General features: G+C 60.2%; 41 protein-coding genes and 2 pseudogenes. 33 read left to right on the top strand and 10 right to left on the bottom strand.

Annotated elements, in window-relative coordinates; translation table 11 throughout:
* The first annotated feature begins 88 nt into the window (after positions 1–88).
* Positions 89–1,006, top strand: a complete 918-nt coding sequence (locus tag AB5Y73_RS01910; protein WP_107685037.1) for an IS5 family transposase — start codon at positions 89–91, stop codon at positions 1,004–1,006.
* A 114-nt stretch (positions 1,007–1,120) separates the two neighbouring features.
* Here the strand turns inward: AB5Y73_RS01910 and AB5Y73_RS01905 are convergent, their stop codons facing one another.
* The 3 genes from AB5Y73_RS01905 to AB5Y73_RS01895 form a co-directional block, all read right to left on the bottom strand.
* A complete protein-coding gene (locus AB5Y73_RS01905; RefSeq protein ID WP_236095577.1) occupies positions 1,121–1,420 on the bottom strand; it encodes a cyclic-phosphate processing receiver domain-containing protein in 300 nt (99 codons plus the stop codon).
* Positions 1,417–2,202: a Sir2 family NAD-dependent protein deacetylase gene (locus AB5Y73_RS01900; RefSeq protein WP_118853994.1), complete on the bottom strand. Its 786-nt coding sequence runs from the start codon at positions 2,200–2,202 to the stop codon at positions 1,417–1,419. The genes AB5Y73_RS01905 and AB5Y73_RS01900 overlap by 4 nt, the downstream gene beginning before the upstream one ends.
* Before the next feature lie 130 nt (positions 2,203–2,332).
* Positions 2,333–2,818, bottom strand: coding sequence for a hypothetical protein (locus AB5Y73_RS01895; protein ID WP_064336649.1), 486 nt, complete (start codon positions 2,816–2,818; stop codon positions 2,333–2,335).
* A 322-nt stretch (positions 2,819–3,140) separates the two neighbouring features.
* Between AB5Y73_RS01895 and AB5Y73_RS01890 the strand changes: the two genes are divergently transcribed.
* The 23 genes and pseudogenes from AB5Y73_RS01890 (at position 3,141) to AB5Y73_RS01780 (ending at position 33,243) form a co-directional block, all read left to right on the top strand.
* The gene (locus AB5Y73_RS01890; protein WP_042056089.1) at positions 3,141–3,899 is read left to right on the top strand and encodes a flagellar motor protein; all 759 of its coding nucleotides are present in this window, start codon (positions 3,141–3,143) and stop codon (positions 3,897–3,899) included.
* Positions 3,877–4,752: a flagellar motor protein MotB gene (locus AB5Y73_RS01885; RefSeq protein WP_106844513.1), complete on the top strand. Its 876-nt coding sequence runs from the start codon at positions 3,877–3,879 to the stop codon at positions 4,750–4,752. Before AB5Y73_RS01890 ends, AB5Y73_RS01885 begins: the two co-directional genes overlap by 23 nt.
* 162 nt (positions 4,753–4,914) lie before the next feature.
* Positions 4,915–7,053 carry a TonB-dependent hemoglobin/transferrin/lactoferrin family receptor gene (locus AB5Y73_RS01880; RefSeq protein ID WP_181497397.1) on the top strand — a complete coding sequence of 713 codons (2,139 nt, stop codon included), beginning with the start codon at positions 4,915–4,917 and terminating at the stop codon, positions 7,051–7,053.
* Complete coding sequence (locus tag AB5Y73_RS01875) at positions 7,053–9,059, top strand: prolyl oligopeptidase family serine peptidase (RefSeq protein ID WP_118853996.1); 2,007 nt, start codon at positions 7,053–7,055, stop codon at positions 9,057–9,059. The genes AB5Y73_RS01880 and AB5Y73_RS01875 overlap by 1 nt, the downstream gene beginning before the upstream one ends.
* On the top strand, positions 9,056–11,503 hold the full coding sequence (locus tag AB5Y73_RS01870; RefSeq protein WP_181497398.1) for a proprotein convertase P-domain-containing protein: 2,448 nt from the start codon (positions 9,056–9,058) through the stop codon (positions 11,501–11,503). The genes AB5Y73_RS01875 and AB5Y73_RS01870 overlap by 4 nt, the downstream gene beginning before the upstream one ends.
* A gap of 59 nt (positions 11,504–11,562) precedes the next feature.
* A complete protein-coding gene (locus AB5Y73_RS01865; RefSeq protein ID WP_181497399.1) occupies positions 11,563–13,002 on the top strand; it encodes a DUF1566 domain-containing protein in 1,440 nt (479 codons plus the stop codon).
* 13 nt (positions 13,003–13,015) lie between these two features.
* The gene (locus AB5Y73_RS01860; protein ID WP_005351118.1) at positions 13,016–13,585 is read left to right on the top strand and encodes a DUF1566 domain-containing protein; all 570 of its coding nucleotides are present in this window, start codon (positions 13,016–13,018) and stop codon (positions 13,583–13,585) included.
* 247 nt (positions 13,586–13,832) lie between these two features.
* Positions 13,833–14,237: an NADH-quinone oxidoreductase subunit A gene (locus AB5Y73_RS01855; protein WP_005344919.1), complete on the top strand. Its 405-nt coding sequence runs from the start codon at positions 13,833–13,835 to the stop codon at positions 14,235–14,237.
* Positions 14,238–14,266: 29 nt separating this feature from the next.
* Positions 14,267–14,941, top strand: coding sequence for an NADH-quinone oxidoreductase subunit B family protein (locus AB5Y73_RS01850; protein ID WP_005344917.1), 675 nt, complete (start codon positions 14,267–14,269; stop codon positions 14,939–14,941).
* Positions 14,942–14,943: 2 nt separating this feature from the next.
* Positions 14,944–16,749, top strand: coding sequence for an NADH-quinone oxidoreductase subunit C/D (nuoC, locus tag AB5Y73_RS01845; protein ID WP_040067274.1), 1,806 nt, complete (start codon positions 14,944–14,946; stop codon positions 16,747–16,749).
* A gap of 80 nt (positions 16,750–16,829) precedes the next feature.
* On the top strand, positions 16,830–17,372 hold the full coding sequence (gene nuoE / locus AB5Y73_RS01840) for an NADH-quinone oxidoreductase subunit NuoE (RefSeq protein WP_005337236.1): 543 nt from the start codon (positions 16,830–16,832) through the stop codon (positions 17,370–17,372).
* Positions 17,369–18,754, top strand: a complete 1,386-nt coding sequence (gene nuoF, locus AB5Y73_RS01835) for an NADH-quinone oxidoreductase subunit NuoF (protein WP_181497401.1) — start codon at positions 17,369–17,371, stop codon at positions 18,752–18,754. The genes nuoE and nuoF overlap by 4 nt, the downstream gene beginning before the upstream one ends.
* Positions 18,755–18,795: 41 nt before the next feature.
* Positions 18,796–21,552, top strand: a complete 2,757-nt coding sequence (gene nuoG / locus AB5Y73_RS01830) for an NADH-quinone oxidoreductase subunit NuoG (protein ID WP_181497402.1) — start codon at positions 18,796–18,798, stop codon at positions 21,550–21,552.
* Positions 21,549–22,517 carry an NADH-quinone oxidoreductase subunit NuoH gene (nuoH, locus tag AB5Y73_RS01825; protein WP_139411839.1) on the top strand — a complete coding sequence of 323 codons (969 nt, stop codon included), beginning with the start codon at positions 21,549–21,551 and terminating at the stop codon, positions 22,515–22,517. The genes nuoG and nuoH overlap by 4 nt, the downstream gene beginning before the upstream one ends.
* A gap of 10 nt (positions 22,518–22,527) precedes the next feature.
* Positions 22,528–23,070: an NADH-quinone oxidoreductase subunit NuoI gene (gene nuoI, locus AB5Y73_RS01820; protein WP_005337245.1), complete on the top strand. Its 543-nt coding sequence runs from the start codon at positions 22,528–22,530 to the stop codon at positions 23,068–23,070.
* Positions 23,071–23,080: 10 nt separating this feature from the next.
* Positions 23,081–23,632 (top strand): NADH-quinone oxidoreductase subunit J, encoded by a 552-nt coding sequence (nuoJ, locus tag AB5Y73_RS01815; RefSeq protein WP_005337246.1) that lies wholly within the window; start codon positions 23,081–23,083, stop codon positions 23,630–23,632.
* Positions 23,629–23,937, top strand: a complete 309-nt coding sequence (gene nuoK, locus AB5Y73_RS01810) for an NADH-quinone oxidoreductase subunit NuoK (protein ID WP_005337247.1) — start codon at positions 23,629–23,631, stop codon at positions 23,935–23,937. Before nuoJ ends, nuoK begins: the two co-directional genes overlap by 4 nt.
* Positions 23,934–25,781, top strand: a complete 1,848-nt coding sequence (nuoL, locus tag AB5Y73_RS01805) for an NADH-quinone oxidoreductase subunit L (RefSeq protein ID WP_181497403.1) — start codon at positions 23,934–23,936, stop codon at positions 25,779–25,781. The genes nuoK and nuoL overlap by 4 nt, the downstream gene beginning before the upstream one ends.
* Positions 25,782–25,879: 98 nt before the next feature.
* Positions 25,880–27,424, top strand: a complete 1,545-nt coding sequence (gene nuoM / locus AB5Y73_RS01800; RefSeq protein WP_236367682.1) for an NADH-quinone oxidoreductase subunit M — start codon at positions 25,880–25,882, stop codon at positions 27,422–27,424.
* On the top strand, positions 27,421–28,884 hold the full coding sequence (nuoN, locus tag AB5Y73_RS01795) for an NADH-quinone oxidoreductase subunit NuoN (RefSeq protein ID WP_118854002.1): 1,464 nt from the start codon (positions 27,421–27,423) through the stop codon (positions 28,882–28,884). The genes nuoM and nuoN overlap by 4 nt, the downstream gene beginning before the upstream one ends.
* 232 nt (positions 28,885–29,116) lie before the next feature.
* Entirely contained in the window at positions 29,117–30,253 is a 1,137-nt protein-coding gene (locus AB5Y73_RS01790; protein ID WP_118854003.1) for an FIST signal transduction protein, read from the top strand.
* Positions 30,250–31,702: pseudogene (locus AB5Y73_RS01785) on the top strand (HD domain-containing phosphohydrolase). The gene AB5Y73_RS01790 and the pseudogene AB5Y73_RS01785 overlap by 4 nt, the downstream one beginning before the upstream one ends.
* Position 31,703: 1 nt before the next feature.
* A pseudogene (locus AB5Y73_RS01780) lies at positions 31,704–33,243 on the top strand (HD domain-containing phosphohydrolase).
* On the opposite strand, the gene AB5Y73_RS01775 reads toward AB5Y73_RS01780, so the two are convergent.
* The 6 genes from AB5Y73_RS01775 to AB5Y73_RS01750 form a co-directional block, all read right to left on the bottom strand.
* A complete protein-coding gene (locus tag AB5Y73_RS01775; protein WP_368147240.1) occupies positions 33,240–35,156 on the bottom strand; it encodes a putative bifunctional diguanylate cyclase/phosphodiesterase in 1,917 nt (638 codons plus the stop codon). The pseudogene AB5Y73_RS01780 and the gene AB5Y73_RS01775 overlap by 4 nt on opposite strands.
* A gap of 1 nt (position 35,157) precedes the next feature.
* Positions 35,158–35,640 carry a molybdopterin-dependent oxidoreductase gene (locus AB5Y73_RS01770; RefSeq protein WP_043849801.1) on the bottom strand — a complete coding sequence of 161 codons (483 nt, stop codon included), beginning with the start codon at positions 35,638–35,640 and terminating at the stop codon, positions 35,158–35,160.
* A gap of 328 nt (positions 35,641–35,968) precedes the next feature.
* Positions 35,969–37,864: a DEAD/DEAH box helicase gene (locus AB5Y73_RS01765; RefSeq protein WP_162516175.1), complete on the bottom strand. Its 1,896-nt coding sequence runs from the start codon at positions 37,862–37,864 to the stop codon at positions 35,969–35,971.
* A 180-nt stretch (positions 37,865–38,044) separates the two neighbouring features.
* Positions 38,045–38,506 (bottom strand): hotdog fold thioesterase, encoded by a 462-nt coding sequence (locus AB5Y73_RS01760; RefSeq protein WP_107685029.1) that lies wholly within the window; start codon positions 38,504–38,506, stop codon positions 38,045–38,047.
* Positions 38,507–38,673: 167 nt separating this feature from the next.
* Entirely contained in the window at positions 38,674–39,162 is a 489-nt protein-coding gene (locus AB5Y73_RS01755) for a hypothetical protein (RefSeq protein WP_107685030.1), read from the bottom strand.
* Entirely contained in the window at positions 39,162–42,233 is a 3,072-nt protein-coding gene (locus tag AB5Y73_RS01750) for an FAD-binding and (Fe-S)-binding domain-containing protein (RefSeq protein WP_162895368.1), read from the bottom strand. Before AB5Y73_RS01750 ends, AB5Y73_RS01755 begins: the two co-directional genes overlap by 1 nt.
* A gap of 167 nt (positions 42,234–42,400) precedes the next feature.
* Between AB5Y73_RS01750 and AB5Y73_RS01745 the strand changes: the two genes are divergently transcribed.
* The 4 genes from AB5Y73_RS01745 to AB5Y73_RS01730 all read left to right on the top strand — a co-directional run bounded on the left by AB5Y73_RS01745 (position 42,401) and on the right by AB5Y73_RS01730 (position 47,614).
* Complete coding sequence (locus tag AB5Y73_RS01745) at positions 42,401–43,327, top strand: cation diffusion facilitator family transporter (RefSeq protein WP_075115152.1); 927 nt, start codon at positions 42,401–42,403, stop codon at positions 43,325–43,327.
* A gap of 300 nt (positions 43,328–43,627) precedes the next feature.
* Positions 43,628–45,163 carry a TerC family protein gene (locus AB5Y73_RS01740; RefSeq protein ID WP_107685032.1) on the top strand — a complete coding sequence of 512 codons (1,536 nt, stop codon included), beginning with the start codon at positions 43,628–43,630 and terminating at the stop codon, positions 45,161–45,163.
* Between the two features lie 195 nt (positions 45,164–45,358).
* A complete protein-coding gene (locus tag AB5Y73_RS01735; protein ID WP_107685033.1) occupies positions 45,359–46,480 on the top strand; it encodes an alkene reductase in 1,122 nt (373 codons plus the stop codon).
* Positions 46,481–46,627: 147 nt separating this feature from the next.
* Entirely contained in the window at positions 46,628–47,614 is a 987-nt protein-coding gene (locus AB5Y73_RS01730) for a zinc-binding dehydrogenase (RefSeq protein WP_107685034.1), read from the top strand.
* Positions 47,615–47,725: 111 nt separating this feature from the next.
* Here AB5Y73_RS01730 and AB5Y73_RS01725 read toward each other — a convergent pair whose 3' ends face one another.
* A complete protein-coding gene (locus AB5Y73_RS01725; protein ID WP_107685035.1) occupies positions 47,726–48,790 on the bottom strand; it encodes an adenosine deaminase in 1,065 nt (354 codons plus the stop codon).
* A gap of 197 nt (positions 48,791–48,987) precedes the next feature.
* Here AB5Y73_RS01725 and AB5Y73_RS01720 point away from each other — a divergent pair, with 197 nt between their 5' ends.
* The 5 genes from AB5Y73_RS01720 to AB5Y73_RS01700 all read left to right on the top strand — a co-directional run bounded on the left by AB5Y73_RS01720 (position 48,988) and on the right by AB5Y73_RS01700 (position 54,825).
* Positions 48,988–49,737 (top strand): HAD-IIA family hydrolase, encoded by a 750-nt coding sequence (locus AB5Y73_RS01720; RefSeq protein WP_005337281.1) that lies wholly within the window; start codon positions 48,988–48,990, stop codon positions 49,735–49,737.
* A gap of 54 nt (positions 49,738–49,791) precedes the next feature.
* Positions 49,792–51,366, top strand: a complete 1,575-nt coding sequence (locus tag AB5Y73_RS01715) for a cation:proton antiporter family protein (protein WP_005344770.1) — start codon at positions 49,792–49,794, stop codon at positions 51,364–51,366.
* A 129-nt stretch (positions 51,367–51,495) separates the two neighbouring features.
* Complete coding sequence (locus tag AB5Y73_RS01710; RefSeq protein WP_107685036.1) at positions 51,496–51,864, top strand: cupin domain-containing protein; 369 nt, start codon at positions 51,496–51,498, stop codon at positions 51,862–51,864.
* A gap of 192 nt (positions 51,865–52,056) precedes the next feature.
* Positions 52,057–53,721, top strand: a complete 1,665-nt coding sequence (asnB, locus tag AB5Y73_RS01705) for an asparagine synthase B (RefSeq protein WP_021231446.1) — start codon at positions 52,057–52,059, stop codon at positions 53,719–53,721.
* A gap of 186 nt (positions 53,722–53,907) precedes the next feature.
* Complete coding sequence (locus tag AB5Y73_RS01700; RefSeq protein WP_107685037.1) at positions 53,908–54,825, top strand: IS5 family transposase; 918 nt, start codon at positions 53,908–53,910, stop codon at positions 54,823–54,825.
* Positions 54,826–54,882: the final 57 nt, after the last annotated feature.

Raw genomic sequence — 54,882 nt, 5'->3', positions numbered from 1 at the left:
GGCGTTGTTTCCTAAATCGATGCAGCTTGAATGGAACTAATTGAAAACCCAGTGATCTGATCACCACCATCCCCCTCAAGTCTGCATCATGGGTAAAGCGCTTCACCCCATCACCAATTGGCCTCAATACAACAGGTCTCTGATCAACCGTGGCTCTCTCACTTTCTGGGTTGATGCCGAGGCAATGGATAACTGGTTCCACCAAGTCCATCACGGAAAACGGGGACGCAGCCAGCTCTACACCGACCAGAGCATCTGTACCTTTCTGATGCTCAAAGGGATTTTCAGCCTCACGCTGCGAGCCACTCAGGGGCTACTCGACTCCCTGTTCGAGCTGATGAATGTGCCGCTGTGTGCCCCGGACTACAGCTGTGTCAGCAAGCGCGCACGCACAGTGAAGGTGGCCTATCGGCAGCCCCCTAAGGGGCGTATTACCGACCTGGTTATCGACTCGACGGGTCTGAAAGTGTTTGGCGAAGGCGAGTGGAAAGTCAGAAAACACGGCGCTGAGAAACGTCGAGTCTGGCGCAAGTTACATCTGGCGGTAGACCCGGTGACTCACGATATCGTGGCGGCAGAAGTGTCGCTGGAGAATGTGCATGACGCAGAGGTGTTGCCGACCTTGCTCAATCCTCTGCGTCGCAAGCTGGGGCGTGTTTACGCGGATGGCGCCTATGACAGCAAAGCCAGCCATCGGTTGATTACGCGTAAAGGGGCGACGGCGTGTATCCCGCCTCGCAAAAACGCAGGACTATGGAAAAAGGGCCATCCGAGAAATGAGGCGGTGCAGGTGATGCGCAAGGAAGGGCTGGCGCACTGGAAAAAGATGTCGGGGTATCACCTTCGTTCGCAGGCAGAGACAGCGATGTTCCGGTTCAAACAGTTAATGGCAGGCCAAATCACCCTGCGAAAATACAATGGTCAAGTGGGAGAAGTGATGGCGTATGTGAGCGCGATGAACAAACTGAACACCCTTGGTCTGCTTGTAAGAAAGCCCCGAGTGTAGCGGTCACCCGGGGCTGGGGAAGTCATGACTTGCTGGCTGATTTGGGAAACAACGCCCTGTATACATAGTGACATGATTTACTATCTCTGGATTTTAGTCACAGCCTTGAACTTGTCATGTTGACTTCGCTAAAAATTTATTTATGGCCATAATGCCCAGTTCCATTTTTATTCTTGCGGAGACATTTGCTGAATGAATATGAATTTGGGGAGGGATAAAGTGATTTGTCATTACCTCATTTTCTATCCAGAGAATCACGTCGTATCCGGTTCCTCTATCATCATCACCGAGGTCATGATCAAGACTAATTTCAGTCACCATCTCTGTTTTTAGCCATGCAATCGCCTCGTCCGGCCAAAAGACACGAATCCACCCTACCGGATTTTTTATTTCATCGTCCAGATATAATTTCATGCCATTTTCTCCAGGTTCAGTTCCAATACGTGAGCAATACCGCGATAGGCCCCATCAACAATCAGCTCACCAGGAAACGGTAGTCTGGATGACAAACCAAGATCTGGATCGATGTAGTAGACACATGCGCCAGGGTTGATGTTTTGTAACAGAGAGCTCGCAGGCTCAACAAGCAAACTGGTGCCGACAACTACTACGGTATCAGCCTCGCAGAGCCAGCGACGAGCTTGTTGATACTCATAAATCTTTTCACCAAATAGCACGATATCTGGACGCAATTGTGAACCAGTGGATGGGCAGCGATCACCGATCGCCACATCCTCATGCCAAGGCTGCCGATATTTTTTGCTACGAAAACCTATGGGGACCAAAAACTGGATTGAACCATGCAGATGAAGGACTTCATGGCTACCTGCTCTCTCATGTAAGTCATCAATATTTTGGGTGATGACCCTAACAGTACATTTTTGTTGTAGCAGGGCTATCAGATAATGCGCCTGTGAGGGGGCGGCTTCTAACATGGTTTGACGCCGTTTGTTGTGAAAGGCCAAGAAACCAGCCAGATCCGTACTCATGCTACTAGCGTGGGAATAGCGCCAGTTCTCATGATTACGCCAAATGCCTTCACTTCTAAACGTGGGCACACCGCTTTCCGCTGATAAGCCCGCCCCGGTAAAAAAGAGGATTGTGGGATGGTAGTGTTGGCCTGTTACCGAGGCTTGTGCTCGTTTTTCTCTATGACGGCGCTGATGTCTTCGAGCACGGGAAGCTATTGGTTGCATACGACCACCTTTCGTTATGGCATGACCAGCCCACCCGATTGATTTGTTACTGAACCAGGGGAGTTGGGGTCACACCTCATTGCTATGTTTCTGCTCACCTCATCGTGGTAAGAATGAGGAGGAGCGGCAGTTACCAGTTGAGATCAAACAAGCTGCGACTAATGGATGTAATTGCACTAGCAGACCTGGCTCTTTGTTTACTGATGGGCTCGCTATGCATGAAAAACCAGTAGCGGTACTCCTGAGCAAAATGGTCACTTGCCTGCAAAACCGGTTCCCGGTAATCGCGTCTTATGCGCTCCGTTATGACCCGCTGTTCATCCAGATGCAGATCTTTGAGGCCAAAGCCATGTTGTCGGACACACCAGTCGACAACACACAAAGCGGTTAACTGGTTGTATCGCCTAAACGGTCGGATTGAACTAATCAGATAAAACAGTTCAGCCCCTCTGGCAAAGATACAGGGATAGGCCTCCTCCCTTATTTTATTTTGCTGGACCCGCATGATGGTCCAGTCCAGGATTTGCAACATACCCTGGGTGGTTATAGTGGGTTTTTGATCAATGGCACGACTGACGAAACGATGGATTTGCAGGACTTTTCTAGTTGAAATCATGGTTGCTTACTCACACAGTATTTAGCGTAAAGCACACTCGTGTAAGGAAGATTTAGAAGCCTTGAGTTAATGCTGGGGACGATTCTGTGGCGAGGTGAAACAACTTTCCCAAGATACAGATTTGAAGAGGATGGCGGAGATCAGATTACCGCCCCCTTGGTTATTTCCCTTCAAGCTTCATCGATTTGCTCCTCTTCAACATACCTCCCTCTGCGGACGTTACCCAGCGCCCATTAATTGCTCAGCGATTGGATTTCATTTTGAAAAACTGATACTTAAGTAGCTACACTAGCCATTATCAACATGCAGGGATGTGTAAAAAATGAGCTTGATTGGCTTGGTACTGGCGTTGATCGCCATCCTTGGCGGCAACATGATCGAGGGTGGTCATCCCAGCGCACTGCTCGATCTGCCCGCATTTCTTATCGTGATCGGCGGTACCATAGGTGCTGCGCTGACTCAGTTCCCCTTCTCCGTCGTCGGCAGCACCATGAAGCGTTTCAAATGGCTGCTCTCCCCCCTCAAGCTCGACATGCATGAACAGGCCCAGTTACTGGAGACCCTGGCAGGCAACGCCCGCCGCAGCGGCATGCTGGCGCTGGAAGGGATGATCGACGAGATCAAGGATCCCTTCCTGAAGAAAGGGGTGCAGATGATGGTTGATGGTTACGAGAAAACCAAGATACACGAGGTGCTGGAGAACGAGATCGAATTTGAACAGGAAGATCTCGAACAGACGGTCAAATTCTATGAAGCCATGGGCGGCTACTGCCCGACCATGGGGATCGTCGGGGCGGTATTTGGCCTGATCCACGCCATGGGTCTGCTAGATGCCCCCGACAAGCTGGGCGGCGCCATCGCGGTGGCCTTTATCGCTACCATCTACGGGGTATCCGCAGCCAACCTGATCTTCTTGCCGTTCGGCAACCGCTACAAGGGGTTTGCCCACCAGATCCGCCACTACAAGGAGATGACCCTGACCGGCATTCTCTGCATCGTTGATGGCGAATCCCAAGCGCGCCTGCAAGTTACCCTCGAACCTTATCTGGGAGGTCACGGTGGCCAAAAAGAAAAAGGCTGAAGCACCGGAGAACCATGAACGCTGGCTGGTCTCCTATGCCGACTTCATGACCCTGCTGTTCGCCCTGTTTGTGGTGCTCTACTCCTTTGCCATGGCCAAGCAGTCCGAAACCCGAGTGCTTATCCAGGGCTTTATCGAGTCGCTGGGTAAAATCGGCCTCATCTCCCCGCCTGCCGGCTCACCCTTGATGCAGGGGGGAACAGGGATTCTCGAGCCGGAATCGAAGACCACGCCGAGCAGCCCGAAAGAAGAGACTGTACTGGAAAAAGATGCCCCCATGGCGGCATCGGACCCCTTCAACGAGACCATAGGTGCCTCGGAAAAACCGAGCGCCACCGAAGCCTGGCCCCACAAGACCAAGGAGCAGGAGTGGGTGCAGGTGACCAAGCAGAAGCTTGAGCAGCAACTCAAGGCCCAGATTGAATCGAAGGATCTCGAGGTCGAGCAACTCGGCAGTCAACTGGTGATCCGCATCGGCGAGAAGGCGCTATTCCCCTCCGATTCGGCGTTCCTGCAGCCCCAGTTCATCCCGCTGGTCAACAAGATCGCAGGCATTCTGGCCAATATCCCGGGGCAGGTAGTGGTCACCGGTCATACCGACAACTCCCAGGCGCCGGTGGAGCTTTATCGCAATAACTGGGAGCTCTCGGTGCTGCGGGCCTCTTCCATCGTGCAGACCATGCTGACCAACCCCCAGCTGGATGCCAGACGAGTCATCGCTCAGGGGGTTGCCGACACTCAACCCCGCTTTGCCAATGACACCCCTGAACATCGCCAGGCGAATCGCCGGGTCGATATCACCCTCTCTCAAGGCAAGGCCGCAGAAGAGTCGCTGCAACTGCTCAAGCCCTGATCCCCCCGCTCCTGCCTCGCGTGGGAGCCTCTTTTTAAAAACAAATAGCTCAATAATATCAACATCATAAGATCTTAATGATAATGATTGCCATTTATTGTCAAGTGGTCAGGCCTCTGCAATAATGCCGCCCCTCAGGCTTAAATAAAAACAATTATCATTATGAACAAACTGCTTCAGGCATGGCCGGCACTCTTGTGTGCCTCCGCTGGCGCGGCCGATCTCCCCCCTGTGGAGAAGGCTCGCAGCGACGACACCATCATTGTCACCGGGCAACGGGTACAACAGAAACTCTCCGATGTTTCCGGCTCCATCACCGTCATCACCCAGGAAGAGCTGGACCGTCAGGTCGCCAGCGAGCTGACTCATGTGTTTCGCAAGATCCCCGGTGTCTCGGTCACCGGCTCTGCCGGGCGACCGCAAAACATCAGCGTGCGCGGCATCGGGGGCAACCGTATCCTGCTGATCAAGGATGGGGTGCGCGTCAGCGACGGCTTTGGCGCCGACAACATCAATGACAAGGTGGGTCGCTTCAACTTCGACCTTGATGACATCAAGCAGATTGAGGTGGCCAAGGGGGCCGGCTCCTCCCTGCATGGCTCCGATGCCATCGGCGGCACCGTGGTGATGAATACCAAGCAGCCGGAAGATTATCTGCAACAGCAAGATAGCTATCTGGCGGCCAAAACCCTCTACGGTGGCGACAGCAACAAGAAGAAGCTCAGCATGACCGGCGCGGTACGGGCACTGGAGAGCGAACATCTGTTGCGTCTCTCCGGCTGGCGCGGCAACGAAACCGCCAACTTTGAGGAGAACCGTATTCCGGCTGATCTGGATGGCATGAGTGCCTCAACCAGCAGCCGCCTCCCCCTCAATGCCCATCACGCTCTGCGGCTGGAGCTGGACTACTACGAGGATCACGCCAAACGCCAGATGGGCCCAAAGGCGGTGCCCCAACCCGATGGCAGCTGGGATGTGGTCGGTTTTCAGGAAGATGGCGATCAGCGCACCCAGGGCGGCAAGTTCAGTTGGGAAGCCAACGATCTGGGCATGGTCGATACCCTCAACTGGAGCCTGTTTGGCAATCAGTCCCGCAACGAGGCCAACCAGCGCCAGCTGCTGCGCAACGATGCCCTGAGCGGCTATCCCAGATATCGCAGCCAGCGCACCCTCTCCACGTTCGAGGAGCTGCGCCTTGGCAGCGAGCTGGAGTTGCAGAGCAAGCTGAGCACCGGCTCGCTGGATCACACCTTCAGCTACGGTGTGGAGCTGGAGCAGGCCAACCACGAGCGGCCGGTCAGCAATCTGACCCTGGAAGATGGCATCACCACCCAGGGACAGAAAGCCCCCTTCAGCAAGGCCGAAACCCGCCGCGATGGCATCTGGCTGAGCGATGTGATCGATCTGGGCAGCTGGCAGTTTACCCCGACCCTGCGCTTTGACCGCCAGCGCCTGCGCGCACCGGACAGCAATCTGGCCGAGAACCACAGCGACCACATCTCCCCCAGTGTGGCGGCCAGTTACCGCTTCAACGAAACATGGCGCAGCTGGCTCAGCTATGCCAACGGCTTCCGCGCCCCCGCTTACGATCAGGTTTACGGCAACATTCCTCACTACTTTGCCATGCCGCCGTTCGAGATCATTGCCAACCCCAACCTCAAGGAGGAGACCAGCCACAGCCTGGAGTGGGGATTGAATGGCCAAAGCGACGACTGGAGCGTCAAACCGGCCGTTTTCTACAACCGCTACTACAACTTCATCGACTGGCGCCAGACCGGTTTTCGCCTCGATGACGGTGTCTTCCTGCGCCAATATCGCAACGTTGCCAAAGCAGAAACCTGGGGCGCCGAGCTGGCCGCCAGCCTCTGGCTGAGCGACGAGTGGGAGCTTTCGACCAATCTGGCCTGGATGGATGGCAAGGATCACCGCGGTGAGCCGCTGCGCACGCAGACACCGCTGGAAGGCAACACCACCCTACGCTGGCAACAGCTCGACTGGGGGGTTGAGCTCAGTGGCAACTATGCCGCCGCCATGACCAAGGTGCCACAGTGCGCCAATGCGCAGACTGGCTACAACGGTGCCTGCCAGAGCAGCGCAGGCTGGTTCAGTCTGGATCTCACCGGCGACTGGCAGATCACCGAGGCGCTCAAGGTCAATGCCACCATCGGCAACCTGCTCGATACCCGCTACGTCCGCTATCAGGATGTGGCCGGACTTCCGGCTGGCAGCGATACCTCCCTCTACAGCCAGAGCGGCCACTACCTGTCAGCCAGCCTCAGTTACCGTTTCGTGGGGATGTGATGAAACATCATGCAATCATGGCGGCCCTGTTGGCCGTCCCGTTGGCGTGGGCGCAAGAGGCCCTGCCACCCCCGATCCCGTCCCAGCCACACCTGATTTCAGGCAATCCCGTACGCCAGGATCCCTACTTCTGGTTGCGGGACGAGAGCCGCAGCAACACGGCCATTCTCGCCCTGCTCAAGCAGCAAAATCGCTGGAGCGAGCAGCAACTCGCCGCGCAGCAGCCGCTGGAAGCAACCTTGCGCGCCGAGTTTGCCCGTCATCCGGCGGGGGAATCTGTGCCAGACAACTGGCTTGTCCGCGGCGATCAGGCATGGCAACTGCGCCCGGATGGCTCACTCTGGCAACGCCACGGGGGCAAGGTGCAGCAACGGCTTCCCACCAGAGCGGGTGAGGGCTATTACGAAGCGGGCGGCTGGGCCCTGAGCCCGGATAACCGCACTCTGGCCATCGCCGAAGACAGGCGCGGCGATCTCGACTATCAGGTCACCCTGCTCGATCTCCAAAGCGGCAAGGCGCTGGCCAGTTTGGCACAGCGCAGCGCCGATCTCGCCTGGTCACAAGATGGTCGCACCCTCTACAGCATCGCCAATGAGCGCTACACCCTGCGCCCCTGGCAGCTGCGCGGCTGGCAGGATGGCCAGGAGCAGACTCTCTATGAGGAGCAGGATCCCGCCTGGCTGCTCAGCCTCTATCGCACCACGGATGGCCAGCATCTGGTGTTGCAGGGCAACAACCACGATAGCTCGGAGCAGTACCTGCTCGACTCGGGCAAGCCGCAGCAGGTCAAACCCCGCCAGCGCGGGGTGGAATACTATCTGGACAGCCAATCCGGCTGGGTGATCAAGAGCAACCGGGAGGGGGCGTTTGCCCTCTATTCAGCCAGCACGCCGCTCGGTGAGTGGCAGCGCCTGTGGCCCGCCAAAGGGGAGGATCTCGGCGATCCCGAAAAGTGGCGACTGTTTGATCGCCATCTGGTGGTGCAGTTTCGCCAGCAGGGGGAGGATTGGCTCGCCCTCCTCGATCGCAACGGCCATGAACGCCAGCGCCTGCCGCTGGCCAGTGGCGCCGGAACCGGCTGGCTGCAAGGAGAACATGACCCGGCCAGCGACCGCATTCTGGTGCGCAGTCAGGACTTGAGCCAGCCCCCCGGCCAGCGCTGGCTGGATTTAAACAGCGGCCACTGGATCAACGACCAGCACACCGCAGGCAATAAAGCATTGCCCTATCAGAGCGAGCGGCGCTGGATCACCTCTGCCGATGGCACCCGGGTGCCTGTCTCGCTGGTGTGGCGCAAAGATCTGGCTCCCCGCGCCGTGCTGCTCTACGGCTATGGCGCCTATGGCACGCCGATGCGCCCCTACTACCAGAAAGAGCTGCTGAGCCTGCTGGATCGGGGCTTTGTCTACGCCATCGCCCATGTGCGCGGCGGCGGCATGCTGGGGGAGCAGTGGACCCGCGACGGGCGGGGCATCCACAAGCAGAACGGCATCAGCGACTTTATCGCTGCCGGTAACACCCTGCGCCACTGGTCGCCCGACTCAGCCCCTCTGCCCCTGTTTGCCATGGGGGGCAGCGCCGGAGGCACCCTGGTCGCTGCGGCCCTCAACCAGCAACCGACACTCTTTAGCGGCGCCGTGTTGCAGGTTCCCTTCGTCGATATGCTCGGCACCATGAGCGATCCAGCCCTCCCCTTGACCCGTCAGGAGTACCAGGAATGGGGCAATCCGGCCAAGCCCGCAGAGTATCAGGCGATGCGCCGCATCAGCCCCTACGACAACCTGCACCGCGCACCCTACCCGCCCCTGCTGGTCACCACCGCCCTGCACGACAGTCAGGTGCCCTACTGGGAGCCGGTCAAGTGGCTGGCCCGCCTGCGGGAGCACAGCACGGGCTCCGGCCCCTACCTGCTGCTGACCGAACTGGAGGGGGGCCACCGCGCCGGTGGTGGCGATCGGGCTCGTGAATTTGCCTTCTTGTTGCATCTGGCGGGGATCAACCAATGACCCTGCCGCTGATTGGGAGTACCACTATGAAACCCCTGTTGCCCGCCCTCTTGCTGGGGCTGGCTGGCTTTGCCACTCAGGCCGCCGAACTGCGTTTTGTCGAACAGAACGCACCGGCCGATACCCGCCTCTGGCTCGAACAGCAACTCGGCGTCACCCTGAGTGATGCCCCGGCCTATCAGCGCCAAGGCAAGCTGGGCCACTATCTGCACTATCGCCAGCAGCTCAATGGCGCACCGATCGCCGGCCTGATGGCCGCCGTCAGTCTCGATGAGCAGGGTCGCCCGTGGCGCCTTTATCACAATACCCGGCCGATGCAGGCACAGACGGCTCCATGTGATGAAGCAAGCCGCGCCGGGGTGGATGCCTATACCGCCACGCTGGATGGTACGGTGTGGAAATTCGCTGGCAGTGACGAAGCCCAGCCGTGGTACTGGCAGGATGGCGACACACTGACTGCGGCCTGGCGTCTGCTGGCGGTGGAAAGCCAGCCGGGCAACAGCAAAAGCAGCCACTGGCAACTGTTTGTCACCTGCGATGGCAGCGCCCTGCTGGGGCGCACGCTGCAAGAGGCCAACACCCGTGCCGAAGCGGCACCGCTGGCAGGGGAAGCGGCCACGGTGCAGGCCCGCATCTTTGCCCTCGATCCCCGCACCCAGCTGCAAGATGGCAACCTGCTGTGGCGCCACGATCTGGTGCTGGACAACCGGGCCTATCGCACCGTCCCACTCAGGGTACAAAAGGTGGATGACACCTACCAGCTGAGTGGCCCACGCGCCCGGGTCGTGGATGGCACGGCGCCGGAAACTGCCCCCTTTAGCAGCCCTGATGCCGATGGCTTCCAGCTGGATCACCAGCAGCCCGCCTTCCTCGATATCAATGGCTACTACCATCTGGATCTGGCCCAGCGCCATGTGGAATCCCTTGGCTACCCAACGCTGATGGGCGGCCCCCTGGCCATCGATACCGATGCCGGGGAGCAGGACAACTCTCTCTATGACCCCTTCCTGCGCCGGTTGGAAATTGGCCGGATAGGGGTACCCGATGCGGAAGATCCCATGGTGATCTGGCACGAGTTTGGCCATGCGGTGCAGCACCATATCCTGCCCGACATGGGAGAAGAGGGTGACTGGGGCGCCATCGGCGAGGGCTTTAGCGACTATCTGGCCGCCAGCTGGCGCCAGCGTAGTTCAGAGGCTCGCCAGTTCGAGCCTTTCATGGTCTTCAACTGGGATGCCAGGATCAGCGGCCGGACGCCCCGTCAGCTCGATGATCTGCGGGCGCGCTATCATCCGGGCTTCCTCTATCCGGCTCACCTCACCATCAACGGCAGCAACGGCGACCAGCTGTGGGGCACCCCGCTCTTCACCGCGCTGCGCCAGGCCGTTGAACAGTATGGCGAGGTAGCCCGTGACGAGTTCGATACCCTGCTGATTGAATCCCACTTCGGCCTCGGCCCGCAGGTGCGGATGCCCCAGCTGGCGCGAGTCACCGTGGATACCGCCAACCGCCTCTATGCGGATCGCAGTTATGGCAAGCTGCTGGAGCAGGCCTTCCGCCACCACGCCCTGCTGCCCACGCCCATCGCGGCCCGCCTTGCCGATGACAGCTACCTGCTGCCCGGGGAGAAAAAGAGCCTCGCCATCGAATTGACCAACCAGAGCGGCCGCCCCCTGACCGTGGCTGACGCCAGCTTGCTCCCGACCAAGGGGCTCATGGGTGACGATCACTGGCAAGGAGAGCTCAACGCCGATGGCACCGCCCGCTGGACCCTGCCGCTGGAAGCAGCGAGCAATCTGACCTGTGGCGAGGCAGTCACCTTGCCGCTGCAGTTCCAGCTCACCCTGCCCAGCCCCACCGAGCGCCAGACCCGCCTTGACCTGCAACTGCCGATCGGTGAACCGCTCTGGCAGCGGGCCATCGGCCAGGGTGGCCAGATCAAGGATGCGGTGAGCGGTGAGCGGCACGGCCTGTCCCGCTTCACTCTCACCCTGCCCGAGAGCAAGGCCCGCATCGACAGCGGATTCGTGGTCGCCCTCGATCTGGAGCACAGCAAGCTGGAGCAGCTGGAGATCTGGCTCACCTCCCCTTACGGTACCCGGATCAGCCTGTGGAACAAGGGTTACGCCAGCCATACCCGGCTCAAGGGGGAGTTCCCCCGTGAACTGGTACCGTTCGAATCGCTGGACAAGCTGCACGGCGAACCGCTCGCTGGCCGCTGGCTGCTGGAGATCAACGACACCAGCGCCGGTGACACCGGTCAGTTGCGCAACTGGCGGGTAGCCCAGCAAGTCGGCGCCCGCTGCGACAAGGATGAAGCCCTGCCCAACACCGGCATCATTCCCCTTGAGCAGGATGAAGGGGGTGGCGGCACGGCTTCCCCCCTGCTGCTGTTGCTGGCCCTCTGGCCCCGCCTCTGGCGCCGGAGCACCCCGCGCCGTTGAATCCTGTACCACGGGGGTTACCGCCCCCGTGAACCTGTGACCGAATCAAGGAATGTGAAGTGAAACCATCCGTACTGGTTATTGCAACCCTCTCAGCCCTGCTCAGCGCCTGTGGCGGCGGGGAAGATAACGCACCACTGGCGATCCCGGACTACCGGGTCGATGTCGCCCTGCCAACCGCAGGTACCCTGTGCGCCGATCTGGATCAGAACTGGCAATGTGATCCTGCCGACCCTGCCGTCAGCGGCGAAGGAGCGGTGGCCCTGGTCAGCCGTTCGGCCAACATCGTCAACTCGCCCCTGCTGTTCGTACCGAGGAGCGGAGGCCTGCTGCTGGCGCATCCGGCCGCCAAAGGGGATCCACAACGGCTGCAACCGACCCTGCTCAGCACCCTGTGGCAGAGCCGCATTGCCGAAGGGGTGGCCGCCGATCGCGCACTGACGCAGCTGCTGGCCGATCTCGCGCCGCTGCAACCGGGCAGCGACCGTGCGGCCCTCGCAGGTCTCGGCCAGTTTGATCAGGCGCTACAGCAGGTGGCGATCAGCTTGCAGCAACAGGCCCGCACACGCCTTGCCACCGCCAAGGAGACCCAGTTGCTCACCACCAGCTATCGCGCCATCAGCCTGATGCGGGCGCAATTGGCTCAGGAGTGGCAGCGTAACGGCCAGTTTGCCGAAGAGACCCAAAGCGAGCTGCTGACCCTGCTGGTGCAGCAGCAGCCACGCAACCTGCTGACCGTCACCGGCGTCACCACCTTCAGCGATGGCAACGACCCGCTGCTGGAACAGGAACCCGCCGACTATCCGGGACAAGATGCCAGCTGGAATCGCACTCGTCCCCAGCTTGCCTATCGCAAACTCGATGATCGCGGTCAGGCGCTCCCTGACAACGCGCCGAGCTGGCAGTGCGTCAAGGATCTCAATACCGGTCTGGTGTGGGAGGTCAAATCGGACGATCCCTTGAGTCCGGCCTGGAAAAGCAGACCCTTTGCCTATGAGGATGAGCAGTTCAAGGCGACCGCAGGCGAGCAGCAAGCGGCCTACCAGCATATTCATAACAGGATCGAACAGCTCACCGCCGAAGGAGATCTGGCAGCCCTCGCCCGGGCACAGGCGCTGACCACCATGCTGACCACCCGCGCGTATCAGCAGTGGCTCAATGGCGAGCAGCGCTGCGGCATCAGCCAGTGGCGGCTGCCCACCATGGGTGAGCTGATGTCACTGATGCACTACGGCAGCCTGGCCAAGGACCCGCTGGGTCAACGCATCATCGTGGATACCCGTTACTTCCCGGATATCGCCCCCTCGGAAGATGACACCTACCATGGCTACTACTGGAGCGCCACCAGCAACACAGCCCAGCGCTTCTCCGGTGGCCCCATCAGCAAACGCACAGTCCTGCTCCTGGGAGAAGATGCGGGCACCACCTATCCCGCGCTGGTGCAGCAAGATACCTATATCGAGCTGATGCAGGTACGACTGGTCGCCACTCCCCAATAATCCGAGGAATATCATGAGCCTTTATCGCTTTTCGTTCGCCATGCTGGCACTGCTGGCCCCCCTGGCCCACGGTGCTGCCATTTGTGATGACACCATGGATCGCACCGCCCCCTCTGCCCGTTTTCTTGACCATGGCAACGGCACCGTCACGGATCAACACACCGGCCTCACCTGGATGCGCTGCAAACTGGGGCAGACATGGAGTGGCAGCAGTTGCCTGGGTGAACCGACCGTTTACTACTGGCAGCAGGGGCTGCAAGTGGCGGAGCGGATCCGCAGTGACAGCAGCCATGCTCTCTATCACTTCGGCGGTATCAGCCAGTGGCGCCTGCCCGACATCAAGGAACTGGCGACCCTGGTCGAGCACGCCTGCTACAAGCCCTCTCTCAATGAAGCCATTTTCCCGCGCGCCATGGCGGGGGGCGGTAAAGAGGTCAATGAGGGCTATGTCTATCTGATGAGCAGCACGGTAACCTCCGCCAATGGTCAGCGGGCGTATCTGGATATCACCTCGGGAGATATCGGTCTTCGCTCCATTGGCGCCTACCCGGATCAGGTCTTGCTGGTCGCCAATAAACCCTGACCGCCCCACGCTCGAAACCGGAACGCGATGACAGGAGAGGCTTGAAAGCCTCTCTTTTTATTGCTCTTGCCACCCCCTATCTCACCCGCCATAACCAACAAAAAAGTGCGCTTCTTAACAAAATTTAATTACCGGTTAACCGATTAATAATTAACCCGTAAAAATGACATGTAAATCAGTGCGAAAGTGTCATAATGCGTAACATTATTGTTAAGTCGCTTGATTAATTTGGTTAGGAAAAACCTCTATGTTTGCTGATATTTCTGCTCAACATTGGGCTTTTGCCATTTATGTCATCGGTGCCATCACCATCTGTCTGGTGATGATAGGCCTCGCCGCCCTGCTGGGAGGTCGCGCCTACGGCCGTACCAAGAACAAGCCATTTGAATCTGGTGTCGACTCGGTCGGCAGTGCCCGCCTGCGTTTTTCCGCCAAGTTCTATCTGGTCGCCATGTTCTTCGTCATCTTCGACGTCGAGGCGCTCTACCTGTTTGCCTGGTCTGTTTCCGTGCGGGAGAGCGGCTGGGTCGGCTTTATTGAAGCCACCATTTTCATCGGACTGCTGCTTATCGGCCTGATCTACCTCTGGCGCATCGGCGCACTGGACTGGTCACCGCGCAAACCGCAGTTGAACAACAAAAACAGTGATTGAACCACAGACCCTTTCCTTGAGGTTGCACCATGAAGTACACCCTGACCCGGATTGACCCGGATGCACCCGTTGAGCGCTACCCCCAGGAGCAGCGCCAGACCGTCGATGACCCACTGGCGCAAGAAGCGACGCGCGGCATCATGATGGGCCGCCTCGAGGAGGTGCTGCAAGACACAGTCAACTGGGGCCGCAAAAACTCCCTCTGGCCTTACAACTTCGGCATCTCCTGCTGCTACGTGGAAATGTGTACCGCCTTCACCTCCCCCCACGATGTGGCCCGCTTCGGCGCCGAAGTTATCCGAGCCTCGCCCCGTCAGGCCGACTTCATGGTGATTGCAGGGACCCCCTTCATCAAGATGGCGCCAGTCATCCAGCGCCTGTATGAACAGCTGCTCGAACCCAAGTGGGTGATCTCCATGGGGGCCTGCGCCAACTCCGGCGGCATGTATGACATCTATTCCGTGGTGCAGGGGGTGGACAAGTTCCTGCCGGTCGACGTCTACATTCCGGGTTGCCCGCCCCGTCCCGAAGCCTTTTTGCAAGCCCTGATGCTGCTGCAGGACTCCATCGGCAAAGAGCGCCGCCCCCTCTCCTGGGTAGTGGGCGATCAGGGGATCTACCGTCCCCAAATGCAGGCCGAAAAAGAGCGCAAGCGCGGCGAACGGATCAATGTGACCAACCTGCGCACGCCGGATGAGATCTGACCATGAAACTGACTCGTGATTTTCCCAGCAATTACGCCATGGCCCAGTGGCAACCCAGCGACCACAAGGATGCCAAAGTCATTGGCGAACTGTTTGCCCACTTCGGGGCCGAGCACTTCACCGTGCAGACCACGCGCACCGGCGTGCCGGTGGTCTGGCTTCCCCGCGAACTGCTGCAGGATGTGATGGGCTTTTTGCGCAAGGTGCCCTCCCCGTTCGTGATGCTGTTTGATCTCAGCGCCACCGACGAGCGGCTGCGCAGCCATCGCGACGGTCTGCCCCAGAGCGATTTCACCGTCTTCTATCACCTCATCTCCATCGACCGTAACGCCGATGTGATGTTGAAAGTGGCGCTGGCCGAGAGTGACCTGCATCTGCCCACCATCACCAACCACTTCCCCAATGCCAACTGGTACGAGCGGGAAGTGTGGGATCTGATGGGCATCACCTTCGATGGCCATCCCCATCTGACCCGGATCATGATGCCCAAGAGCTGGCAGGGTCACCCGCTGCGCAAGGATTACCCGGCGCGCGCCACCGAATTCGATCCCTTCATGCTCGATGCCGCCAAACAGGACATGGAGCAGGAGAACCTGCTTTTCAAACCGGAAGAGTGGGGTCTGGCCCGCGGCAACGAGAATGAGGACTACATGTTCCTCAACCTCGGCCCCAACCACCCCTCTGCTCACGGCGCCTTCCGGTTGGTGTTGCAGCTCGATGGCGAGGAGATCCGCAACTGCGTGCCCGATATCGGCTATCACCATCGTGGTGCCGAGAAGATGGGCGAGCGCCAGTCCTGGCACAGCTACATCCCCTATACCGACCGGGTCGAGTATCTGGGCGGGGTGATGAACAACCTCCCCTATGTGCTGGCGGTCGAGAAGCTGGCCGGCATCAAGGTGCCGCAGCGGGTCGACATGATCCGGGTGATGATGGCAGAGCTGTTCCGCATCCAGAGCCACCTGTTGTTTCTCGGTACCTATATCCAGGACGTGGGGGCCATGACCCCGGTCTTCTTCACCTTCACCGACCGGCAGAAGATCTACACCATCATCGAAGCGATCACCGGTGCCCGCATGCACCCGGCCTGGTTCCGCATCGGCGGTGTGGCCCACGACTTGCCGAAGGGATGGCAGCGGCTGGTGCAGGACAACCTGCTGAGCTGGCTGCCCAAGCGGCTGATGGATTACGAAAAAGCGGCGATGCGCAACAGCATTCTGCGGGGTCGAACCATAGGCGTCTCTGCCTACACCACCGAGCAGGCGTTGTCCTGGGGCACCACGGGGGCCGGATTGCGCGCCACCGGCCTCAACTTCGACGTGCGCAAGTGGCGCCCCTACTCGGGCTACGACCAGTTTGACTTCGAAGTGCCTGTTGGCAGCAATGGCGATGCCTACGACAGAGCCACCGTGCGGATCGAGGAGATCCGCCAGAGCATGTCGATCATCGAGCAGTGCATGAAGAACATGCCGGAGGGCCCCTTCAAGGCAGATCACCCCCTCACCACCCCGCCGCCCAAAGAGCGCACCCTGCAGCACATCGAGACCCTGATCAACCACTTCCTGCAAGTGTCTTGGGGCCCGGTGATGCCCGCTGCCGAGTCGTTCCAGATGATTGAGGCGACCAAGGGGGTCAACAGTTACTACCTGACCAGTGACGGCTCCACCATGAGCTACCGGACCCGGATCCGCACCCCGAGCTTTGCTCACCTGCAGCAGATCCCCTCGGTGATCAAGGGCAGCATGGTGTCGGACCTCATCGTCTATCTGGGCAGTATCGATTTTGTTATGTCGGATGTGGACCGTTAAGTGATCCGCCCTCCCGGCCATGGCCGGGAATTGGGATCGCCGGACGAGCAGTAAAAGGACAAGCCACCAAAGGTCAAGTCATGAGCCAGCAATGTCAGTGTCACAATAATCAGACCCCACAGGGGCAAGGGGCATGCAGCAGCAAACAGGACGACTTCGTTCTGAGCCAGGCTGAACGCGATGCCATCGAACACGAGAAACACCACTACGAAGATCCCCGCGCCGCCAGCATCGAAGCGCTCAAGATCGTGCAGCAGGCCAGAGGCTGGGTACCCGACGGTGCCATTCACGCCATCGCGGCCGAGCTCGGCATTCCCGCCAGCGACGTGGAGGGGGTTGCCACCTTCTATAGCCAGATCTTCCGCCAGCCGGTAGGCCGTCACATCATCCGTGTCTGCGACAGCATGGTCTGCTACATCAATGGCCATGAAGATCTGCTGGCCGGTCTCAAGGAGGTGATGAACCTTGGCCCCGGTCAAACCACCCCGGATGGCCGCTTCACCCTGCTGCCGGTCTGCTGCCTTGGCAACTGCGACAAGGGGCCAGCCATCATGATCGATGACGACACCTATGGCGGCCTCGATCCGGTGACCTTGCTGAAAACCCTGGAGGCTTACCCATGAGCCTGCCGCAGAACAAAATCCTCGCCTCTCTTGGCACCGCCAACCGCACGGCTCGCACCGCCGAGACCCACCCGCTCACCTGGCGGCTGCGGGATGACGGCCAGCCGGTATGGCTGGAGGAGTATCAGGCCAAACAGGGCTATGACGCCGCCCGCAAGGCGCTCGGCCAGATGAGCCCGGACGAGATCGTCAGCACCGTCAAGGATGCCGGTCTCAAGGGGCGCGGCGGCGCGGGCTTCCCCACGGGTGTGAAGTGGGGGCTGATGCCCAAAGACGAGAGCATGAACATCCGTTACCTGCTCTGCAACGCCGACGAGATGGAGCCCAACACCTGGAAAGACCGGCTGCTGATGGAGCAACTGCCCCATCTGCTGATCGAGGGGATGATCATCAGTGCTCGGGCGCTCAAGGCCTATCGCGGCTATATCTTCCTGCGCGGCGAATACGTTGATGCCGCCATCCACCTGCGCCGGGCGCTGGAAGAGGCCAAGGCAGCCGGTCTACTGGGCAAGAACATTCTGGGATCCGGTTTTGACTTCGAGCTGTTCGTCCACACCGGCGCCGGCCGCTACATCTGTGGTGAAGAGACGGCGTTGATCAATTCGCTGGAAGGGCGCCGCGCCAACCCGCGTGCCAAACCGCCCTTCCCCGCCGTTTCCGGCGTCTGGGGCAAACCCACCTGCGTCAACAACGTCGAGACCCTCTGCAACGTCCCCGCCATTATCGGCAACGGGGTGGCCTGGTATCACGGGCTGGCGCTGCCGGGCTCTGAAGACCACGGTACCAAGCTGATGGGCTTCTCCGGCAAGGTAAACAACCCCGGGGTGTGGGAGCTGCCCTTTGGCATCACCGCCCGCGAGCTGTTTGAAAATTACGCCGGCGGCATGAAGAGCGGCTATCGCCTGAAAGCCTGGCAACCGGGCGGCGCGGGAACCGGTTTCTTGCTGCCTGAGCACCTCGATGCCCAGATGTACACCGCTGGTATCGGCAAGGTAGGCACCCGGATGGGGACCGGCCTCGCCATGGCGGTGGATGACTCCATCAGCATGGTCTCCCTGCTGCGCAACATGGAGGAGTTCTTCGCCCGCGAGTCATGTGGCTGGTGCACGCCCTGCCGCGACGGCCTGCCCTGGAGCGTCAAGCTGCTGCGGGCACTGGAGCGTGGCGAAGGGCAATCCGGCGATCTGGCGACTCTGGAACAACTCTGCAGTTTCCTTGGCCCGGGTAAAACCTTCTGCGCCCATGCTCCGGGCGCCGTCGAACCGCTTGCCAGCGCGATCAAGTATTTCCGCTCCGAATTCGAGGCCGGGATCAAGGGCAGCGGTGATAACCGCAAGCCGGTCAAAGGGATCCAGCCCAATCTGCTGGGCGAGCGCTGGTAACGACACCACAGATTTCACAAAACAGGTTTCAGGGAAGTTGTATGGCAACCATTTATGTAGACGGCAAAGAGTACGAGGTAGACGGAGCAGATAACCTGCTGCAAGCCTGTCTGTCGCTGGGTCTGGACGTCCCCTATTTCTGCTGGCATCCGGCGCTGGGTAGCGTTGGCGCCTGCCGCCAGTGTGCGGTGAAACAGTATCAGAATGCCGATGACAAGCGCGGTCGTCTGGTCATGTCCTGCATGACCCCGGCCACCGATGGCAGCTACATCGCCATCGAGGATGAAGAGGCTAAAGAATTTCGCAAGAGCGTGGTGGAGTGGTTGATGACCAACCACCCCCACGACTGCCCGGTGTGTGAAGAGGGCGGCGCCTGCCACCTGCAGGATATGACGGTGATGACCGGCCACAACAGCCGTCGCTACCGCTTCACCAAACGCACCCACCAGAATCAGGAGCTGGGCCCCTTCATCGGTCACGAGATGAACCGCTGCATCGCCTGCTACCGCTGCGTCCGTTACTACAAGGATTATGCCGGTGGCGAGGATCTCGGGGTCTATGGTGCCCACGACAACGTCTATTTCGGGCGGGTCGAGGATGGCACCCTGGAGAGTGAATTTTCCGGCAACCTGGTGGAGGTCTGCCCCACCGGCGTCTTCACCGACAAGACCCACTCCGAACGTTACAACCGCAAGTGGGACATGCAATTTGCCCCCAGCATCTGCCAGCAATGCTCCGTGGGCTGCAACATCAGTCCGGGCGAGCGTTATGGCGAGCTGCGCCGCATCGAAAACCGCTTCCACGGCAGCGTCAACCACTACTTCCTTTGTGACCGTGGCCGCTTTGGCTATGGCTATGTCAATCTGGCCGACCGCCCGCGCCAACCGCTGCTCAAAGATGGCAACGACCAGCTGACCATCACGGTCGATGGCACCCTCAACCGAGCCGCCGATGCCCTGCGCACGGCCCGCGACCTCATCGGCATCGGCTCGCCCCGCGCCTCGCTGGAGAGCAACTTTGCCCTGCGCGAGCTGGTGGGTGAAGCCAACTTCTACGCAGGCGTCGAGCAGGCCGAGTGGGCCTGTCAGCTGAAGATGCTGCAGATCCTGCAACAGGGCGGCGTGCCAACCCCGAGCCTGCGGGACATGGAAGAGGCCGACGCCATTCTGCTGCTCGGCGAGGATGTCACCATGAGCGCAGCCCGTATCGCGTTGGCGCTGCGCCAAGCCGTCAAGGGCAAGGCCCGCGAGCTTGCCCGCAAGATGAAGGTGGATCTGTGGCAAGTCGCCGCCGTTCAGACTCTGGGTCAGAACGAGCGCTACCCGCTGCTCATCACCAGCCTCGACACCACCCGTCTGGACGATGTGGCGGCCGACAAGCTGCATGCCCCCTATGCCGATCAGGCGCGCCTTGGCTTTGCCATCGCCAACCTGCTCGACCCGAGTGCACCGGCCGTGAGCGACCTCTGCCCCGAACAGCGGGCACAAGCGGCTCGCTGGGCCGAGCTGCTCGGCAACGCCAAGAAGCCGCTCATCATTGCAGGCTCCAGTGCCCGCGAGGTGGCGCTGCTTGAGGCGGCCAGCAACATTGCCCGCGCCCTGAAAGGCCGAGGACTGGAAGCCAGCATCGCGCTGGTTGGCCAGGAGGCCAACTCGCTGGGGCTGGCCATGCTGGGCGCTCAAACCTTGTCAGACAAGCCGCTCGAAGCCGCCCTTGCGCGTATCGAGTCAGAAGAGGGGTTGGCGCTGGTCACTCTGGAGAACGATCTCTACCGCCGCGCGCCGCGCAACCGGGTGGATGCTGCACTGGCACGGCTGCAGCACCTGCTGGTCATAGACCATCAGGCGACCCCGACCGCCAACAAGGCTGATCTGGTGCTGCCAGCGGCCAGTTTTGCCGAGGCCGATGGCACCCTGGTGAACATGGAAGGGCGCGCCCAGCGCTTCTTCCAGGTCTATGCACCCGCCTTTTACAACGCCGATATTCAGGTGCGTGAAGGGTGGCGCTGGCTGGCGGCGCTGCAAGGGGCGATCGAACGCAAGCCGCTGCGCTGGCAGAACTTCGAGCAGATCAGCCACGCTTGCGCCAGCAGCCACCCGCTGCTCGCTACCATGCTGGAAGCGGCGCCCAACGCAGGCTTGCGGATCCGTGGCATGCGGTTGGCCCGCGAGCCACACCGCTACAGTGGTCGCACCTCCATGCTGGCGGATCAGAACGTCAGCGAGCCACGGGTAGCGCAAGATCCCGACTCCCCCTTCAACTTCTCCATGGAAGGGTATGCCGGAGCCCGTCAGCCGCTGCCGCAAGTACCGTTCGCCTGGGCGCCGGGCTGGAACTCTCCCTCCGCCTGGAACAAGTTCCAGGATGAAGTGGGTGGCAAACTGCGTGCTGGCGATCCGGGTCGCCGTCTGCTGGAAGCAACAGACCCGCAGGCGGAAGGCAAGGAGCTGCTCGGCTGGTTCACCACCATCCCCGCCCCCTTCAAGGCCGCAGAGGCGCTGCAAGTGGTCAATTATGCCCAGCTGTTTGGCGGCGAAGAGCTCTCCGCTCGCAGCCCGGTTATTCAGGCCCGAATGAACGAACCCGAGCTGGTATTGAATCCAGCAGATGCGCAGCGTCTGGCCCTCCACGGGGGCAGTCAGGTCTCCTTCTCCTGGGGCGGTAGCCACTGGCAACTGCGCCTGCGCCTGAGCGAGCAGCTGAGCACCGGTCTGGTGGGGCTCCCCCTTGGGGTAAACGGCCTGCCGACGGCCCTGCAACAAGCCTCAATCACTAACCTGCAGGAGGTGATCGCATGAGCGAGTCGCTGATCGATCTGTTGCTGGAGGTGGGCAAGGCACTGATCGTGCTGGTGGGGATCGTGGGGGCTGGCGCCTTCATGAGCTTCATCGAGCGCCGTCTGCTGGCCCTGTGGCAGGATCGCTACGGCCCCAACCGGGTGGGGCCGTTTGGTCTGCTCCAGCTGGCCGCCGACATGATCAAGATGTTCTTCAAGGAGGACTGGATCCCGCCGTTCGCTGATCGGCGGATCTTTATCCTGGCCCCCATCATCGCCTTCACTGCCTTTATTCTGGCGTTTGCGGTGGTGCCCATCACCCCCACCTGGGGCGTGGCGGATCTCAATGTGGGGCTGCTCTACATCCTGGCCATCGCGGGGCTGGCGGTCTATGCGGTGCTGTTCGCCGGCTGGTCGAGCAACAACAAATACTCATTGCTCGGCAGCTTGCGCGCCTCGGCCCAGACCCTCTCCTACGAGGTATTTCTCGGGCTATCCCTGATGGGGATTGTGATCCAGACCGGCAGTTTCAACCTGCGGGATATCGTCGAAGCACAGGCAGACTTGTGGAACGTGGTGCCCCAGATCCTGGGCTTTGTCACCTTCCTGTTTGCCGGTGTCGCCGTCACTCACCGTCACCCGTTTGACCAGCCAGAAGCCGAGCAGGAGCTCGCCGATGGCTATCACATCGAGTATGCGGGGATGAAGTGGGGTCTCTTCTTCGTGGGCGAATATATCGGCATCGTGCTGATCTCCTCGCTCATCGTGACCCTCTTCTTCGGTGGCTGGCACGGCCCCTGGCTGCCCCCCTTCATCTGGTTTGCCCTGAAGACCGCCTGTTTCATGGTGTTCTTCATCCTGCTGCGGGCCTCCCTGCCTCGCCCGCGCTTTGACCAGGTGATGTCGTTTGGCTGGAAAGTCTGCTTGCCGCTGACACTGCTCAATATGCTGGTCACCGCGGCAGTTGTACTGATAAGTACGCAGTGAGGCACTCAATATGAAAATTGTTAGCATTATTCAGGGTGTCGGCACCCAGTTACGCAGTCTGGCCATGGTCTTCTCCCATGCCTGGCGGCCCCGTGAAACTCTCAACTATCCGGAGCAGGCAGTCTATGCCGCCCCCCGCTACCGCGGTCGCATCGTGCTGACCCGTGACCCCGACGGGGACGAGCGTTGCGTGGCCTGCAACCTCTGCGCAGTTGCCTGCCCGGTCGGCTGCATCTCGCTGCAAAAATCCGAGCGGGAAGATGGTCGCTGGTATCCGGAGTTCTTTCGCATCAACTTCTCTCGCTGCATCTTCTGCGGCCTGTGTGAAGAGGCTTGCCCCACCACCGCCATCCAGCTGACACCGGATTTCGAGATGGGTGAGTATCGCCGCCAGGATCTGGTGTACGAGAAGGAAGATCTGCTGATCAGCGGGCCCGGCAAATACCCGGACTACAACTTCTATCGCATGAGCGGGATGGCCATTGACGGCAAGCCGAAAGGGGATGCCGAAAACGAAGCCAAGCCCATCGATGTCAAGAGCCTGCTGCCCTGAGGAGTCAATCATGGAACTGGCATTTTATGCCTCGGCCCTGGTGGCCATTTACAGCACGCTGCGGGTGATCAGCACCAGCAATCCCATGCATGCGCTGCTCAATCTCATCATCTCCCTCATCGCCGTGGCCATGATCTTCTTCTGCCTGGGTGCCGCCTTTGCGGGCGCCCTGCAGGTGATCGTCTACGCCGGCGCCATCATGGTGCTGTTCGTGTTCGTGGTGATGATGCTGAACCTGGGTTCAGCGCAGGCACAGGAGAAAAAGTGGCTCACCCCCATGACCTGGGGGGGCCCAGCCCTGCTCTCGCTGATCCTGCTGGGCTTTCTGGCCCACGGCATTCTCGGGGTGACCGGGGGCCTGATCGGCGTGACCGAGGTGACCGCCAAGCAGGTGGGTGTCGAGCTCTTTGGCCCCTATGTGCTGGCGGTGGAGCTTGCCTCCATCCTGCTGCTGGCGGGTCTGGTAACCGCCTATCACCTGGGTCGGGAAGAGAAGAGCGGTGAAGTGCTCTCCGTCCCGCGCTCTGCTTCCCGCTCTGCACAAGAAGGAGGTCAGCAATGAATGGAATCCCTATGGAGCACGGCCTCCTGCTGGCCGCGGTGCTCTTCTGCATCGGCTTGTGCGGTCTGCTGATCCGCCGCAACCTGCTCTACATCCTGATGAGTATCGAAATCATGATGAATGCCTCGGCACTGGCGTTTGTGGTGGCGGGTAGCCGCTGGGCCCAAGCCGATGGCCAGATCATGTATATCCTGGTGATTTCTCTGGCGGCAGCGGAGGCCAGTATCGGCCTTGCCCTGTTACTGCTGCTCTATCGTCGTTACCACACCCTGAACGTGGACACTGTGAGTGAGATGCGCGGATGAGCCTCTTATATCTGACTTTTCTATTTCCGCTGCTGGGATGGCTGGTGTTGGCCTTCTCCCTCGGCCGGTTTGGCGAGCGTACCTCTGCGCTGATCGGGGTAGGCTCCATTGGCCTGTCGGCCCTCACTACCCTGTGGGTGGGCATCGACTTTCTGGGCAACCCGCCCGAGGGGGGCGTCTATGTCCAGCGCCTGTGGCAATGGATGGCGGTGGGCAACTTTACCCCGAGCTTCTCGCTGGCACTGGATGGCCTGTCGCTGACCATGCTGGGGGTGGTGACCGGGGTGGGTTTCTTTATCCACCTGTTCGCCTCCTGGTATATGCGCGGGGAAGAGGGCTACTCCCGCTTCTTCACCTACACCAACCTCTTTATCGCCAGCATGCTGTTTCTGGTACTGGCCGATGACCTGCTGTTTGTCTACCTCGGCTGGGAAGGGGTGGGGCTGTGCAGCTACCTGCTGATCGGCTTCTACTACAAGGATCGCAACAACGGCGCGGCGGCCCTCAAGGCCTTTATCGTGACCCGGGTGGGTGATGTCTTCCTCGCCATCGGTCTGTTTATCCTTTCTCGCGAACTGGGCACTCTCAATATTCACGAGCTGCTGGTTCGAGCCCCGACCCTGTTTTCCGAGGGCTCCCCTGCCCTGTCGCTCGCCTGCCTGATGCTGCTGGGTGGTGCGGTCGGTAAATCGGCCCAGCTGCCGCTGCAAACCTGGCTGGCAGATGCGATGGCAGGCCCGACGCCGGTCTCTGCGCTGATCCACGCCGCCACCATGGTGACCGCCGGTGTCTACCTGATTGCCCGTACCCACGGCCTGTTCCTGCTGGCGCCAGAGATCCTCCATCTGGTCGGGCTGGTTGGCGCCATCACCCTGGTGCTGGCAGGCTTTGCCGCGCTGGTTCAGACCGATATCAAGCGGATCCTCGCCTACTCCACCATGAGCCAGATTGGCTACATGTTCCTGGCTCTCGGTGTCGGCGCATGGGAAGGGGCCATCTTCCACCTGATGACCCACGCCTTCTTCAAGGCGCTGCTGTTCCTCTCCGCCGGTGCCGTTATCGTTGCCTGCCACCATGAGCAGAACATCTTCAAGATGGGTGGCCTGCGCAAGAGTTTGCCGCTGGTCTATGCCTGCTTCCTGGTGGGCGGCTCTGCGCTGGCGGCGTTGCCGCTGGTCACTTCCGGCTTCTACAGTAAGGACGCCATCCTGTGGCAAGTAGAAGCCTCTGGCCAAAGCGCGCTGCTGTGGGCCGGTCTGGTAGGGGCATTCCTCACCTCGCTCTACACCTTCCGGCTGATCTTTATCGCCTTCCATGGCCAAGAGCAGACCAAAGCCCATGCGGGCCACGGTCTGGCTCACCATCTGCCGCTGCTGGTATTGCTGGTGCTCTCCACCGGCATAGGCGCGCTGATCACCCCGCCACTGGCAGGTGTACTACCCGCAGGCCCGGGGGACCATATCGAAGAGGGTCGCCATGCGCTGGAGGTAGCCTCCGGCATCATCGCCATCGCTGGCATCGCGCTGGCCGCGTTTCTGTTCCTTGGTGAGCGCCGTCTGGCCACCTCCATTGCCAACAGCGCGCCGGGCCGCCTGCTCAGCACCCTCTGGTTCAACGCTTGGGGCTTTGACTGGCTCTATGACCAGCTGTGGGTCAAACCCTATCTGCTGGCGACCCGTCTGGTCGGGCAGGATCCGCTGGACTGGATGATGGGCCTGCCCGCCTGGCTTGCCCTGCGTGGCAACCAGCTGCTGGCCTGGACCGTGACCGGCAAGTTGCGCTGGTATGCCGCCTCCATGGGGATCGGCGCCGTGCTGGTGCTGGCGCTGTTGCTGCTGGGGTAACGCGATGAAAAACCGGACAATCATACAGCCAGGCTGTTTGCTCTCCCTGATGGAACAGGGAGCGCAATCTCATATGAACTTGAACGAGAGCTGATACCGTGACCTTACTCTGGATCTTGCTAATTCCTTTTATCGGCGGCTTGCTCTGCTGGCAGATGGAGCGTCTCGGCGGGCAGTTTGTCCGTTGGGTAGCCCTGCTCTCCATGAGCGCCAGCCTGCTGCTCTCCTGTGCCATCTGGCTAAGTGGAGACTTCTCCCTTGCCACCACGGGCCTCGACAGCGCGGGCGTCTCTGGTGCTGCCTCCGCCTGGGCCGCCGAGTGGCGCCTGCCGTGGATCCCCCGCTTCGGCATCTCTTTGCATCTGGCGGTGGATGGCCTGTCGCTCTTGATGGTTATCCTCACCTGCTTTATCGGAGTACTGGCCATTCTCTGTTCGTGGAAAGAGATCGTACAGCGCATCGGCTTCTTCCACCTCAACCTGCTCTGGATCCTGGGCGGTGTGCTCGGGGTCTTTATGGCGCTGGACCTGTTCCTCTTCTTCTTCTTCTGGGAGATGATGCTGGTCCCCATGTACTTCCTGATTGCGCTCTGGGGCCATTCGGTCACTGACGGCAAATCACGGATCAACGCCGCAACCAAGTTCTTCATCTACACCCAGGTGAGCGGCCTTATCATGCTGGTGGCCATCATCGGGCTGGTGCTGACCCACCAGCATGCCACCGGAGTCTTCACCTTCAACTATCTGGAGCTGCTCAATACCCCGATGAGCAAGGGCGTTCAGTGGCTGCTGATGCTGGGATTCTTTATCGCCTTCGCGGTCAAGATGCCGCTGGTACCGCTGCACGGCTGGCTGCCGGATGCCCACAGTCAGGCGCCGACCGCAGGTTCGGTGGATCTCGCCGGTATTTTGCTCAAAACCGCCGCCTACGGTCTGCTGCGCTTTGCCTTGCCGCTCTTCCCCGAGGCGTCCGCCGAATTTGCTCCCTACGCCATGGTGCTTGGCCTGATCGGTATCGTCTATGGCGCCATCGTGGCCTTTGCCCAAACCGACATCAAACGGCTGGTAGCCTACACCAGCATCTCCCACATGGGTTTTGTGATGATCGCCATCTACTCGGGTAGCGAGCTGGCCCTGCAGGGCGCCGTGGTGCAGATGATCGCCCACGGTCTCTCCGCTGCCGGCCTCTTTATCCTCTGCGGTCAGCTCTACGAGCGGTTGCACACCCGGGATCTGCGCCAGATGGGCGGCCTGTGGGGACGCCTGCGCTATCTGCCCGGTGTGATGCTGTTCTTCTCGGTGGCGTCACTTGGCATGCCGGGCACCGGCAACTTTGTCGGCGAATTCCTGATCCTGATCGGCAGCTTCCAGGTTGCCCCTGTCATCACGGCAGTCGCCACCTTCGGTCTGGTACTGGCCTCGGTCTACTCTCTCATCATGTTGCAGCGCGCCTGCTTTGGCCCCGCCAAGGATGAGAGCATGCTCAAGGGACTGGATCGCCGCGAGCTGACCATGATGATGGTGATCGCGGGCCTGCTGGTTCTGCTTGGCCTCTATCCCCAACCCGTGATTGACACCGCCAGCAGCAGCCTTATCAACGTGCTGCACTGGTATCTGCTGCCGACTGCTGGAGCCCTGCAATGACTTTCTCCGCTTCCCAACTGCTGGCACTGCTTCCCCTGCTGTTGACCACCGGGGCCATGGCGGCCCTGATGCTGGCCATCGCCTGGCGCCGCTGTGTCACCACCGCCTTTACCGTGACCATTGTTGGCCTCAACCTTGCTCTGTTCTCGCTGCCCATCGTGATGGCGCAAGGGGATCAGGGGATCACCCCGCTGCTGCAAGTGGACAGTTACGCCGTCTTCTACATGGGACTGGTGCTCATCGGCGCCCTGGCCACCTGTACCTTCGGTCAATCGTGGCTGAAAGCCTACCCGGACAACCGGGAGGAGTTCTTCCTGCTGCTGTTGATCGCCACGGCCGGTGGTCTGGTGCTGGCCTGCTCCCGTCACCTCGCCTCTCTCTTTATCGGGATCGAGATGCTGACCCTGCCAATGTTCGGTCTGGTGGGTTACGCCTACCGCGAGCGCCACTCGCTGGAAGCCGCGGTGAAATACATGGTGCTCTCTGCCGCCGCCACCGCCTTCCTGTTGTTTGGCATGGCGCTGCTCTATGCGCAGGCAGGCAGCCTGAGCTTTGCAGCCCTGGGGCAGACTCTGGCCGAGAGCCCGGCTCACCATCCGCTGCTGATGGGCGGTTTGGGGTTAATGCTGGTCGGCTTTGCCTTTAAACTCTCCCTGGCCCCCTTCCACCTCTGGACCCCGGATGTCTACGAAGGTGCCCCGGCACCGGTCGCCACCTTCCTCGCCACCGTCAGCAAGGTGGCGGTCTTTGCCGTGCTGCTGCGCTTCTATCTGGCGGTACCGGCGGCGAGCGATCCCATGATCCACTGGCTGCTGGCAGCCATGGCGGTCATCTCCATCCTGGTCGGCAACCTGCTGGCCCTGGTGCAGACCAACGTCAAACGGATGCTGGGTTACTCCTCCATCTCCCACTTCGGTTACCTGCTGGCGGTGATCGTGGCAAGCCGATTCGGCCAGATGCCGGTGGAAGCAGCCGGGGTCTACCTGCTGATGTATCTGTTCACCAGCCTGGGTGCCTTTGGGGTGGTGAGCATGATGTCGAGCCCCTATCGCGGCAAGGATGCCGACTCCCTGCACAGCTATCGCGGTCTGTTCTGGAAGCGCCCCTATCTGACTGCCGTACTGACGGTGATGATGTTGTCACTCGCGGGCATCCCGATGACCCTCGGCTTTATCGGCAAGTTCTACCTCATCGGCGTCACCGTCGAGGCGCAGCTCTGGTGGCTCTCCGGTGCCATCGTGCTCGGCAGCGCACTGGGTCTCTACTACTACCTCAAGGTGATGGTGACCCTCTATCTGCGCGAACCGGGCATGCAGCAGCGCGATGCCAGCGCCGACTGGGCTCTCTCCTCCGGTGGTGTGGTAGTGCTGCTCTCTGCCGTGCTGGTGGTGTTGCTGGGGCTCTATCCCCAGCCGGTCATCAGCCTGGTACAAGGGTTCCAGCACGTGGTATTGCAGTAACCTTTACCGTCGCTACCCCTCATTACCCGCAAAACCGGCAGCCTTGGCTGCCGGTTTTCTATTTGCGGACCGACAGCATCGCGCACTCCGCGAGCCAGCAAATGACAGATCAATCAGCGAGGGTGATGCCCATCATGGTTTTTGCCATACAACCAGAACCGGGCGAGATCCTCATACCCTCTTGAATTCCTTATTGATATATTGATTATATTCTGAAATGGAGTTCAGATTGATGAAGCAACACTACGTTTGCCAATTTAACCCGACAGAACTGGCTGCCACGCTGGCACCCTTGCAAGGAGGCAAGCTGACCATACTGCTGGCCGAACAGGATTGCGCTCAGGTCCCCCTGTTGCAGCAGTTGTGCCGCGACTTCAACATCGCCCTGGATGGCGCCATCTTCCCCCAGCTGATCGGTGCGCAAGGATTGTTGCCGCAAGGGGCCTGGCTACTGCCCAGAGCCAACCCCTATCACGCCACACTGCTGCCCCTGACACCGCAGGCCAGCGCAGCATCCCTTGCCCAACTGATTGCGGAACAGGTGGAGAGCATGCTGGCCACCTGGCCAACCCCTTCGCAGCCACCAACCCTGTTTCTGACCTTCGACAACCTCATTCCCAATATCGCCTCCATTCTGGATGCGCTTTATCTGCAACTGGCCAATCGCGCCAACTATGCCGGCGCCAATGCAGGCAGCAGCAGCTTCACCCCCCTTGCCTGCCTGTTCGACAATCAACGGCAACTTGCCTACGGGGTCACCTGCACGCTGCTGCCCAGCAACAGCTTTCCCTTTCTGGAACATGGTTACCAACTCTCGGCCCAACCGATGCTGGCCACCAGCAGTGAAGCGAACAAGATTGCCTACATCGACTGGCAACCGGCCTTTCAAAAATATCAGGGGCTGATCAGCCAGCAATTCCAGCACACTATGGTGCGCGAGGAGCTCTACCGTTTCGTGGTGCACATGCCACTGGGCCTGTTGCGGGCCAACGGGGATGTGATTGTCAGGATCCCCGTCGAGGCAAACGATGACGGCGCCCTGCTCTGCGCCGGCGAGGTCGCAGAGCACAGCATCCTCACTCTGCTGAAGGCGCCGGAGAGTGCCACCGAACATGCCTGCTCACTGGCCAGGCGCCTCAACCAGCAACAAACCCTCACCCGGGCACACTTGTTGGAGGTCTACTACTGCGCGGGACGCCAACTGCACTTCGACCAGCAGACGGTGACCGAGCTGCGCACCCTGCTGACCCACTCGGGGGCCGGCGATCTGGCAGGAGCCCTCTCCCTTGGCGAAATTGGCAGCGTGCGACATGGGGATTACCCCCAATTTCATAACGGCGCCATTCTCTGTAACGGGGCAGTGATATGAACAACGACCACGCCATGGCCATCGTCTGCGATCTGGCGCTCTGCATCGGGCGTGAAGTGACGTTGGATGCGCTGCTCACAAAGGTACTGCAACGTTTTATGCATCACTGCGCCACGCCGGTTGGCGCGGTATTGCAGCAACAACGGGAGGGATACAAGCTGCTCAAGGTGATCGGCGACGAGCAGCTGCGCCAGCACACCGGCACCACCCTGCCCCTGCCTGGGTGGGTCAGCGAGGAGGAACACTGCCTGCTGCAACAGACGCTCCCCCTGCCGGGCAGCCGCCCCTACCAGTTTGCCTATCGGCTCAAGGTTGAAGGGGGTTATCTCATCTTGCTGCTCGCCCCCCAGCCACATCAGCAGATCGTACCCGTCTGCCATCTGTTCAGCCCGGTGCTCGGCAACCTGGCCCGCGCCATTTCCCTCTGCAAAGACAGCGAGCTGCTCGCCCTGCGTCAGCAGGCCGAACTGAAGGATCTGAAACACTTCAACGAATCCCTGCTCAAGGCCATCCCGATCCCGGTGTTCTACAAAGATATCGAAGGGCGATTTCTGGGCTGCAACCAGGCCTTCAATCAGGTGATCGGCCTCGGCAAGGAGGCGCTGCTGGGTCGACGAGTCGAGGAGCTGCTGCCAGTCGGGCTTGCCGAGGCCTACAGCATGCGGGAAGCCGAATTGCTGCGAAGTCGCCAGCCCCAGTGCATCGAACAGCAGTTGCATGACCGCAATGGCATGCGCTATCAGGTCATCTGTTTCAAGGATCTCTTCTATGACCATCAGGGGATGGTTGCCGGCATCATCGGCACCCTGGTCGACATCACCCGCCTCAAGGAGAGCGAGCGCCACCAGCGTGACCTGCTGTTCCAGACCATCAGTGCCCTCGCCAGCGCCATCAGCCACAAGGATCGCAACAGTGTGGGCCATGAGCTGAGGGTGCGCGATTTGGCACTGGCCATCGGGCAGGCCATGCAACTGCGGCAAGAGCGGCTGGATGCGCTGGGACTGGCGGCCATGGTGCACAATATCGGCCTAGATCCCCACCGAGATCATCACCCGCCCACGTGAATTGCGGCCGGTGGAGTTCTAACTGATCAAGCAGCACCCCCAGGCCGGCCACGATATTCTCAAACAGATCGACTTCCCCTGGCCCATCGCCACCATAGTGCTGCAGCACCACGAAAACCTCGATGGCAGCGGCTATCCGCAGGGGCTGGCGGGCAACGCAATTATCCTGGAGGCGCGCATTATCCGGGTGGCCGACTCGCTGATCGCCATGACCTCCCATCGCCCGTTTCGCCGGGCCATGCCCCTGAGTGACGCCATTGCCGAACTGACCCGCTATGCCGGGATCCATTACGATGAAAAAGTGGTCAACAGCTGTATCGTACTCTGGCAGACCGGCTACCACTTCGGCCCTCCCATCAGTCAACTTGCAGACAAGGCGGGATAAGATGTCCGAACTCCTCACCTCCTGTACACTCCCCCACCCACTGACCGATGCGCTCCCCTCCTCGGCGCTGTTGCTAACCCAAGTGATGGATCAGCTTCCCTATCGGGTGCTGCTCAAAGACACCCGCTTCAGCTACATCGCGGGCAACCGCCTGCTGGCGGCGGATCTCGCCCTCTCACCAGAGGCACTGGTGGGCAAGAATGACTGCGATTTCTTTCCTCCCGAACTGGTACAGCGCTATCGGGAGGATGACGCCCGAGTCATGCGCGAGGGGATACACCAGCACATCGAAGAGCCCTATCTGAAGGGGGGAGAAGCCCGCTGGCTCAGCACCACCAAGTTTCCCCTGCGTGATGAGGCGGGGGTCATCGTGGGGGTCGGCGTCTTCTTCGAAGACATTACAGAGCAGAAGTGGCAGCAGGAGAAACTGCAACAGTACACCTGGACCCAGCAGGCGATCAGCCGCGCCCACCACGCCCTGCTCAAACCGGGCGATGAGCCACAACTGCTGCAGGATATCTGCGATGCCATCGCCGTCGATGACCGTTTTCCGCTGGTCGCAGTGCTGCAAGGCCAGCCCGAACTCACCCAACCGCCGAGGATCGTGGCGCAGGCAGGCAGTGCCGATGCCTCGGAACAAACGCTGTGGTTGAACGATGAGGCCCTCACCCAGGCCATCCTCCACCAGCGGCGCCTCAATCAGGTGATCTTCCACGAGCGCCCCCATACCGGCCGCCACCCGTTGCGATCCCGCCTGCTGATCCCCTTGCCACTGCAGGAGGATCTGGCCGGTGCGCTGCTCATTCACAGCGACCAACCACGGTTGTTCAGCCAGGAGGAGGAGCAACTCTTCATCCAGCTGACCGACTACCTCACCTATGGCCTGCAGGCGCGCCATACCCAGCAGGCTTATCTGCGCTCGCAACAGGAGAAGATCTTCCATGCCCGCCAGCAGGAGCTGGCACTGGAAGATGCGCTGGGTGCCATCGCCGCCGTGCTGGAGCAGCGCGATCCCTATACCGCTGGCCATCAGAAACATGTGGCCAAGCTGGCCCAAGCCATCGGCCGGGAGCTCAGGCTGGAAGAGAAGCGGCTGCAGGGGATCCATCTGGGCGCCATGGTGCACGATATCGGCAAGATCCAGGTACCGGCTGAAATTCTCACCAAACCGGAACGCCTCACGCCACTGGAGTTCGAGCTGGTCAAGGAACACCCCGCCATCGGCTATCTGGTGCTCAAGGATATCGACTTCCCCTGGCCCATCGCCCGGATGATCCACCAGCACCACGAGTATCTCGATGGCTCCGGCTATCCGCTGGGACTCAAGGGGGATGAGATCCTGCTGGAGGCCCGCATCCTCACCGTCGCCGATATCGTCGAATCCATGTCCTCGGATCCCCCCCTATCGCGCCGCCCTCGGCATTCCCCAAGCCCGTGAGCAGATCATCCAGATGCGCGGCCATCAGCTCGATGCGGATGTGGTGGATGCCTGTCTGCGGATCCTCGATCGTGGAGACTTTATCCCCCAACCGCTGGGCTAACCCTGCGCCACTTCCTGCATGATGCTCCGATTGATAAAGTAGCGATGGCAGAACAGCAGAAAGTCCTGCAGCGGCAAGGGCCTGGAGTAGAAATAGCCCTGAATTTCATCCACCCCTATGCTCAGCACCGCCTTCAGCTCATCGTTGTTTTCCACCCCTTCGGCCACGACGCGCCCCCCCAGCTGATGAGAGAGCGAAGTGATAGCCTCAACAAAGAGTGCCTGCCGAGTATCGTTATCGATGGCGGTGATAAAGGAGCGGTCAATCTTGAGCTTGTCGAAATAGAGCTCACGCAGATATGAGAATGAGGACCAGCCGGTTCCAAAATCATCGAGCGCCACCCGCACCCCGATGTGGCGCAGTGAGGCGATGATCTGCTTGCTCAGCTCGATATCATCCAGCGCTATGGTCTCCGTCAGTTCCACGATCAACTGCTGTAACCCGAGCGGACCGACACTCATCCTTTCCTCGACATTGGCAGCCAGCCCCATATTGAACATGGAGCTGGAGAGGTTGACCGAGATCTCCAGCAGCTCCACCAGATCTTGCGGGAAAATGGAAAGATCACGCTGCAAACGGTGGAAAATCCAGAGCCCCAGCGCCTCTCCCAGACCGTTTTCCTCTGCCAGCGCTATGATATCGAGCGGCGGAATAAAGCCATATTCCGGATGATTCCAGCGGATCAGCACCTCGGCTCCCAGCCGGACAGCACTCTGACCACGAACTATCGGCTGATAGTAGAGGCAGAGCTGCTGGCACTCGGGGCTCTGGATCAATTCACGCAGCTCGGTCGAGAGGCGGCGGTTGCGCAGGTAATGTTGATGCATGGCTCGGGAGAAGACTACCGAACGATGAAGCCGCTGGCGCTTGGCACTATCGAGGGCGATATCGGCAAACAGCAACATCTCTTCCGGAGTATGTACCGGACGAGCGTATTGGCTCACCCCCATGAAGACCCTGACCCGGTGCGCCGGATCTGCTGCAAAGGCCAGATCGGCCAACTCGGTGCGCAACTGCTCCAGAAAGGGGAAACGCAGATAGGTCGGCATGGCGCCGGAGATAATGATGGCAAACTCGTCACTGCCGGTGCGGGCCACAAAAATACCCGGTGCTGCCACGCTATGAATCCGTTCGGCCAGCTGCTTAAGCAGCCCATCCCCTATCTCGTATCCCAGACTGTCGTTCACTTCACGAAAGTGGCCTAGATCCACCAGGCAGACAGTGATACTGCTGCCGCCGCCACGATAGGCTGCCCGCAACTTCAGGTGCTTGATAAGCGCTGCCCGATTGGGGAGACGGGTCAGGGGATCGTTCCACGCAAGAAACTGCTGGTGACGCACTTCGCGAAACAGCATCACCAGCATCACCATAGTTGCCGACATCAGAAAGGCGAGAATGGCAAAATTCTGGGTACGCGACTCATTGAGCAGCTCGCGCTGAGCAATGGCAGAGGGGCCGGTAAAGTTCTTCACCATGACATCACGAATAGCCGCCAGATCGCGATCAAGTTCTATCGAGAAACGAGCTAACCGGGTCGAATCGCGCGTTCCGCTCACCACATCCTGTTCGTACTCTTCAAACAGCGACATCAGCTGCCCTGCTGCTTGGGCAGCACCAAAGCGAGACCTGACCGGCTTTGCCTCAGCACCGTGCAGGAAAACATCAAGTCGGTTCCAGGCGATGTCAAACCGCTTGTTCATCTCCTCCTGACTCACCGAGCCGGCGCGATAGAGCTGGAGCGATTCGCCAAAACCGTGAACTTCCAGCTCCAACTGTGCCAACGCCCAGGCTGATAACTGGGTATAGCGAGTAACAGCATTGAATGCGCGGTCATAGTTCCAGACCGACCAGATGGCGACCCCCAAAAAGGCAGTCACCATCAGGATCAGGCTGACAAACTTGCCGCGCAGCATGTTACTTGCTCTCTAGCCCAATCAGCTGCCACACCATGCGGCTGTGATAGAGCTCCTTGTTCAGGTCGGGGTAATCGGAGAGCGGGTAGATAATCCAGAGAGGTCCTTTGTTGCGCAGGGTCAGCGGCTTGCCATCCTGCTTCTCGGCAACCAGCACAGGATACTTGTCACCATCCTCGACAGGCACGGCAGCCCAGTAATCATTGACGGCCATCGCCTTGACTTCACTGCTCTTTAGGCCGTATTTCTTCACCAGCTCCCGCAGCAGCACACCGCGGTAAGTGTGACTACCTTCGGTCCAGGGCGTTTTGGTGGTCACTTCGCTTTGCGGCAGTGCCTCAAACTCGGCCCGGGTCAGACTAATCTGCCCCTTGCCATTGCAACACCCATCACCCTTAATCGTCAGAAACGCATCGTCTGCCAGCACCACGCTCGATACAAGACACCCGGACAACAACAGCACTCTGCCAAACCATCCAGTCATGATGAACCTCCATGTCATTGTGTTCAGTTTATTAATCGTACTCTCTTCTGCCATATGCAAACGAAAGAGAGGGGATACCGACTAAAGTCGCAGCCACACAACACAACCAGAGGCACACCTTATTGACTACGACCTCAATGTCCTGAGACAGGATGACACCACTCCCCTATCACTCACAACCGTTTAACAAAAAAATAATGCCCTTTTGGCTCTCGTTTTTATCATCGAAGTGAGTTCTGCATCCTCGATTCGCTATGGCGAAGCACCATCAGGAAAAACATAAAAAAGGCCGCTCAATGAGCGGCCTTCTGGCATTACCAATCAGGGATTAGCTATCGCGGCGCTTGCCACCGAACTTGCGACCCTTGTCGAAACCGCCTTCACGGCGATCCTTGTTGAAGGGACGGTCACCCTGCGGACGGCGATCCTTGTTGAAAGGACGGTCGCCACGGAACGGACGATCACCACGGGGCGGACGGCTGCTGGTGTTGCCACCGGCCGGCACTTCGGTGTAGCGGGTGATTTGCAGCGGACGCTGGCAAACACGGGCTTTCTTGATCACTTCCAGTACATCGGCGGTCATGCCTTTCGGCAAATCGACGGTGGAGAAGTCATCGGCGATGTCGATGTTGCCGATGAAGCGGCTCTCGATGTTCGCTTCGTTGGCGATGGCGCCCACGATCTGGCCCGGCTTGACGCCGTGATGGGCACCCACGTCTACGCGATAGCGCTCCATCTCCACGTCCGGGTTGTCTTTCAGCGGACGCGGTTCGAGGGACGGCATGCGACGGGCAGGACGATCGCCACGGTCACCGAAGTCACGACCACCACGGTCGTTGAAGTCACGGCGCTCGAAGCCACCACGATCGTTGCCAGCGTTCAGCAGCGGATCCGGAATGGAATCATCCAGCAGCAGCGGTTGGTCACCCTGTACCAGCTTGGCCAGTGCGGCAGCCAGCTCCAGCGGATCGGCAGAATCCTCTTCGATCAGCTCGTTTACCAGGTTGTGGTAGATCTCGAGCTCTTCACCCATCATGGTTTCGCGGATGCGCTCCTTGAACTTGGCCAGACGATGCTGGTTGATGTCCTCGGTGCTCGGCATCTTCATCGGCTCGATGGCCTGACGGGTTGCGTGCTCGATGGCGCGCAGCATGCGACGCTCGCGGGGAGCGACGAACAGGATGGCTTCGCCTTTACGACCGGCACGACCGGTACGACCGATACGGTGAACGTAAGATTCGGTGTCGTACGGAATGTCGTAGTTCACTACGTGAGTGATGCGCTCAACGTCCAGACCACGGGCGACAACGTCGGTGGCGATCAGGATATCCAGCTGGCCTTGACGCAGCTTGTCGACGGTACGCTCACGCAGTTTCTGCGGGATGTCGCCGTGCAGAGCTTCACAAGCGTGACCACGGGCGGCCAGCTTGCCAGCCAGCTCTTCAGCGGCGTTCTTGGTACGTACGAATACCAGCAGGGCTTCGTAGGATTCCACTTCCAGCAGACGGGTCATGGCGTCCAGCTTGTGCAGACCGGTTACCTGCCAGTAGCGCTGGCGAATAGTGGTAGCGGTAGCAGTCTTGGAGGCGATCTTGATCTCTTTGGGCTGCTTCAGGTGCTTCTGGGCCACGCGACGGATCTGCTCCGGCATGGTGGCAGAGAACAGGGCAACCTGACGAGTGCTCGGGCACTGCTCCATGATCCAGTCAACGTCGTCGATGAAGCCCATACGCAGCATTTCATCAGCTTCGTCCAGTACCAGTGCTTTCAGGCCGGAGAGGTCCAGGTTCTTGCGACGGATCAGGTCCATCACGCGGCCCGGAGTACCGACGACAACCTGGGCACCGCGACGCAGGGCGCGGGTCTGGGTTTCGTAGGAGGCACCGCCGTAGATGGGCAGTACGTGGAAATCGGGCATGTGGTGGGCGTAGCGTTGGCACGCTTCAGCCACTTGCAGCGCCAGTTCGCGGGTAGGCGCCAGCACCAGGATCTGGGTGTTGCGGTTACCAGCTTCCAGACGAGACAACAGAGGCAAGGCAAAAGCAGCGGTCTTCCCTGTACCGGTTTGCGCCTGCCCCAGCAGATCGTGTCCCGCCATCAGGTGGGGAATTGCTGCGGCCTGGATCGGTGACGGGCGCTCATAGCCCACGTCCTGCAGCGCTTTCAATACAGGCGCGGCCAGTCCAAGCTCACTAAAAAGGGGCAGTTGTTCGGTATCAGACATAGATTCTTCCAGATTAAGGCAGGCGGCTAACACCGCGGAATAGCAAAAAGGCGGCGATTATAGCGCCACTTTGTTCTGCTGTCTTGAAAAATGTGATAAGCCTCTCAAGACGTTGGCAATTATAGAGGGATCTGACGAGTATGGCTTGCTTATTTTGCACTCATAGTGCGTTATTGCAGATCACTCCTCGCTGGAGTCCTTGCCCCGCTTGTGTTTGAGCACCGCCATGGTCAGTCGGCTGGTGCACAATAAACGCTCACGTTCGTCCCGAATTTCAATCTGCCACACCTGGGTTGTTGCTCCCAGATGGAGCGGCGTGCAACGCCCGGTCACCACCCCTTCCCGTTTGGCCCGCAGATGGTTGGCATTCACTTCCAGTCCCACACAGTAGCTATCTGGCCCCACCGCCATATTGGCCGCCAGCGACCCAAGCGTCTCCGCCAGCACAACAGAGGCACCACCGTGCAGCATGCCAAGGGGCTGGTGGGTGCGGTGATCCACCGGCATGGTCGCTTCCAACCAGTCGGGGCCAAAAGCGGTGTAGACGATATCGAGATGGGCCATCAGGGTGTTGCGAGAGGTGGCGTTGAGCCCCTCCAGACTCATGGGTTTACGCCATATAGGCGCAATATCGTGACTCATTGCGAGCAGACTCCTTATGTAGCGATGAATGCGTACCGATATGAGTGAAACGACCTCCATCGGCAAAATGGTTCTGTTATATGAGTTGTTGGTTACCAGGTGACGTGTTAACAACGCAGCCCCGACCCGGAGCTGCGTGTTACACAATCATGCTCTTAAGCGGGATGTCACCAGGGGTAGGTAACGCCGGGCCACTCGGACCAAGGCACATCTCGCCCCGGCAAGCGGGGTTCTGGCCACTGCCACACCCTGGCGAGCCACTCGCGCAGCTGAATCTCCAGCTCCTCATCCGTGATGGGTGCCTCGGCCACCTTCCAGAAGAAGAGCTCCGCCGCTACCTCTGGCAACACCGAGGGGTAGAGATAAACCCCGCCCCAAAATTGCGGCTCCCGATCCGGGCTCCAGAGACCATAGGCAAAGGAGCGCTTGGCCAGAAACTCCGACTGCTGCCACTCCAGATCTCCTTCGTGCTGGCTCAGGCTGAAGTTGGCTGAGGGCCAAAGATCGTGCGGGCGAAACAGCTGATGGAGCTGCTCGCGCTCGCGCAACATGGCGACAAACTCCACCACAGCCTGAGCGGGGGTAGCGGGTAACAGCAAGAAACGTGGATGCCGATAAGCCTTCGGCACCCGAAACCGCTTGGGAAACGTCAGCATCAGAGCAGCTCCAGCAGGGCTTGCAATGGATGTTTGAGCTTTTCCCCCTCCATCCGCTTGACCTGACTGCGGCACGAATAGCCGGTCGCCAGGCAGCGTCCCTTGGGCAGGCGGGCGAGCGGGTCGGCCCAGCTCAACCCATAGATGCCCTTGGAGTTCTCCACCTGTTTGACGTCGTGACCATAGGTGCCCGCCATACCGCAACACCCCACAGAGACCGGCTGCAAACTGGCCCCGAAGCGGCCAAACAGGGTGCTCCAGTCACCGTGAGTGGAGGGCTTGGCGGTCTTCTCGGTGCAGTGGGCAAACAGATACCAGGGCTCACTCCCCTCCTCGATCTTGGTCTTGTTGGCGCTAGCAGGCAGTTGATCTGCCGGCAGCGAGAGCAGCCACTCCTGCGGCAACAACACCTGAAAATCACCGCGGGCCGACCCAAGCGCCTTGGCATACTCGTCGCGATAGCAAAGCACCATGGCCGGATCCACCCCCACCATGGGGATGCCGAGCGCCGCAATCTTGTTGAGAAACTGGGCGCTGCTCGCCGCGGTACGGGCAAAGGCGCGCAGGAACCCCTTGATATGCTGGGGCTTGCCGTTAGGTTTAAAGGGCAGCAGATAGGGCTGGAAACCGAGCTTGCTGGCGAGTTTCACCAGGTCGCGCACCACGGGGGCATCGTAATAACTGGTGAAGGGATCCTGCACGATGAGCACTACCTGCTTGCGCTGCTCGGCACTCATCCGCTCCAGACCCGGCAGATCAAAATAGCGGGCGCGGTTATCATGCAGGCTCTCGGCCAGGGTCGGCACCGAGAGCAGCGGCACATCGACCATGCCGATGCTCTTCTCGGTCGCCTTCTGGGCCCACTCTTTTTCGAGGAAGAAGTTGACCAGCTTCGGCGCCTTGGCAAGCAGCGGCGCATAGCTCTCCACCGTGCCGACGAAGTAATCCTTGGGAGCTCGCAGGTAGCGACCGTGGTAGAGCTGCATAAAGCGGGCGCGAAAATCTGGCACATCCACCTTGATCGGGCACTGGCTGGTGCACGCCTTGCAGGCCAGACAGCCCGACATCGCCTCCATCACCTCGTGGGAGAAGTCATACTCGCCGCGCTGTTTGGCCCAGCTGTTGCGCACCTTGTCCACCAGCTGTTTGAAGCGCACGCCACCGGATTGCAGCGCCACCTCTTCCGCCAGCGGGTCAAAGCCCTGCTCCGCCAGCTGACGCAACCATTCACGCATCAGGCCCGCCCGCCCCTTGGGGGAGTGGCGACGATCACGGCTGATCTTGACCGAGGGGCACATGGGGGAGTCGGTCTCGAAGGTGAAGCACAGACCATTGCCGTTGCAATCCATGGCGCGGGTGTAGCTGGTGCGCACCGCGAGCGGGATCTGGCGGTCATACTTGCCGCGCTTGGGGCCATCCACCGACACCAGCTCGGCGCCGCTACCGTAGGGGATACAGATCTTGCCCGGGTTGATGCGGTTGGTCGGGTCGAACGCCCCCTTGACCCGCTGCAGCTCTTCCCACAGCTCTCCAAAGAAGGCGGGGCTGTATTCGGAGCGAAAGCCCTTGCCGTGCTCGCCCCACATCAGGCCACCATATTTGGCGGTGAGCGCCACCACCTGATCGGAGATGCGGCGCAGCAGCACCTCCTGCTCGGGGTCGCACAAATCCAGCGCCGGGCGCACGTGCAGCACACCGGCATCGACGTGGCCAAACATGCCGTAGTCGAGGCCGTGGGCATCCAGCAGAGCGCGAAACTCCATGATGAAATCGGCCAGGGATTCGGGCGGCACGGCGGTGTCTTCAGTGAAGGCCACCGGCTTCTTGCGCCCTTCGGCGTTGCCCAGCAGCCCCACCGACTTCTTGCGCATGGTGTAGATGGTTTCGATGCTCGGCAGGTGGTCACACACCTGATAGCCGATGATCCCGGCCTCCCCCTTGGCCAGCAGCGCGTCGATACGACGGCACAGCTCCGCCACCTTGGCCTTGTGTTCTGCCTCGTCTGTGTCGGCAAACTCGACTATGTTGAGCCCCTGCAGATCCTTGCCGGGCACATCCTGAATAAGTTCTTTCACCGAATGCCAGATGATGTCGGCGCGGGCCAGCCCGAGCACCCGGGAATCCACCGTCTCCACCGACAGCGCTTGGGCCTCAACCATAAAGGGGGCGTTGCGCAGAGCGGAAGGGAAACTGTCGTACTTGACGTTGACCAGGGTGCGGTAGCGCGGGATGGGGGTGATGTTGAGTTTGGCTTCGGTGATAAAGCCGAGAGACCCTTCAGATCCGCACAGCACCCGGCTCACATCCAGCGTGTCGGTATCGGGTTGATAGAGGTGCTTGAGATCGTAGCCGGTCAGAAAGCGGTTGAGCTTGGGGAAGGTCGCCTCGATGTCGGCTCGGCGCTCCTTGCCGATGCGATAGAGGGTGCGATAGATCTCTCCTTCGCGACTCTCCAGCGCCAGCTTGTCGGCAAGCCGTTCGCTACTTAGCGGCTCGGTCGCCATGATGTCACCATTCTCCAGCACGGCTTTGAGGCCGAGCACGTGATCCGAGGTTTTGCCGTAGACCAGCGACCCCTGCCCCGAGGCGTCGGTGTTGATCATGCCCCCTAAGGTGGCGCGGTTGGAGGTGGAAAGATCCGGCGAGAAGAAGTAGCCATGGGGCTTGAGATAGGCGTTGAGCTGGTCTTTCACCACCCCGGCCTGGGCACGCACCCACCCCTCCTCCAGATTAATTTCCATGATCTGGTTCATATAACGGGAGAGATCGACGATAATGCCGCCGCCCAATGACTGACCATTGGTGCCGGTACCGCCACCACGAGGGAAAAAGCTCAGGGAGGCGAACGCCGGCTCTGCGGCCAGCTTGAGCATTGCTACTATGTCGTCCGCACTGCGCGGATAGAGAACCGCCTGAGGTACTACCTGATAGACGCTGTTATCCGTCGCCATCGCCAACCGACTTGCATAAGACTTTTCGATATCACCACGAAATGCGCTGCGCTCTAGCAACTCAAGAAACTGCAGGGTTGCGGGTGACAAACTGTCCTGGTAATCGAGTCTCGGGATCATGAATCCTTGTTCCCATCCTTTGCTTGATGCCGGCACGCCGGCGACAACGACTGGCCAGCCGCCTGTCAATGGCAGTCAGGCCAGTCCGCTCACATGTGAGCGGGCAGTATATCAGCTAGAAAACCGCTTGCGCTTGGCAATATTCACCATTTGAAAGGAGGACTTTTATGGCTCACCACAGCCATGTTATCAGTACGCTGGTCACCACCGAAAAACAGGCGCTTACCCTGTCGCTGTTCGGTTGTATCACCTTTGCCATCTTCGGCATCGGCTACGGCCTGTTCGTTGGCTCCAACGCCATCATGCTCGATGGTATCTTCACCCTGTTCAGCATGGGTATGACGGGCCTTGGCCTCATCACTGCCTATCTCGTTACCCGCCCTTCCGATGCGCGCTTCCAGTATGGCTATGCCCACTTCGAGCCCATCACCAACGTCATCAATGGCGCTATTATCTTGCTGCTCTGTCTCGGCGCCCTCTATAGCGGCATCACCACCCTGCTGGATGGCGGACGGGAGATCGATCTCGGCCACGCCCTTATCTATGCCGCCGTCTCCACCTTCTTCTGCGCCATCATCTATCGCATCGAAGCCCAGGTCGCCGAGCAGGTAGACTCCGAGCTGGTGCGGGTCGACTCCAAAGAGTGGCTGGTGGATACCCTGCTCAGCGCCACCCTGCTTATCGGTTTCGTGGTCGCCATTGGCCTTGATGCCATCGGCTACGGCCAATACAACCGCTACATAGACCCGGTGCTGGTCTCGCTGCTGGCCCTCTGCGCCACCCTCATTCCCATCAAGGTGCTCGGTCGCAACCTGCGGGAAGTGTTGAAGATCGCCCCCAAGGGGGATGTGCCACGGCAAGTCGAGCAGGAGATCGAGGCGCTGCGCCAGCGCCATGGCATCGAGTGCTACAGCCATCTGGCCAAGAGCGGTCGCCGCTTCGATCTGGAATTGAACATTCTGGTGGCGCCGGGTCAGGAGTGGCCCGTCGAACGTCAGGATGCCCTGCGTCAGGAGCTCTGGTCTCGCCTCGGCGACACCCTGGGGGATGCCTGGCTCTCGGTCTGTTTCACCCGCGAAAAGCGCTGGTTGTAACGACCGCACGGGGGAGCGCGGCACGGCCGCCTCCCCTGTCGCATCACAACCCCATCACGCCCCGCTGACGCTGCGCTTGCCAAATTGGCGCCAGCCGTTATCATCAGGGCTCATTTTTCACCCGAGGTTTTATTGCCCATCATGGACAATCCCCGAAGTTGCCCTTCGTCTCTCTCTGTCAAAGCCTATCTTTTTCTGCTTAATCAGCGCCTCTGAATAACACCTTTGCCTTGCTGTTACTGCGGCCATCGTGCGCCGTGATCACTGTTTGCTCTGTCTGTTTTTATTGAGGTCGTCACAATGGAATTGCTGCTGGATCCCCATATCTGGATTGGTCTGTTTACCCTGATCATTCTGGAAATCGTGCTCGGGATCGACAACCTGGTCTTTATCGCCATTCTGGTGAAAAAACTGCCCCCCCCCCAACGGGACAAGGCACGCGTCATCGGCCTATCGCTGGCCCTGCTGATGCGACTTGGGCTCTTGAGCGTCATGTCATGGCTGGTCACCCTGACCACCCCGATTTTGCACCTGTGGGATCACCCCTTCTCCGGTCGGGACCTGATCCTGATGGGGGGCGGCCTGTTCCTGCTGTTCAAGGCCACCTCCGAGCTGCATGAGCGACTGGAAGCCAAACCCCAGGATGATGGCCCGGTCGGCGCCTACGCCAGCTTCGGCGTGGTGATCGCCCAAATTTTGGTGCTCGATGCGGTCTTCTCGCTCGACTCCATCATCACTGCCGTCGGCATGGTGGAACACCTTGGCGTGATGATGGCCGCCGTGACCATCGCCATGGTGGTGATGGTGCTCGCCTCCAAGCCGCTGACCCGCTTCGTCAACGCCCACCCCACCGTGGTGGTGCTCTGTCTGAGCTTCCTGCTGATGATCGGCTTCAGCCTGGTGGCGGAAGGATTTGGCTTCCATATTCCGAAGGGCTACCTCTACGCGGCCATCGGCTTCTCGGTGCTGATCGAGTTTTTCAACCAGCTGGCCCAGCGCAGCGCCATGCGTCACGAATCCAAACAGCCGCTGCGCGAGCGCACCACCGCCGCCATCTTCAAGCTGATGGGCAGCAAGGCCTATCAGGATCAGCCGGATGATGATCTGGATGCCCCTGCCGTAGCGCCGGTGAGCTTTGGCGAGGAGGAGCGCTATATGGTGACCGGCGTACTGTCGCTGGCCGAGCGCTCCATTCGCACCATCATGACCCCGCGCTCGGAGATGGCCTGGATCGATATCAACGACTCCAGCGACGAGATCCGCGCCCTGCTGCAGCGCGAGCCCCACAGCCTGTTCCCTATCTGTGACGGGGATCTGGACGAGGTGATCGGAGTGGTCAAGGCGCGCGATCTGCTGTTTGCCTTGAACGAAGGGCAATCTTTGAGCGAACTGGCCAAGCAGAACGATCCCATTATCGTGCCGCAGACCATCAACGTGATCCGCCTGCTGGCGGAGCTGCGCAAAGCCAAAGGGAGCCTTATTCTGGTCTCCGACGAGTTTGGCGTGATCCAGGGGCTGGTCACCACCCACGATCTGCTGGAGGCCATCGTCGGCGAGCTGCCGGATGAGGACGAAACCCCGGATATCGTGCGCGATGGCGAAGGGTGGCTCATCAACGGCAGCACCAACATCCACCATGTGGAGCAGGTGCTGGAGCACGAGGGGCTGGTAAGCGAGAGCGATGAATACGTGACCCTGGCGGGCATGCTGCTCTCCCACTTCGGCACTCTGCCCACCCCGGGTCAGCAGTTGCAACTGCAGCAGCTCAACTTCGAGGTGATCGAGGTGAGCGAGCGGCGTATCGAGCGGGTGAAAGTGATGCCCGCCACGGCTTGAGCCTGCCACCAGCAGAATACAGAAGAGGGCCAGACGGCCCTCTTTTTTATGCTTCAACTTTATGCCTCAACGCCTCTTTCCCGACGGTTTGCACTGATTGCTGCATCAAGCACAATTCTCTTGTGCAATTACCCCCCTTTTTCACAACAAGATGGCGGCATAAAGTGGCCTCACTTCCACCATGAGGAACTCAAGATGAGCCACGATCACCTGTTCTGCCCGCTGCGCCTCGGCCAGCTGCACCTTGCCAACCGCATCGTCATGCCCCCCATGACCCGCTCCCGTGCCAGTCAGCCGGGTGATGTGGCCAACGCCATGATGGCGAGCTACTACGCCCAGCGCGCCGAGGCGGGCCTGATCATCAGCGAAGGCACCCAAATCGACCCCATGGGCAAGGGCTACGCCTGGACGCCGGGCATCTACAGCGCAGAGCAGATCGCTGGCTGGAAACTGGTGACCGATGCCGTGCACGCCAAGGGGGGCACCATCTTCGCCCAGCTCTGGCACGTGGGCCGCGTCACCCATCCGGACAACATCGGCGGCGCCCAGCCCATCTCCGCTTCAGCCCTGCCCGCAGTGGGCGTCAAGGTGTTCGTCGATAACGGCAGCGATGCGCCGGGCTTTGTCGAGACCGTCACCCCGCGCGCCATGACCCAGGCCGATATCGATGCGGTGGTGGGCCAGTTCCGTCAGGCGGCCCGCAACGCCATCAGCGCCGGTTTTGACGGCATCGAGCTGCACGCCGCCAACGGTTATCTCATCAACCAGTTCCTCGACTCCGAATCCAACGCCCGCACCGACAGTTACGGCGGATCGCTGGATAACCGGCTGCGCTTTCTCAAAGAGGTGACAGAAGCGGTTAGTAGCGAAATCGGCGCCGAACGTGTCGGGGTGCGTCTTGCGCCGCTCACCACCCTCAACGGCACCGTGGATGCCAATCCGCAGGAGACCTATCTGGCGGCCGCCCGCCTGCTGGGCCAGCTCAACGTGGTCTACCTGCACATTGCCGAAGCGGACTGGGACGATGCCCCCCTGATGCCGGAGAACTTCAAGCAGGGTCTACGGGATGCCTTCCCCAATACCCTGATCTACGCCGGTAAATATGATGGTGATCGCGCACGCGCCGCCCTCGAAGCGGGCTGGGCCGACATGATTGGTTTTGGCCGCCCCTTCGTCGCCAACCCGGACCTGCCGAACCGGCTGCGCCACGGCTATCCGCTGGCACCCCACGATCCGGCTACCCTGTTTGGCGGCGGCGAGAAAGGGCTGACCGACTACCCCGTCTATCAGGCTGATGACGTAACCACCAACCGCTGATTGCCGATGGCCAACCGGCCACGTAAAGCAGGCCCCACAGGTTGGGGCCCGCCGTATTGTTGCGCATTAGCAACAGTGATATGACTGACCGAATCACTGTTGCAATAATCTCATTCTTCTCTCCCCTCGCTTTCACAAGGAGTCATCATGAATCACACCCAAGCCTGGTGCTGGCATGCCCCCGGTGAACCGACCCAGCTTACCCTCGCCGATCTGCCCCTGGCACCGCTCGCCCCTGACGAGGTGCTGGTGGCAAACCGGGTCATCGCCTTCAATCCGGTGGACTGGAAGCTGATCGAATATGGCCACTCCAACTGGCAGGATGGTCAGGTGCCCGGCGTCGATGGCATGGGCACTATCGTGGCCCTCGGTGCCAACGTCAGCCATCTGCGCCTCGGTGCTAGGGTCGCCTATCACACCGACCTGCGCCACCACGGCAGCTTTGCCCGCCACACCCGGGTACCAGCCCGTGCCCTGCTGCCGGTGCCCGATGCCCTAAGTGACGAGGCGGCCGCCGCCCTGCCCTGTCCCGGCCTCACTGCGTGGCAGGCGCTGGCCAAGTTGCCGCGCCTGCACGGGGAAGCGCTGCTTATCACCGGTGCCGGCAGCAGTGTCGGCCGCTTTGCGGTGCAGCTCGCCCTCAAGCAGGGGGCGCGGGTCTTTGCCAGCGCCAGCTCACGCCACCATCACTGGCTCAAACAGATAGGTGTGCAGGGGGTGGCCGATTACCGGGATCCCGCCTGGCTGGCCACCCTACAGACTGCCAACGGCAACGAGTCGTTTGAGGGGATCATCGATCTGGTCTCCAGCCAACAGGCAGAGAGCCTGCTGCCTGCCCTTGGCTACTACGGTCACATGGTGACTGTGCTCGGGCGCATCCCGCACAACCCGCTACCCGCCTTTAGCCATTGCCACTCGTTGCACGAGATTGCACTGGGTGCCCAACACGCCTTTGGCACCGACAAGCAGTGGAGTCGGCTGGTGGCCGCCGGTGTCGCCATGATGGCGCAGATGGCGAGCGGCGAGCTGACCCTGCCGCCACTGGTGGTGGGCAATTTCGAGGCGCTGCCCACCCTGCTCGAGCGCTTCAAGCGCGAAGGACAAGGGGAGAAGTTTCTGGTGCGAGTGGCATAACGCTGACCTTCCCTGATAACCACACCGACCATTGAAACGAAAGAGGCCCGCCAGTGATGGCGGGCCTCTCTTTATATAGTGCATGTCATCTCGACTTCATTGGCGCCTGACTCAATACAGGATCACCCCGTGAGTTGCGGCATAACTGCGGATCTCCCGGGTCAGCCGCGCCTTGTCGGCCAGAGAGAGCCAGCTCGCCTCAACGGCATTGAGCGACAAGCGACAGAGCTGACTCATGGTCGCGCCGAGGCCATCGGCCAGCGCCACAAAGTTGGCATTCATATAGCCGCCAAAGTAGGCGGGATCGTCCGAGTTGATGGTGACGCAGAGCCCCTGCTCCAGCAGCCGCAACACATTGTGCTGGGCCATATTGCCGAACACCTTGAGCCGGGTGTTGGAGAGGGGACAGACGGTGAGCGGCAGCCGGGTATCGGCCAGATAGCGCAGCAGCTCGGGATCGTCTGCCGAGCGCACCCCGTGATCGATGCGGCATACCTTCAGCTCGTTGATCGCCTGCCAGATGTAGTCGGCAGGGCCCTCTTCACCTGCGTGGGCCACCACCGGCAGCCCCAGCTCGCGGCATTTGGCAAAGACCCGGGCAAACTTGGTCGGCGGATTGCCCCTCTCCCCGGAGTCGAGGCCGATGCCGTGAATGCGCGACAGGAAGGGCATAGCCTCTTCCAACGTCGCAAAGGCATCCTCCTCGCTCAGGTGGCGCAAAAAGCTCATGATAAGGCGCCAGCTGATGCCAAACTCCTTCTCCCCGCTCTGCAGCGCCCGCTCGATACCGCCCAGCACAGTAGCAAAGGGGATACCGCGGGCGGTGTGGGTCTGCGGGTCGAAGAAGATCTCCACATGCACCACCTTGTCGGCAGCGCAACGCTCAAGATAGGCCCAGGTGAGGTCGAAGAAGTCCTGCTCGGTCATCAGTACGCTGGCACCGAGGTAGTAGAGGTCGAGAAAGGATTGCAGGCAGTCAAAGTCATAGGCGGCGCGCACGCTGGCCACATCGGGCCAGGGCAGTGGCACATTATTGCGGCGGCCCAGTTCAAACATCAGCTCGGGTTCGAGGCTGCCCTCGATATGCAGGTGCAGCTCCAGTTTCGGCAGTCCGGCGATAAATTGCGCGGCGGTGAGGTGTTCGGGGGTGACTGGCTTGGGAATCGGGGTGTCCATGGCAACGGCTCCATCAGCAAAGTGATCCGGCGTCAGCCCCTCCACCAGACTGACCCGACGGCAGCTTTATTGTGCACCGAAGTGGCGAGACAGGGGAGACTTGTCATCAAACAGACTTATAATGGCGTCACAAAAATCATAAATGATTGAACATCTTAACGATTGGCGGCTCGCCTGCGCCCTGACAAGGAGTTTTCATGAAGAAGAACGTCATCTGCGATATCGACGGTGTCATCCTGCACAACAACGATCTCATCCCCGGTGCTGACCGTTTCGTCCATCGCCTGCTGGAGCAGGGCAGCAAGCTCTTGTTCCTCACCAACTACCCGGCACAGACCCAGAAAGATCTGCAAAACCGCTTCCGCTCCGCCGGGATCGAAGTGCCGGAGGAGTGCTTCTATACCTCCGCCATGGGTACCGCCGACTTCCTCAAGCGTCAGGATGGCAAGAAGGCCTATGTGATCGGTGAAGGGGCGCTGACCCACGAGCTCTACAAGGCCGGTTTCACCATCACCGATATCGACCCGGACTTCGTGGTAGTGGGCGAGACCCGCAACTACAACTGGACCATGATGCAACAGGGGGCCAAGTTCGTCGATCAGGGGGCCCGCTTTATCGCCACCAACCCCGATACCCACGGCCCCATGATGCACCCGGCCTGCGGCGCCCTGTGCGCCCCCATCGAGCGAATGACCGGCAAGAAGCCGTTCTATGTCGGCAAGCCGAGCGCCTGGATCATCCGTGCGGCGCTCAACCGGATGGAGGCCCACTCCGACGACACCATCATCATCGGCGACAACCTGCGCACCGACATTCTGGCGGGCTTTCAGGCCGGTCTCGAGACGGTGCTGGTGCTCTCCGGGGTGAGCAAGGTCGCCGATATCGACCGCATGCCGTTTCGGCCGAACCACATCTTCGACTCCGTGGTCGACATCGATATCGTCTAATCACCACCCAAGCGTTAAACAGGGCAGGTCTCTCCTGCCCTTGCAGGATCTGTTATGGAACCCATTCTGATCGCCGTGGCTTTTGGTTGCGGCATGGTAGTCAATCTGATTGGCCTGCCCCCCCTACTCGGCTTCCTGGCCGCCGGTTTTATCCTCAACGGCATGGGATATGAAAATACTCCCGCCCTGAGCGAAGTCGCCGATCTCGGCGTCACCCTGCTGCTGTTCACCATCGGCCTCAAGCTCAATATCAAGACCCTGATGCGGCGCGATGTGTGGGGCACCACCAGCCTGCACCTGCTGCTCTCCACCCTGCTCTTTACCGTGGTGCTGCTGGTCTGCAAGGGACTGGGGCTTGAACTTGCCCTGTCGCTCGATTGGAAACTGGCGCTGCTGCTGGGCTTTGCCCTCTCCTTCTCCAGCACCGTCTTCGCGGTCAAGGTGCTGGAAGATCGCAGTGACATGAATGCCCTCTACGCCCGCATCGCCATCGGTGTACTGGTGATGCAGGATGTGTTCGCCGTGGCCTTTCTGGCCTTCTCCAGCGGCAAGTGGCCCAGCATCTGGGCGCTCTGGGTACTGGGACTGCCGCTACTGCGCCCACTGCTGTTCAAGCTGCTGGAGCGGGCCGGTCACGGCGAGCTGCAGGTGCTGTTCGGAGTCTTTCTGGCGCTGGTGGTCGGGGCCGCCGGTTTTGAAGTGGTCGGCCTCAAGCCGGATCTGGGGGCCCTCATCATCGGCATGCTGCTCGCCTCTCATCCGGCTGCGGCGGGATTGGCCAAGGCGCTCTTCAACCTCAAAGACCTCTTTCTGGTCTGCTTTTTTCTCACCATCGGCCTCAACGGCCTGCCGACCCACGACACCATGCTGCTGGCACTGGCGCTGGTGCTGGCCCTGCCATTGAAAAGTGTCCTCTACTATCTGGTCTACAGCGGCGCTCACCTGAGGGTGCGTACCGCCCTGCTCTCGACCCTGGCGCTCACCAACTTCTCGGAGTTTGGCCTGATCGTCGCCGCCATCGCCGCCAAGGCGGGCTGGCTCTCCCACGAGTGGCTGGTGGCGGTCTCGCTGGCACTGGCGGCCAGCTTTATGATCTCCGCTCCCCTCAATGCCCAAAGCGAGCGCATTTATCACCGCATCGGCCACTGGCTGCGGGGATTGCAGGCGAGCAACCTCCATCCGGAAGACAGGCCCATAGAGCTTGGTGATGCCGAGGTGATCATCCTCGGTATGGGGCGGATCGGTCAGGGGGCCTACTTCGAGCTGGAGAACAAATACGGCAACGTCATCCTCGGGGTGGAGAACGACAGCGAGAAGCTGCCCACCCTGCGCGCCCAGGGGATGAACGTCATCGAAGGGGATGCCACCGATACCGACTTCTGGGACAAGGTGCTGCTCTCCAATCAGGTCAATCTGGTGCTGTTGGCGATGCCCCACCACTCGGGTAACCTCTACGCCATCGAGAAGCTGCGCAGCCACGGATTCAACGGCAAGATAGCCGCCATCGTCCGCTTCGAGGATGATATCGCCTCCTTGCAGGAGCAGGGGGTGGATGCGGTGTTCAACGTCTACAACGAAGCGGGCAGCGGCTTTGCCCGTCATGTGATCCGCCGCTTGCAGCCGCTTTGAATAGCCGGGCTACGGCTCTTGGCAAGGGAATGCGCATCGTTTAAGTTATGCTCAACCTCGTTTAATAAAACGAACAAACGCGGGGCCGGGATGGCCCCGTTTTCATATCCCCATTGCCAGGGAGGCACCATGAAGACCCTCAACGACTGGATTTTGCTCGACCGCCATGAGGCGGCCCCTACCCCGCTGATGCCAGCCCCCGAGCGCATTAAAGCGGGCAACCCGGCGCAAACGGTGTGGAACCACTACTCCGACCCAAGCCAGCAGTTTCACGTGGGCTTCTGGAGCTGCGAGCCGGGCCGCTGGACCATTCACTACACCGAGCACGAGTATTGCCAGCTGCTGGAGGGGGATGTGGTGATCCACGACAGTCAGGGCGGCCAGCTGGCCCTCAAACCCGGCGATCAATTCGTGATTCCGGCTGGCTTTGTCGGCGAGTGGGAGACCCTTACTCCCTGTCGCAAGGTCTACGTCATCTTCGAACCCGCCTCTGCTTGACGTTCACGTCACCCAGCCCCGTTGCAGCAGTCCTTATCCTGTTGATCCGCTTGACGCTTACGGCATGATTTTCTGCGGTTTTCCCGCTTGCAAAAGGTTTTTCCGCTAGGCATTGTGTCTGACGAGGAATGTAAATGGAATTTCGAGCCCAAACGTGGGGGGCTCATATAAAAATCAAGAGGATTACCGCCAATGTGTTCAATTTTCGGCATTCTGGATATCAAGTCCGATGCAGTAGCCCTGCGCAAATCGGCGCTGGAGATGTCCAAGCGACTTCGTCACCGCGGGCCTGACTGGTCCGGCGTCTACAGCTCCGACAAAGCCATTCTGGTGCACGAGCGTCTAGCCATCGTCGACCCGGGCAATGGCGCCCAGCCGCTCTACAACCCCGAACGCACCCATGTGCTGGCGGTCAATGGCGAGATCTACAACCACAAAGAGCTGGAGAAGAGCCTCAAGGTCGACTTCCAGTTCCAGACCAAATCCGACTGTGAAGTGCTGCTGGCCCTCTACAAGGAGAAGGGCCCGGCGTTTCTCGACGATCTCAACGGCATCTTTGCCTTCATTCTTTATGACGCCGAACAGGATGCCTACCTGATTGGTCGCGACCACATGGGGATCATCCCCCTCTATACCGGTCGCGACGAGCACGGCAACTTCTATGTCGCCTCCGAGATGAAGGCGCTTGTGCCGGTCTGCAAGAGCGTCGAAACCTTCCCGCCGGGACACTACCTCTGGAGCAAGGATGGCGAGCTCAAACAGTGGTACAAGCGCGACTGGATGGAATACAGCGCGGTCGAGCACAACGTCAGCGACAAGGCCGAGCTGAAAGCCGCGCTGGAAGCGGCGGTCAAACGCCAGCTGATGTGTGACGTGCCTTATGGCGTGCTGCTCTCCGGCGGGCTGGACTCCTCCGTCATCTCCGCTATCACCAAGCTCTATGCGGCGCGCCGCATCGAGGACGATGGCAAGAGCGAAGCCTGGTGGCCGCAACTGCACTCCTTCGCCGTAGGGCTGGAAGGGTCGCCGGATCTCGCCGCCGCCCGCAAGGTGGCTGATCACCTCGGCACCATCCACCACCAGATCCACTTCACCGTGCAGGAGGGTCTGGATGCCCTGCGCGACGTCATCTATCACCTCGAGACCTATGACGTCACCACCATCCGCGCCTCCACGCCCATGTATCTGATGGCACGCTACATCAAGGCGATGGGGATCAAGATGGTGCTCTCCGGTGAAGGCTCCGACGAGCTGTTTGGTGGCTACCTCTATTTCCACAAGGCGCCCAACGCCCGCGAATTCCACGAAGAGAACGTGCGCAAGCTCGCCTCTTTGCACCTCTATGACTGCCTGCGCGCCAACAAGTCGATGGCAGCCTGGGGTGTGGAGGGTCGCGTGCCCTTCCTCGATAAGGAGTTCATGGACGTGGCGATGCGCCTGCAGCCCGCCGACAAGATGTGTGGCAAGGGCAAGATCGAGAAGCACATCCTGCGCGAAGCGTTCGAAGATCTGCTGCCCCACGAAGTGGCGTGGCGCCAGAAGGAGCAGTTCTCCGATGGCGTGGGCTATTCGTGGATCGACAGCCTGAAAGCCATGGTGGAACAGGAAGTGACGGATCAGATGTTCGAGGCGGCCGCATTCCGCTTCCCCATCAACACCCCGCTCACCAAAGAGGCCTACTTCTACCGCGCCATCTTCGACGAGCACTTCCCGCTGGAAGCCGCCGCCCGCACCGTGCCCTACGGCAAGTCGGTCGCCTGCTCCACCCCCACCGCGCTGGAGTGGGATGCCAAGTTCAAAGAGATGGCCGACCCGTCAGGCCGCGCCGTAATGGACGTGCATCAGCAGGGCTACTGAGCCTGCACGCCGAACCGAGCGGTTAACGTCAGATAGCAAAAAGCCCTTCACCATGGTGAAGGGCTTTTTCTTATGGCAAATAGAGTAAACAGACGATCGGCGTTGTTTCCTAAATCGATGCAGCTTGAATGGAACTAATTGAAAACCCAGTGATCTGATCACCACCATCCCCCTCAAGTCTGCATCATGGGTAAAGCGCTTCACCCCATCACCAATTGGCCTCAATACAACAGGTCTCTGATCAACCGTGGCTCTCTCACTTTCTGGGTTGATGCCGAGGCAATGGATAACTGGTTCCACCAAGTCCATCACGGAAAACGGGGACGCAGCCAGCTCTACACCGACCAGAGCATCTGTACCTTTCTGATGCTCAAAGGGATTTTCAGCCTCACGCTGCGAGCCACTCAGGGGCTACTCGACTCCCTGTTCGAGCTGATGAATGTGCCGCTGTGTGCCCCGGACTACAGCTGTGTCAGCAAGCGCGCACGCACAGTGAAGGTGGCCTATCGGCAGCCCCCTAAGGGGCGTATTACCGACCTGGTTATCGACTCGACGGGTCTGAAAGTGTTTGGCGAAGGCGAGTGGAAAGTCAGAAAACACGGCGCTGAGAAACGTCGAGTCTGGCGCAAGTTACATCTGGCGGTAGACCCGGTGACTCACGATATCGTGGCGGCAGAAGTGTCGCTGGAGAATGTGCATGACGCAGAGGTGTTGCCGACCTTGCTCAATCCTCTGCGTCGCAAGCTGGGGCGTGTTTACGCGGATGGCGCCTATGACAGCAAAGCCAGCCATCGGTTGATTACGCGTAAAGGGGCGACGGCGTGTATCCCGCCTCGCAAAAACGCAGGACTATGGAAAAAGGGCCATCCGAGAAATGAGGCGGTGCAGGTGATGCGCAAGGAAGGGCTGGCGCACTGGAAAAAGATGTCGGGGTATCACCTTCGTTCGCAGGCAGAGACAGCGATGTTCCGGTTCAAACAGTTAATGGCAGGCCAAATCACCCTGCGAAAATACAATGGTCAAGTGGGAGAAGTGATGGCGTATGTGAGCGCGATGAACAAACTGAACACCCTTGGTCTGCTTGTAAGAAAGCCCCGAGTGTAGCGGTCACCCGGGGCTGGGGAAGTCATGACTTGCTGGCTGATTTGGGAAACAACGCCC

It is taken from the genome of Aeromonas sp. s7(2024), assembly GCF_040907825.1.
Classification (GTDB): domain Bacteria; phylum Pseudomonadota; class Gammaproteobacteria; order Enterobacterales; family Aeromonadaceae; genus Aeromonas; species Aeromonas veronii.
The sequence above is the reverse complement of the archived record's forward strand: the minus strand, read 5'-3'. Positions and strand labels throughout refer to the sequence as shown.

Coding starts and splice junctions, on each gene's coding strand:
- AB5Y73_RS01910 (WP_107685037.1), top strand. CDS start 89: ATGGGTAAAGCGCTTCACCCCATCACCAATTGGCCTCAATACAACAGG.
- AB5Y73_RS01905 (WP_236095577.1), bottom strand. CDS start 1,420: ATGAAATTATATCTGGACGATGAAATAAAAAATCCGGTAGGGTGGATT.
- AB5Y73_RS01900 (WP_118853994.1), bottom strand. CDS start 2,202: ATGCAACCAATAGCTTCCCGTGCTCGAAGACATCAGCGCCGTCATAGA.
- AB5Y73_RS01895 (WP_064336649.1), bottom strand. CDS start 2,818: ATGATTTCAACTAGAAAAGTCCTGCAAATCCATCGTTTCGTCAGTCGT.
- AB5Y73_RS01890 (WP_042056089.1), top strand. CDS start 3,141: ATGAGCTTGATTGGCTTGGTACTGGCGTTGATCGCCATCCTTGGCGGC.
- AB5Y73_RS01880 (WP_181497397.1), top strand. CDS start 4,915: ATGAACAAACTGCTTCAGGCATGGCCGGCACTCTTGTGTGCCTCCGCT.
- AB5Y73_RS01875 (WP_118853996.1), top strand. CDS start 7,053: ATGAAACATCATGCAATCATGGCGGCCCTGTTGGCCGTCCCGTTGGCG.
- AB5Y73_RS01870 (WP_181497398.1), top strand. CDS start 9,056: ATGACCCTGCCGCTGATTGGGAGTACCACTATGAAACCCCTGTTGCCC.
- AB5Y73_RS01860 (WP_005351118.1), top strand. CDS start 13,016: ATGAGCCTTTATCGCTTTTCGTTCGCCATGCTGGCACTGCTGGCCCCC.
- AB5Y73_RS01855 (WP_005344919.1), top strand. CDS start 13,833: ATGTTTGCTGATATTTCTGCTCAACATTGGGCTTTTGCCATTTATGTC.
- AB5Y73_RS01850 (WP_005344917.1), top strand. CDS start 14,267: ATGAAGTACACCCTGACCCGGATTGACCCGGATGCACCCGTTGAGCGC.
- nuoC (WP_040067274.1), top strand. CDS start 14,944: ATGAAACTGACTCGTGATTTTCCCAGCAATTACGCCATGGCCCAGTGG.
- nuoE (WP_005337236.1), top strand. CDS start 16,830: ATGAGCCAGCAATGTCAGTGTCACAATAATCAGACCCCACAGGGGCAA.
- nuoF (WP_181497401.1), top strand. CDS start 17,369: ATGAGCCTGCCGCAGAACAAAATCCTCGCCTCTCTTGGCACCGCCAAC.
- nuoG (WP_181497402.1), top strand. CDS start 18,796: ATGGCAACCATTTATGTAGACGGCAAAGAGTACGAGGTAGACGGAGCA.
- nuoH (WP_139411839.1), top strand. CDS start 21,549: ATGAGCGAGTCGCTGATCGATCTGTTGCTGGAGGTGGGCAAGGCACTG.
- nuoI (WP_005337245.1), top strand. CDS start 22,528: ATGAAAATTGTTAGCATTATTCAGGGTGTCGGCACCCAGTTACGCAGT.
- nuoJ (WP_005337246.1), top strand. CDS start 23,081: ATGGAACTGGCATTTTATGCCTCGGCCCTGGTGGCCATTTACAGCACG.
- nuoK (WP_005337247.1), top strand. CDS start 23,629: ATGAATGGAATCCCTATGGAGCACGGCCTCCTGCTGGCCGCGGTGCTC.
- nuoL (WP_181497403.1), top strand. CDS start 23,934: ATGAGCCTCTTATATCTGACTTTTCTATTTCCGCTGCTGGGATGGCTG.
- nuoN (WP_118854002.1), top strand. CDS start 27,421: ATGACTTTCTCCGCTTCCCAACTGCTGGCACTGCTTCCCCTGCTGTTG.
- AB5Y73_RS01790 (WP_118854003.1), top strand. CDS start 29,117: ATGAAGCAACACTACGTTTGCCAATTTAACCCGACAGAACTGGCTGCC.
- AB5Y73_RS01775 (WP_368147240.1), bottom strand. CDS start 35,156: ATGCTGCGCGGCAAGTTTGTCAGCCTGATCCTGATGGTGACTGCCTTT.
- AB5Y73_RS01770 (WP_043849801.1), bottom strand. CDS start 35,640: ATGACTGGATGGTTTGGCAGAGTGCTGTTGTTGTCCGGGTGTCTTGTA.
- AB5Y73_RS01765 (WP_162516175.1), bottom strand. CDS start 37,864: ATGTCTGATACCGAACAACTGCCCCTTTTTAGTGAGCTTGGACTGGCC.
- AB5Y73_RS01760 (WP_107685029.1), bottom strand. CDS start 38,506: ATGAGTCACGATATTGCGCCTATATGGCGTAAACCCATGAGTCTGGAG.
- AB5Y73_RS01755 (WP_107685030.1), bottom strand. CDS start 39,162: ATGCTGACGTTTCCCAAGCGGTTTCGGGTGCCGAAGGCTTATCGGCAT.
- AB5Y73_RS01750 (WP_162895368.1), bottom strand. CDS start 42,233: ATGATCCCGAGACTCGATTACCAGGACAGTTTGTCACCCGCAACCCTG.
- AB5Y73_RS01745 (WP_075115152.1), top strand. CDS start 42,401: ATGGCTCACCACAGCCATGTTATCAGTACGCTGGTCACCACCGAAAAA.
- AB5Y73_RS01740 (WP_107685032.1), top strand. CDS start 43,628: ATGGAATTGCTGCTGGATCCCCATATCTGGATTGGTCTGTTTACCCTG.
- AB5Y73_RS01735 (WP_107685033.1), top strand. CDS start 45,359: ATGAGCCACGATCACCTGTTCTGCCCGCTGCGCCTCGGCCAGCTGCAC.
- AB5Y73_RS01730 (WP_107685034.1), top strand. CDS start 46,628: ATGAATCACACCCAAGCCTGGTGCTGGCATGCCCCCGGTGAACCGACC.
- AB5Y73_RS01725 (WP_107685035.1), bottom strand. CDS start 48,790: ATGGACACCCCGATTCCCAAGCCAGTCACCCCCGAACACCTCACCGCC.
- AB5Y73_RS01720 (WP_005337281.1), top strand. CDS start 48,988: ATGAAGAAGAACGTCATCTGCGATATCGACGGTGTCATCCTGCACAAC.
- AB5Y73_RS01715 (WP_005344770.1), top strand. CDS start 49,792: ATGGAACCCATTCTGATCGCCGTGGCTTTTGGTTGCGGCATGGTAGTC.
- AB5Y73_RS01710 (WP_107685036.1), top strand. CDS start 51,496: ATGAAGACCCTCAACGACTGGATTTTGCTCGACCGCCATGAGGCGGCC.
- asnB (WP_021231446.1), top strand. CDS start 52,057: ATGTGTTCAATTTTCGGCATTCTGGATATCAAGTCCGATGCAGTAGCC.
- AB5Y73_RS01700 (WP_107685037.1), top strand. CDS start 53,908: ATGGGTAAAGCGCTTCACCCCATCACCAATTGGCCTCAATACAACAGG.